We start from the raw sequence: 55,593 nt of genomic DNA, 5'->3' as shown, positions 1-55,593 counted from the left end.
ATGCTCCTGTGGTCGGACGGCACGACGGGCTGAATGAGGGTACGGGCCCCCGGCAACCGCAGCGCCGGGGCATGCCGTCCGCGTGGCGTACGTCAGTGCCGTTCCGGAGCGGGAGACGCTCAGAGGCGGGCCGCCGGACGGCCGGTCAGCACCCGGTCCAGCACCCCGGCCACGGCGTCGTTCACCTGGTCCGGGCGCTCCATCATCAGCATGTGACCGGCGCCCGGGCAGACGGTCAGCTCCGTGGTGGGCAGCGCCGCCGCGATCGACTCGGCGCACGGCGGCGGGGTGAGCCGGTCCCGGTCCCCGACCAGCGCGGCGGCCGGCAGCCCGCCCAGCGCGGCGAGCGTCTCCAGCCGGTGCTGCGCCCCGATCGAGGCGCGGAACCCGCCGATCGAGCGCAGCGTGGCCCGGGCCACCGCCGAGGTGACCAGCCGGATGTCCGCGGGGTCGCAGCGGTCGCCGAACAGCATCCAGCGGATGCTCGGGCGCAGCGCGCGCAGCAGGGCGTGCGGTGGCCGCCAGCCGCCGCACCGGGCCAGCACCCCGGCGCCGGTGGTCTCGGCGAGCCGGATCAACCTCGTGATGCGGGGGGACAGGCCGTAGACGGTGTGCGTGTGCCCCTCGGCGGTGGTCGAGACGAAGACCAGCCCGGCGGTACGCGCCGCGAACCGGTCGGCGTGGCGGTGGGCGTACTCCATCACCGTCATTCCGCCCATCGAGTGCCCGACCAGCACGATCGGCCCGGACGGGGCGATCTCGTCGACCACGGTGGCGAGGTCGTCGCCGAGCTGGGCGAGCGTGGCGTCGCGCAGCGCCAGGCAGCTCGACCGGCCGTGGCCGCGCGCGTCGTAGGTGACCAGGCGGACCCGGTCGCCGAACCGTTCCCGCAGCTCGGCGACCTGACGGTGCCAGCTGCGGCCGTCGAGCGTCCAGCCGTGCAGCATCAGCACGGTGACCTCGGCGTCGACCGGCCCGGTGACCGTCACGTGCAGGCGTACGCCGTCCGGAAGCCGCAGTTCCATGTCGCCACCCCCGAGCCCGTCCGGTTTGCGTCCACCGGGTGTCCCGGCGGTGACACCGGCGTTACCCGTCATGACACCACGGCAACCGGGGCGGGGAGAAGATTCGCGTCCGGCCTATGGACGAGCCGGACGCACATCCACCGGCGATCCGCCACCGGTGAGGTGACGCTGCTGCCGCAGGAGCAGACGCGAAACCGCCCGCCGGGTGATCCCGGCGGGCGGTCGCGGCGGTGCGGGTGAAGGGTGCTCAGCCCTCGAAGACGCCGGCCTCGACCAGGCGCTTCTCGGTGGCCTCCCAGCCGTGGTCCGGGTGGGCGGCGGCGAGGCCGTTGATCTCAGCCCGGATCTTGGCGGCGTGGCCGGCGGCGGCCAGCACCCGGATCTCCTCGACGAAGGCCTCGGAGTCGGTGCGCAGGTGCGCGGTCTTGCCGTTGGTCAGGTTGCGCACGTAGGCGTGCTTGCCGCCGTTGAGCGGGATCAGGTACTTGAACTCGCCCAGCACGCTGAGGGCGCCACCCTGGCCAGCCTGGCCGGCCCGGACTGACGCGCGCGCGGTCTTAGAGGTGTTGCTCGCCACGGAGGTACTCCTTGCAGACGTACGGTGGGGACGGAAAGCCGTCCGGGGGCTGTGCGAGTGACGCCCGGGTTGAGCGCCTGCCCGCGAAGATGTACGGCGGCACACAGAACCGCCCAGAGAACTGTACACGACCGCGACACCTGGCTGGTCGTCGCGGCGTCAGAGGGCACAACCGGCTCCACCTCCCGGGTATTTCCCGCCGGCTGGGACCGGCGAATTTTCCGATTCGCTGGCGCACCACCAGTCACACGGGTCATCATGTGTGTCCAGGTACCACTCGGTAGGACGAGGTCGTAGGGGAAGACGCACCTCGGCTCACCGGGAGGTCACCGTGCCAACGCGTGGCGTCGTATACGTCCACTCGACCCCGCTCGCCGTGTGCTCGCACGTCGAGTGGGCGATCGCGCGCGTCCTCGCCGCGCCGGTCAACCTGCACTGGACGGCGCAGCCCGCCGATCCGGGCGCTCGTCGCGCCGAGTGCGGCTGGACCGGCAGCCCGGGGACCGGCGCGGAGCTGGCCGCTGCCCTCCGGCAGTGGCCCATGATCCGTTTCGAGGTCACCGAGGAACCCAGTCCCGGCGTCGACGGCGAGCGTTTCATGTACGTACCGGGCCGGGGCCTGTTCCGGGCCGCCGTCGGCGCGGCCGGTGACATCCAGCTCGGCGAGGACCGGCTGCGCAGCCTGATGGCCGCCGCGCGCAGCCCGGAGGCGCTCGCCCACGCGCTGGACAAGGCGCTGGGCACCGCCTGGGACGCCGAACTGGAGCCCTACCGTTACGCCGGCGACGGCGCCCCGGTGACGCTGCTCACCCGGGTCGGGTGACGGCGGCCGAGTTGCCCCGATACGGTGGGCCGCGTGTCGATTTCCCCGCGGCGCTCCGCCGTCGCGCTCGCCGCACTGACCGCGCTTCTCGTCTCCGGGTGCTCGGACGGGCCGGACCGGCCCCGTCCCACCCCGACGAGTCCGGCGCCGTCGTCGGCCGCGCCCGCGCCGAACGAGTCGCCGGCCGCTGACCCGGCCGCCCGCGCCGCCGCGCTGGTCGGCACGCTGAGCGACGAGGACCTGGTCGGGCAGGTGCTGATGCCGTACGCCTACGGCAGCTCGGCCACCGAGGTCTCGGCCGGCTCGGCGGCCGGCAACCGCGCGCTGGCCGGCGTCGACACCCCCGCCGAGATGGTGGCGAAGTACCGGCTCGGCGGCGTCATCCTGGTCGGCTTCAGCGCCGACGACCCCACCTCCGGCAACCAGGCCACCACGAACGTCGACAACCCGAAGCAGGTCCGGGCGCTCACCGACGGGCTGCGCGCCGCCGCCGGCAAGCTGCCCGCCGGCGCCGCGCCGTTCCTGATCGGCACCGACCAGGAGTACGGCGTGGTCACCCGGATCACCGACGGCGTGACGCTGCTGCCCAGCCCGCTCGCGGCCGGCGCCGCCGGGAACCCGGCGCTGACCGAGGCCGCCTGGCGGGCCGCCGGGGCCGAGCTGGCCGCGATGGGCATCAACCTCGACTTCGCCCCGGTCGCCGACGTGCTCGTCACCCGCAGCACGGTGATCGGCTCCCGGTCCTTCGGCGCGGACCCGGCGACCGCGTCCCCCCAGGTGGCCGGCGCGGTACGCGGCCTGCAGGCCGAGGGCGTCGGCGCGGCGGTCAAGCACTTCCCCGGGCACGGCCTGAGCGCCGAGGACTCGCACACCGAGCTGCCCGTGATCAAGCAGTCCCGCGCCGACCTGGACCGGATCGCGTTCCCGCCGTTCCGGGCCGGGATCGGCGCCGGGGCCATGGCGGTGATGTCGGCCCACCTGGACGTCAAGGCGGTCGACCCGGGCACCCCCGCCACGTTCTCCCGCAAGCTGCTCACCGACGTGCTGCGCGGCCAGCTCGGCTTCCAGGGCGTGGTGATCACCGACGGGATGAACATGGCCCCGGCCAAGAAGTGGTCACCCGGTGAGGCGGCCGTGCGCGCGCTCAACGCCGGCAACGACCTCATCCTGATGACGCCGAACGTCACCCAGGCGTACGACGGGCTGCGCGCCGCGCTCAAGGACGGCTCGCTGCCCCGCGCCCGCCTGGTCGAGGCGGTCACCCGGGTGCTCACCATGAAGTTCCGGCTGGCCGGGCGGGACACGCCAGCGCTGTCCACGCTCGACGGCGCGGCACACCGCAAGGCCGCCGACGACCTGGCCACCGCCGCGGTGACTGTGCTGCGCGGCAAGTGCGGCGGCGCGGTGACCGGACCGGTCAGCGTGACCTCCTCCGGTGGCCGGGAGCGCACCCGCAAGCTGCTGACCGAGGCGCTCACCGCGGCCGGCGTCAAGGTGGTGCCCTCCGGCGGCACGGTGGTGCACCTGGTCGGGTACGGCGACGGCGCGAAGGACCTGCGCGCCGACGCCGCCGTGACGGTGGCGATGGACACGCCGTACGTGCTGTCCGGGGCGAAGTCCCCGACGCTGATGGCGACCTACTCGTCCACCCGGGCCTCGATGAACGGCCTGGCCGCGGTGCTCGCCGGCAAGGCCCGCCCGGGCGGCCGCTCCCCGGTGCCGGTTTCCGGCCTGCCCGCCACCGCCTGCCGCACCTGACCGCCGCCGCCGGTAACTCGGGTGCGGCCCGGGGCGGCCGGCTGGCAGGGTGGCGCCCATGGGAGAGGCAGCACAGGGATTCCGGTACGTCCAGCGCGCCGACGGCACGGTGGTGATCACGCATCACGGCCGGGTCGCGAGCACGCTTCGCGGCGGCCGGGCGGCGCAGTTCCTGGCCGAGGTCGACGACGATCCGCAGCTGGCCATGGCCCGGTGGACCGGCAACTACCGGCGGGGCAACGAGCGCACCGCCCGCCTACACCCCCGCAACCGCTGAGGTGTAAGGAAGGGCCCCTTCTTAACGCCTGCGGTAGAGGAAGGGCCCCTTCTTAACAGTCGGCTGTTAAGAAGGGGCCCTTCCTTACGTCAGGGGCGGGTGAAGACCAGCGCCACGTTGTGTCCGCCGAAGCCGAACGCGTTGTTCAGCGCCGCCGGGATCTCCATGTGCCGCGCCTTGTGCGCGGCGACGTCCAGGGTGAGGCCCTCGTCCGGGTCGTCCAGGTTGATCGTCGGCGGGATCACGCCGTCCCGGATGGCCAGGATCGTGGCGATCGACTCCAGCGCGCCGGCCGCGCCGAGCAGGTGCCCGGTCATCGACTTGGTGGCGGTGAGCACCGGGTGGTCGCCGACCGCCTGACGCAGCGCGCCGATCTCCAGCATGTCCCCGACCGGGGTCGAGGTGGCGTGTGCGTTGACGTGCACGATGTCGGTACGGGCCACGTCCGCGTCGGCGACCGCCCGGGCGATGGCCCGGATCGCGCCCTCGCCCTCGGCGTGCGGCTGCACGATGTCGTACGCGTCCGAGGTGATCCCCGCGCCGGCCAGGCGCGCGTACACCCGGGCGCCCCGGGCGGCGGCGTGGTCGGCGCGCTCCAGGATCACCACGCCCGCGCCCTCACCGAGGACGAAGCCGTCGCGACCGGAGTCCCACGGCCGGGAGGCCCGCTCCGGCTCGTCGTTGCGGGTCGACATGGCCCGCATCGAGCTGAAACCGGCGATCGGCAGCGGGTGGATGACCGCCTCGGTGCCGCCGGCCACCACCACGTCGGCCCGGCCGGCGCGGATGATGTCCAGACCCAGCGCGATCGCCTCCGCGCCGGTCGCGCAGGCGCTGGCCACGGTGTGCACGCCGGCCTTGGCGCCCAGCTCCAGCCCGACCCAGGCGGCCGGACCGTTCGGCATCAGCATCGGGATGGTGTGCGGGGAGACCCGCCGCGGGCCCGACTTCTCCAGGATGTCGTCCTGGGCGAGCAGGGTGGTGGCGCCGCCGATGCCCGAGCCGACGCTGACCGCCAGGCGCTCCGGGTCCGGCCCGGCCTCGGCCAGCCCGGCGTCGGCCCACGCCTGCCGGGCGGCGATGATGGCGATGGCCTCCGAGCGGTCCAGCCGGCGCAGCTTCACCCGGTCCAGCACCTCGGACGGGTCCACCGCCAGCTGGGCGGCGATCCGGACGGGCAGGTCCGCCGCCCACTCCTGGGTGAGCGCACTCACCCCGGAGCGGCCGGCGAGCATGGCGTCCCAGGTCGACGCGACGTCCCCGCCGAGCGGGGTCGTCGCGCCGAGCCCGGTGACGACGACGTCGGGACGACTCATGATCAGGACTGCGCCTCGATGTAGCTGACCGCGTCACCGACCGTCTTGAGGTTCTGCACCTCGTTGTCCGGGATCTTGACGCCGAACTTCTCCTCGGCCGCCACCACGACCTCCACCATGGAGAGCGAGTCGACGTCGAGGTCGTCGGTGAAGGACTTCCCCTCGGCCACGTCGTCCGGGTTCACCCCGGCAACCTCTTCGAGGATCTCGGCGAGGCCGGCGGTGATCTCGTCACGGGTCATTACGGTTGGTTCCTCTCATCGGGGGTTACCGGTGACCGGCGTCGCCGGTCACGCGCCTCGGCGCGTTCGCGCCCGAGGGGGTCTCAGGGGCAGCGCACGACCTGACCGGCGTAGGTCAGGCCGCCGCCGAAGCCGAACAGCAGGACCGGGGCGCCCGAGGGCACCTCGCGCCGCTCGACCAGCTTCGACAGGGCCAGCGGGATGCTCGCCGCCGACGTGTTGCCGGACTCGACGATGTCCTTGGCGATGATCGCGTCCGGAATGTTCAGCCGCTTCGCGATGCCGTCGATGATCCGGCCGTTGGCCTGGTGCGGCACGAACGCGGCCAGCTCCGACGGGGCCACGCCGGCCCGCTCGCAGGCCTGCAGCGCGAGCGGGGCCAGCGCGGTGGTGGCCCAGCGGAACACCGACTGCCCCTCCTGCGCGATGTACGGCTGCCAGCCCTCGATGCGTACCGCGTCGCTCTTCTCCGGCGCGGAGCCCCAGACCACCGGCCCGATCCCGGCCGGCTCGTCGTCGGCGGTCGCGGTCACCACGGCCGCCCCGGCGCCGTCGGCGAAGATGATGCAGGTCGAGCGGTCGGTCCAGTCGGTGAAGTCGGAGAGCTTCTCGGCGCCGACGACGATCGCGTTGCGCGCCGCGCCGGCCCGGATCGCGTGGTCCACGGTGCCCAGCCCGTACGCGAAGCCGGAGCAGGCGGTGTTGAGGTCGTATGCGGCGGGCGCGGTGACGCCGAGCTTCGCCGCGACCCGGCAGGCCACGTTGGGACTGCGGTCCACCGACGAGCAGGTGGCCACCACGACCATGTCGATGTCGGCGGCGGTGAGGCCGGAGTTGGCGAGCGCCTTGCCGGCGGCGGCGGTGGCCATGTCGGCGACCGTCTCGTCGCCCGCGATCCGCCGGGTGGCGATGCCGACCCGGTCCCGGATCCATTCGTCGCTGGTGTCCACCATCTGCGCGATCTCGTCGTTCGTGACGACGCGGGAGGGCTGGTAGTGCCCCATCGCGACGATCCGGCTGCCGGCCATTTAGTGCGTTCCTCCGATGCGGACGAGGGGCTGGCCCGGGGCGACCGGGTCGTCGTGGTGCGCGAGCCACTCGGTGAGCAGCCCGTTGTCGTGTGCGGTCACCTCGACCGGCCCCTGCGCTCCGGTGACGTGGCCGAGGACCTGGCCGGCGCGTACCTCGGCGCCCACCGTCGCCTCGGCCGCCCGGGCGAGGCGGCCGGCGGCGGGGGAGACGACCATCCGGAACCACGGCGCGTACGGGCGGGCGGGACCGGCGTGCCGGGCGATCAGCCGCCGCGCGGCGGGCAGGTCGGCGGGGGTGTTCAGGGTGACGATCTCGGGCGCGCCCTCGCCCTTGAGTTCCCGCTTGACCAGTCCGGCGAGGGTGCCGGCGGGCGGCAGCTCGATCACGCCGGTGACCCCGAGGTCGGCCAGCGTACGCATGCACAGGTCCCAGCGGACCGGGGCGGTGACCTGCCGGACCAGCCGCTGCAGCGTCTCCGGGCCGTGCCCGACCGGCGCGCCGTCGAGGTTGGACAGCAGGATCCGGGCCGGGGCGGAGGCGGTGACACCGGCGGCGACGGCGGCCAGCGCGGCCTCGGCCGGCGCCATGTACGGCGTGTGGAACGCGCCGGCCACCTGGAGCCGGATGATCCGGGTGCGGGCCGGCGGTTCGGCGGCGAGCTTGTCCAGCCCGTCGATCGCGCCGGCGGCCACGATCTGACCGGCGCCGTTGCGGTTGGCCGGGTGCAGCCCGTGGGACTGGAGCGCGGCGAGCACCTCGTCCGGGTCACCGCCGAGCACCGCGGCCATCCCGGTCGGTTCCAGCGCGCAGGCCGCGGCCATCTCGTGTCCGCGTACACCGGCGAGCGTCACGGCGGCCTCGGCCGGCAGTACCCCGGCCAGGGCGGCGGCGCCGAGCTCACCCACGCTGTGCCCGGCGACCAGCGCGACGTCGTGCATCGGCAGGTGCTCGGCGGCGAGCAGCGCGGCGGCGACCAGCAGCGGCTGGGTACGGGCGGTGTCCTTGATCTCGTCCGCGTCCGCCCGGGTGCCCAAATGGATCAGGTCCACCCCGGCCAGGGCCGACCACCAGCGCAGGCGCGCCTCGACACCGTCGAGGTCGAGCCACGGAGCGAGGAAGCCGGGCTTCTGCGAACCCTGTCCCGGAGAGAGTACGGCGAGCACGTGTACGACTCTGACGGATACTCGCGGGTCGCGCTGTAACGCACGGCACGAAACCGCACTAGAACCTTTGGAGGAAACCTACAAAAATCGGTGGGCGGTCATCGCCGGTCGGAGACCCCCGGTACCACCGGGTCGAGCCTACCCACAGTCAGCGCCACCTGCAGCGCGAAGGCGTCGCGCGGGGCCAGCGGCGAGAAGGCGGTCACCTCGGCGATCCGCTTCAGGCGGTAGCGCACGGTGTTCGGGTGCACGAAGAGCGCCCGGGCGGCGCTCTCCAGCGTGCCACCGGCGGCGAAGAACGCGTCCAGCGTCTCCAGCAGCTCGCCGCCGGAGCGGGCCAGTGCCGCGTACACGTCGTGGCGCAACCGGCGGCGGGCCTCGGTGTCGCCGGCCAGCGCCCGCTCCGGCAGCAACTCGTCCGCGGCGACCGGGCACGGCGCGGTCGGCCAGGCCGGCGCGGCCCGGAACCCGGCCAGCGCGGCCCGCGCCGACTCGGTGGCCTCGTCCAGGCTGGGCACCGCCGGGCCGACCACCACCGGCCCCTCACCGAAGGCGGTACGCAGCTTCTCCGTGGCCGCCACCGGGTCGGCGGCCCCGCCCAGCACGATGACCAGCCGGTCGCCGTGCACGCCGCCGATCACCTCGACGCCGATCCGCCGGGCCTGCCGGTAGACGGTGTGCAGCACGGCGGCCACCTCGCCGCCGGGGGAACGGCCGACCGCCACCGCGACCGGTGGGGCGTCCGTCCAGCCGAGCGCGGCGGCCCGGCTGGCCAGCACGTCCGGGGAGTCGCCGCGCAGCAACGCGTCGACCAGGAGCGCCTGCAACCGGGCGTCCCAGGAGCCGCGGCTCTCGGCGGCCCGGGCGTAGACCCGCGCGGCGGCGAACGCGATCTCCCGGGAGAAGCGCAGCACCGCCTCCCGCAGCGACTGCTCCTCGCCCGGCACGGCCAGCTCCGACACCTGCTCCTCGACCACGTCGATGGTCACCTTGATCAGCGCCACGGTCTGCTGGAGGCTGATCGAGCGGGCCAGCGCCTGCGGCGCGGCGGCGAAGACCTCGTCCGACACCTCCTGGGTGCGGTCGGTGGCGCCGCCACCCTGGCGCAGCCACTGCACCAGTGACCGCACGCCGGCCTGGGCCACGAGCATGACCCAGGAGCGCTGGTCGGCGGGCAGGTCGCGGAACCAGGGCAGTGTCTCGTCCATCCGGGCCACGCTGGCGGTGGCCAGGCCGCCCGCCGCCCGTTCGATACGGCGCAGCGTCGCCGACGTCTCCGTGCCGCCCGGTTCGCTCACCGCACCAGCCTGACATGCGCTGAGCAGCGGTTCCACTCCGAGGTGGCGGCTTCGCCGTGGCGTGACGATCTCCACCGGTACGCGCTGGCGATCTTGTCCGGGTGGGCCAGTACGGTGTCAGGGCGCGCCCGGGCTGTTCCGGCGGGCGCGCGAGGGCGACGGTGAGGAGGCCGGGATGGCGCAGGGGGAGGCCGAGCACGGTTGCGCCCAGGGCGAGCCGTGCCGGCGTGGCCACGACCAGCCGGTCACGGCCACGCACCCGCGTCGGCCGTGCCTGCACCACCAGGGCGAGCAGGCCGTCGGCCGGGCCGCGGAGCGCGCCGAGGACGAGCCGGCGGTGCCCCGTCAGCGGGCCGCCGAGCCGGCGCATCTCGCGGACGAGGCGTCGCCGGAGCAGGGTTGTCGCAGCGACCTGTCGGGCTGGGCGGGCGCCCACCGCCACGGCGCGGTACGCCCGCGCAACCGTACGGTCCGCCGGGAGCGCCCGCCGCGTCGCTGGTGCTGATGCGGAGCCGGGCGGGTTGACGCCGACGCGGTGTCGGGCCGGGCTCAGCGGGTGCGGCGGCGCACCAGCAGCGCGATGCCGGCGAGCCCGGCGGTGATGACCAGCACGACGCCCACGTTGAGCAGCAGCAGCCGCTGGAGTTCGCCGAGGGCGGTGTCGAGTTCGCCCACTGGGTCGAGCGCCTCCTCCGGCAGTACCCGCTCGCCGCCGCCGATGCCACCGGCGAGCGTGTCGAACTGCGCCGGCAACGGCACGCCTACCGAGCGCAGCGTCTCCGGCATGTTGAGCCGCCCGAGGAACCAGCCCGCGCGGAGGTTGCTCCGGTCCGGCTGCTTCGCCGGCCGGTAGACCCGCGGGCCGCCCTTGGCCAGGGGAAAGAGGTCGTAGGTGCGCTGCGGACCGGCGGCGACGTGCACCACCACCGTGTACTTCGGACCGAGGTCCGCGGCGGCCGGGCCGCGCAGCTGGCCGGTCGCGCCCAGCCACTTGATCTGGTCGATCACCAGGTGGACGTCGGCCGACCGGCTGTCGGTGCGCAGCCGCAGCGGCTCGTCGAGCTTGTCGCCGGTGATGTCGACGCCGGTCGGGGCGGGCGCGGGCGCCGGTTTCGGGGCGGCGTGGGCCGCCGTCGCGCCGGTCAGAGCCAGTGTGCACGCGAGGGCCGCCATCGTCCCGGTCACGGCGATCAGCAGCCGTCTCACCTTCCGGATCATCGCCGCCTCCTCGCCCCGTTCGATGGCTGGCTTCCGCTGCAGTCACACTGGACCGGTGTCCACCACAAAGACTCCGCAGAACGGCGCTCGGTTGCAGCAGGTGGAAGAGTATTTGGAACTATTTGCGAGCTGAGACCGACCAACGAGCGGTCGATGATCATCGGCCGGATCTTACCCGGACGGAGGGAACCATGGGGGGCAGGGTCGCCCGTACGGCGCGTACCTGGCTGGTGGTGCTCGGGGTGGTGGCGGCGTTCGCGCTGCTGCCGGCCGCGCCGGCCGCCGCGCACAACTCGCTGACCGGCAGCGATCCGCGCGACGGGGCCCGGCTGGCCGCCGCGCCGGAGCGGATCGAGCTGCGGTTCCTGGCCACGCCGAAGGAAGCCACGACCGAGGTCACCGTCACCGGGCCGGACAACGTGGCCGCTGCCGACGGCGCGCCGACCTTCTCCGGCAAGCGGGTGACCGTGCCGTTCCGGCCGGGCGCGGCCGGGCTCTACATCGTCACCTACCGGCTGGCCTCCGACGACGGCCACCCGATCAAGGGGGAGATCCGGTTCACCCTGACCACCGGCACCCCCGCCGAGGCGCCGTCGGCGAGCGCACCGCCCACGAGTGCCGCGCCCGCCGCGCCTACCAGCGCGGCGCCGAGCCCGACCCCGGCCGCCGCCGAGGCGGACGACGACGGGGGTACGGGCTGGCTGTGGGCGGCCGGCGCGGTGGTGGTGCTGGCCGCGCTGGGCGGCGGGCTGCTGCTGCGCCGCCGGGCCGCCCGCCGCTGACGCCGGCCGGTCAGCGGGAGCCGGCTCGCGGGGAACACTCCGCGTGACGCGGCCGGCGCAACGATCGCCGAAAACGCATATGCCTCTGAGTCATAATCATGACTCAGAGGCATATCGCTCGACAGGGTTACCTTTTCCCGGCCACGACACGCCCGGGCCGTCGGCGGGCCTGCCGCTCAGACCAGGCGTACGCGGGCGGCGCGCAGCCGGGTCAGCGTACGGTCGCGGCCGAGCACCTCCAGCGACTCGAACAGCGGCAGCCCGACGGTGCGGCCGGTGACCGCGACCCGTACCGGCGCCTGCGCCTTGCCCAGCTTCAGCCCGCGCTCCGCGCCGACCGCCTCCAGCGTGGCCTTGAGCGACTCCGCGTCCCAGGACTCCAGCGCCTCGAACGCGACGATCGCCGCGTCCAGCAGGTCGGCCGCGCCCTCCTTCATCGCCTTCGCCCACGCCGCCTCGTCGATCAGCGGGTCGGCCAGGAAGAGGAAGTCGACGTTCGGCACGATCTCGCTGAGCACCGCGATCCGGGTCTGCGCCAGCGGAGCCACCGCCGCGAACGCGGCCGGGTCGAACTCCTCGGGCTGCCACGGCGGCGGGGCGATGGTGTCGGTGCCGGTGAGCCACGGCTGGCAGGCGGCGACGAAGTCCTCCACCGGCAGCGCCCGGATGTAGTCGCCGTTGAACGCGCGCAGCTTCTTCTCGTCGAAGAACGCCGGGGACGGGTTGACCTCGTCCAGCCGGAACTCCTCCTCGATCACCGACCAGGGCACGATCTCCCGGTCGCCCGACGGCGCCCAGCCCAGCAGCATCAGGTAGTTGCGCATCGCGTCGGCGAGGTAGCCCTCGTCCCGGTACGCCTCCAGCGCGACCTTGTCCCGCCGCTTGGACAGCTTCTGCCGCTTCTCGTTCACCACCACCGGCACGTGCGCCCAGACCGGCGGCTTGACCCCGAGCGCGTCCCACAGCAGCTGCTGCTTCGGGGTGTTCGGCAGGTGCTCCTCGGCCCGGATCACGTGGGTGATCCCCATCGACATGTCGTCCACGACGTTGGCCAGCAGGAACACCGGGGAGCCGTCGCCGCGGGCGATGACGAAGTCCTCGATCAGCTTGTTCTCGAACGTCGGCTCGCCGCGCACCAGGTCGACCACCACGGTCTCGCCCTCGTCCGGCGTACGGAAGCGCAGCGCCCGGCCCTCGCCCGGCCCCAGGCCGCGGTCGCGGCAGAAGCCGTCGTACCCGCGCTGCTGCGGCCCGGTACGCGCCTGCACGTCCTCGCGGGTGCAGTCGCAGTAGTAGGCCCGGCCGCCCTCGTACAGCCGCTGCGCGGCGGCCCGGTGCTCGCCGGCGTACGAGGACTGGAAGTACGGACCCTCGTAGCTGCCCCGCGCGATGCCGATCCACTCCAGCGCGGACAGGATGCCCTCGGTCCACTCGGGCTTGTTGCGGGCCGCGTCGGTGTCCTCGATGCGCAGCACGAACACCCCGCCCTGCTGCTTGGCGAAGATCCAGTTCTGCAGCGCCGAGCGGGCGCCGCCGACGTGGAACATACCGGTCGGGGAGGGGGCGAAGCGTACACGTACCGTCACGTCCCCCAGCCTACGGCGGGCCGCCACCGAGAAAGGAAGGGCCCCTTCTTAACGCCTCCGGAGGTGAAGGGGCCCCTTCTTAACAAGCGCGGCAGCCGGCGGGCGTCACGGCACGGAGCGGATCTTCACGACCAGGGCGCTGCCGAGCAGCGTGACCGCCGCGGTCACCGCGTACAGCGTCGGGTAGCCGCCGAGGTGCACGACGATCGGTGCGGACAGCGCCGGACCGAGCACCTGCGGCGCCGAGTTGGCGATGTTGATCACGCCGAGGTCCTTGGCCCGGTCCGTGGCGGCGGGCAGCACCTGCGTGATCAGCGCGGCGTCCACCGACAGGTAGACGCCGTACCCGGCGCCGAGCAGCAGCGCCGCGACGATCGCCATCGGCCAGGTGGGTGCCACCGCCAGTAGCGTCGCCGCCACCGCCATGATCAGCCCGGAGGCGATCACGAAGACCTTGCGCCGGCCGGAGCGGTCGGACATGCGCCCGGCGGTCACGGCGGTCAGCATCATGCCGACCGTGTAGAGCAGGATCAGGATCAGCAGCGAGCCCTCTGGGTCGGCCACCCGTACCCCGTCGGTGAGGAAGTAGAGCAGGTAGAGCGTGCCCAGCGCGTTGCCGGTCTGCACCAGGAACCTGGTGAACCACGCCCAGGCGAAGTCGGGGTGGCGGCGCGGGCTGATCCACATCGAGGAGAACAGCGAGCGCAGCCGCAGCGGCGAGCGGTGCTCCCGGGGCAGGTGGTCGTCCTGGGTCAGCAGCGCGAACGGCAGCGACAGCAGCAGCACGGCGAGCGCGATCGCGGCGTACCCGGCGGCGTTGCCGGTCACCACGGCCGTCACCAGCACCGCGCCCAGCACCAGGCCCAGCGCCTGCGGGATGCCCACCCAGCCGGACACGCCGCCACGCTGCGCCACCGGCACCCGATCGGGGATCGCCGCGGTGAGGCTGGCCAGCATCGCGTTGAAGCAGACCTGCGCGGCCACCCAGGCCACCGCCACCCCGGCGATCGTGTTCTGCCGGGCCAGCAGCACCAGGGCGAGCGCGCCGATCACCGCGCCGAACGCGGTCCAGACGTGCCGGCGGCCGAAGTGGCGGTTGGCCAGCCGCAGCGAGGTGCGGTCGGACAACGCGCCGGCGAGCGGGTTCGCCAGCACCGCGGCGAGCGCGCCGACGCCGGTGACCACCGCCAGCATCGCCTCCTTGTCGGTCGGCGCGATCCGTTCCACCTGCTGCGGCAACAGCACCTGGATCGGGGTGAAGAACGCCATCCAGACGCCCAGGTTGGCCGCGAAGATCAGCGCGATCCAGCTCCGCCGTACCGGCACCGTCGGTTCGGCGAGCGCCGCCGGCAGCGAGGCCGGCGTCGGGTTCACAGTGGTCACCGCCGGACCAGGTCCCGGAACCAGGCGTACGACGACTTCGGCGTCCGCCGCTGCGTGTCGAAGTCGACGTGCACCAGGCCGAACCGCTTGGTGAAGCCCTCGGCCCACTCCCAGTTGTCCAGCAGCGACCAGACGAAGTACCCGGTCACCGGCACGCCCTCGGCCATCGCCCCGCGCACCGCGCGGATGTGCCCGTCCAGGTACGCGATCCGCTCCGGGTCGTGCACCCGGCCGTCGGCGTCCGGCGCGTCGTCGTACGCGCAGCCGCTCTCGGTGATCTGGATCGGCGGCAGCGCGTCGCCGTACCGCCGGTGCAGTTGGAGCAGCAGGTCGCGCAGGCCGTCCGGCGCCACCGGCCAGTCGAACGCGGTACGCGGGTAGCCCTCCAGCGGCACGATGTCGAACGGCAGCGGCGAGCCCGCCTCGGGCGCCCGGATGGCGGTCGGGTTGTAGTAGTTGACCCCCAGCACGTCGATCGGCGCGGCCAGCACGTCCAGGTCGCCGTCCCGGATCACCGCCGGGTCGAGGCCGGGAGCGTCCGGGTAGCCGCGCCCGAGCAGCGGATCGGTGAACAGGAGGTTGTGCAGCGCGTCGTACGCCGCGGCGGCGGCCCGGTCCGCGTCGGTGTCGCCGGCGACCCGCACCGGGGAGTAGTTGTTGGCGATCGCCACCGGGGACGTGGTGCGGGCGCGCAGCGCGGAGACCGCCAGACCGTGCCCGAGAAGCTGGTGGTGGGCCACCGGGAAGGCGTCGAACAGCAGCATCCGGCCGGGGGCGTGCACGCCCATGCCGTAGCCCATGCTCATGTGGATGAACGGCTCGTTGAGCGTGATCCAGAGCTTCACCCGGTCGCCGAGCCGGGCGGCGGCCAGGTCGGCGTACTCGGCGAAGCGCGCGGCGGTGTCCCGGTTCAGCCAGCCGCCGGCGTCCTCCAGCGGCTGCGGCAGGTCCCAGTGGAACAGCGTGGCGACCGGGTCCACCCCGGCGGCGAGCAGGCCGTCCACCAGCCGGTCGTAGAAGTCCAGCCCGGCGGCATTGGCCGGGCCCGTGCCGTCCGGCTGGATCCGGGGCCAGGCGAGCGAGAACCGGTACGCGGACACCCCCAGCCCGGCCAGCAGCGCGGTGTCCTCGGCGTACCTGTGGAAGTGGTCGCAGGCCCGGTCGCCGGTGCTGGCGTCGGCGACCCGGCCCGGCTCGTGCGCGAACGTGTCCCAGATGGACGGACCGCGACCGTCGGCAGTGGTCGCGCCCTCGATCTGGTACGCGGAGGTGGAGACCCCCCAGCGGAAGCCGGCGGGGAACTCGGGCATCGGCGCGGTCGTCAAGGCACCCTCCAAGACATGAAGCGTGCTCGCGACTCTAGGGCTCGGCGGACCGCCGCGCCATAGGCCGAGATGACTGGGTGGCGCAAGGGAGTTCGGCGTGTCTTTTCCGAACCCGTCCGCTTAAGTCCGATTTACACATAGAGTGCCAAATATCGCGGATGTGATTTAAGTGGGGGAAAGATACTCATGATCCTCGTGGAACGAAGCGCGCACGTGGCGGCGCCGGTGGATGTGGTCTGGGACGTGGTGCAGCGCGCCGAGCAGCTGCCGGCCTGGCTGGCGGGAGTCCGCGCGGCCGAGGTCCTGTCCGGGGAGGGATTCGGGCGGCGGCAGCTGGTCCAGGCCGGACGCGGCGCCGCGCACGAGGCCGAGGTGATCGCCTTCCAGGAGCCGACCCTGATCGGCTGGCGCGAACGCGCGAAGGGTGCCGGCGCCCGAGCCGAGGCGCGCACCGAGATCTACGTCCAGCTGACCCCGGACGAGGAGGCCGGCGGCACCGTCGTACGCCTGATCGTCGTGCGGTGGCCCGCCGGACCCGTCAAGGCGGCCCTGCTCCGGCTCGGCCTGCGCCGGGTCGGCGCCGACCTGGAGGACTCGCTGGCCCGGCTGACCGACCTGGCCGCCGTCGGCTGACCGAGCCCAGTCCCGGCGTCGCCCGCGATGGTGACGGCCCGGCGTTCCCGCCAGGGACGCCGGGCCGTCGTTCTACCCGAGGTTGTTAAGAAGGGGCCCCTCCTCTACCGGAGGCGTTAAGAAGGGGCCCTTCCTTTCAGCTGTCGCCGCCGGTCTCGCCGACCGGGGCGGCGTTGACGTCGTCCAGCGCGTACTTGCGGGCCGCGTCGGCCGGCACGTGCGCCGGCACCACACCGCGCAGCGCGAGCTGGCGCAGCGTGGCCACCGCCACCGACTCGGCGTCCACGTGGAAGTGGCGGCGCAGCGCGTGCCGGGTGTCCGACATGCCGAACCCGTCGGTGCCGAGCGAGGTGTAGTCGCCGGGTACCCAGCGGGCGATCAGGTCCGGTACCGCGCGCATCCAGTCGCTGACCGCGACCTTCGGCCCGTCGGCGTCGGCCAGCTTCCGCGCGATGTACGGCACCCGCGGCTCCTCGCCCGGGTTGAGCAGGTTGTGCTCCTCGCACTGGACCGCGTCGCGGCGCAGCTCGGTCCAGGACGTCACCGACCACACGTCGGCGGCCACGCCCCAGTCCTCGGCGAGCAGCTGCTGGGCCTTGAGCGCCCACTGCATGCCGGTGCCGGAGGCGAGGATGTTCGCCTTCGGCGCGTCGTCGCCGACCTGCGGCGCGGGGGAGTAGCGGTGGATGCCCTTGACGATGCCCTCGACGTCCACGCCCTCCGGCTCGGCCGGCTGGAAGATCGGCTCGTTGTAGACGGTGAGGTAGTAGAAGATGTTCTCCTGCGCCTCGCCGTACATCCGGTGCAGGCCGTTCTCCACGATGTGCGCCAGCTCGAAGGCGAACGCCGCGTCGTAGGAGACCACCGCCGGGTTGGTGGCGGCGAGCAGCAGCGAGTGGCCGTCCTCGTGCTGCAGGCCCTCACCGTTGAGCGTGGTCCGGCCGGCGGTCGCGCCGAGCACGAAGCCCCGCGCCATCTGGTCCGCCGCCGCCCAGAACCCGTCGCCGGTGCGCTGGAAGCCGAACATCGAGTAGAAGATGTACAGCGGGATCATCGGCTCGCCGTGCGTCGCGTACGCCGTGCCGGCAGCGGTGAACGAGGCCACCGAACCGGCCTCGTTGATCCCCTCGTGCAGGATCTGGCCGGTGGTCGACTCCTTGTAGGACAGGAACAGGTCCCGGTCGACCGCGGTGTAGCGCTGACCGTGCGGCGAGTAGATCTTCTGCGTCGGGAACAGCGAGTCCATACCGAACGTACGGGCCTCGTCCGGGATGATCGGCACCCAGCGCTTGCCGAACTCCTTGTCCTTCATGATGTCCTTGAGCAGGCGGACGAACGCCATCGTGGTGGCGACCTTCTGCTTGCCCGACCCGCGCTTGACGTCGGAGAACCGCTCGCTGCCCGGGATGGCCAGCGTCTTGCGGGCGGTGCTGCGCGTGGGCAGGTAGCCGCCGAGCTGCTGACGCCGGTCCTTCAGGTAGGTGATCTCGTCCGACTTCTCGCCCGGCGTGTAGTACGGCGGGAGGTACGGGTTCTCCTCCAGCTGCTTGTCCGGGATGTCCAGGTAGAGGCGGTCGCGGAAGAGCTTCAGGTCCTCCAGCGTCAGCTTCTTCATCTGGTGCGTGGCGTTGCGGCCCTCGAAGTGCGAGCCGAGCGTCCAGCCCTTGATCGTCTTGGCGAGGATCACCGTCGGCTGGCCGGTGTGCTCCATCGCCGCCTTGTAGGCCGCGTAGAGCTTGCGGTAGTCGTGGCCACCCCGCTTGAGGTTCCAGATCTCGTCGTCGGACAGGTGCTCGACCATCTTGCGGGTCCGCGGGTCGCGGCCGAAGAAGTGCTCCCGCACGTACGCCCCGGACTCCGCCTTGTAGGTCTGGTAGTCGCCGTCGGGCGTGGTGTTCATCAGGTTGACCAGCGCGCCGTCGGTGTCCGCGGCGAGCAGCGGGTCCCACTCCCGGCCCCAGACGACCTTGATGACGTTCCAGCCGGCGCCCCGGAAGAACGCCTCCAGCTCCTGCATGATCTTGCCGTTGCCGCGGACCGGTCCGTCCAGGCGCTGCAGGTTGCAGTTGATCACGAAGGTGAGGTTGTCCAGCTCCTCGCGGGCGGCCACGCCGATCGCGCCGAGCGACTCGACCTCGTCCATCTCGCCGTCGCCGAGGAACGCCCAGACGTGCTGCTGGGAGGTGTCCTTGATGCCCCGGTGCTGCAGGTAGCGGTTGAACCGCGCCTGGTAGATGGCGTTCAGCGGCCCGAGACCCATGGAGACGGTCGGGAACTCCCAGAAGTCCGGCATCAGCCGCGGGTGCGGGTACGACGGCAGCCCGCCACCGGGGTGCGACAGCTCCTGCCGGAACCCGTCGAGCTGGTTCTCGCTGAGCCGGCCCTCCAGGAACGCCCGCGCGTACATGCCGGGGGAGGCGTGGCCCTGGTAGAAGATCTGGTCGCCGCCGCCCGGGTGGTTCTTGCCCCGGAAGAAGTGGTTGAAGCCCACCTCGTAGAGCGACGCGGAGCTGGCGAACGTGGAGATGTGGCCACCGACGCCGATCTCCGGGCGCTGCGCCCGGTGCACCAGCATCGCGGCGTTCCACCTGATGTACGCCCGCAGCCGCCGCTCGACGTGCTCGTCACCCGGGAACCACGGTTCGCGCTCCGGCGGGATCGTGTTGATGTAGTCGGTGGTGGTCAGGGACGGCACCCCGACCTGCCGCTCGCGGGCCCGCTCCAGCAGGCGCAGCATGACGTACCGGGCTCGCTTTGTCCCGCGCTCGTCGATGACACCGTCGAGCGACTCGACCCATTCGCTGGTCTCTTCAGGGTCGATGTCCGGAAGCTGGCTCGGCAGACCAGCGGTGATCACCGGGCGCTTGCGTTCCGTAGCCACAGGCGTTCCCTCGGTTTCGTGTGGGATAGGTCTCTAGCGCCATCCTGCCCCCTGGTGGCGCGTGCCGTCACCTCTCCCACCCTCAGACGCGACGCTGAACACAGGTACCCATCAGTAACTTTGCGCGATCACCGGATGCGCTATCGGCGGGCGGGGCGAGGAACCGGGCGCTGCGGCAGAATGCGCCGTATGCGCAGTGAGGTGATCACCGTCCGGACCGGCTCCCGGCCGACCGTCCGGGACATCACGAGCGAGGCCGAACGGTTCGTGTCCGGCGCCGGCGACGGCCTGCTGCACGTCTTCGTCCCGCACGCCACCGCCGGGCTGGCGATCATCGAGACCGGCGCCGGATCCGACGACGACCTGCTGCGGGCCCTGGACGACCTGCTTCCCACCGACGACAGGTGGCGGCACCGGCACGGCTCGCCCGGGCACGGACGCGACCACGTGCTGCCGGCGTTCGTGCCGCCGTACGCGACGCTGCCGGTGCTCGACGGGCGGATCCAGCTCGGCACCTGGCAGTCGATCTGCCTGGTCGACACCAACGGCGACAACCCCGACCGCCAGGTGCGCTTCTCGTTCCTGCCCGGCTGAACGACGGCGCAGATAGTGGAGTACGTCAATTGTTGACTGGTCACGTACAATCGACCGATGGCGCACTCCACTGTCTCCGCTGAGCAGCCCGGCCCGGGTGACCGGCCGGGCCTGGCCGGGGACACCGTGCGCCGGATCCTGCACGTCGCCGCCGCGCTGCGCCACCACCAGGACGAGGCGTTCGCCGACCTGGGGCTCACTCCGGCGGCCGCCCGCGCGCTGCACCAACTGGACCCGGACCGCCCGCTGCCGGCCCGCGACCTCGCCGAGCAGCTCGGCTGCGACAGGTCGAACGTCACCGGCCTGGCCGACCGGCTGGAGCGGGCCGGGCTGGTGGAACGACGCACCGACCCGGCCGACCGGCGGCAGAAGGCGCTCGTGGTCACCGAGCGCGGCCGGGAGGTCCGCGAGCGGGTCGCCCACGTCATGTCCGACCCCCGGCTGCTCGACGACCTGAGCACCGCCGAACTGGCCGCGCTACGTGAACTCGTCTTCAAGGTCTCCGACGGCGGCTGTCCGGAGGAGTGCGGCGAGGTCTGAGCCACGCCGGGCGGAACGTGTCCGACTGGGCGCGGCGGGCCCGAGTCGGTAATGCTGTCCGACGTGACCACCCCGCACGATCTCGACGACCGGCTCCGGGCCGAACTGGCCGCGCTCGGGGCGCCCGAGAAGCGGCGCGACCTGGGCGAGCGACTGCCCGACGGCGGGCCGCTGACCGGGGCGCAAGTGCTGGCCCTGTTCGACGCGCAACTGACCAGCCGGCTGCTCGACCTGGCCGGGCAGTGGCTGCACGGCTTCGGTGAGGGGTACCACACGATCGAGTCGGCGGGGCACGAGGGCAACGCCGCCGTGGCCGCCGCGCTGCGGCCGACCGACCCCGCGCTGCTGCACCACCGCTCCGGGGCGTTCTACTGCCTGCGCGCCGCCCAGGCCGCCGGCGCCTTCCCCACCGCCCCGCCGCCGCCCGTCCCGCCGACACCCGCCCCGGAGGCCGATCCCGACGCCGCCGTGGACGCCTCGCCCGATGCTGGTCCCGGCACCGTCGTCGACGGCTCGCCCAGTGCTGCTCCGCCGGCTGGCGCCGCCGGCTCGCCCGGCAGCGCCGTTGACAGCTCGCCCGGCACCGCCGCCGACGGCTCGCCCGGCACCGCTGCCCGCGCCGAGGTCCACGGCTCGTCCGGTGCCGTCCCCGGCACCTCGAGCGGCGTCTCGCCCGACGGGCCGGCCGCATCCTCCGCGCAGCGGGCCACCCCCGCCTCCTCGCCTGTCGCCCCCGCTCCGTCTGCTGTCATCCCGGACCCGGCGGCCGCCCCGGCCCTGCCGGCCGCCGTGCACGAATCGCACGACCTGCCCGCCCAGCGCGGCACCGGCCAGGATGCGCACATCAATCCCACCTCCCAGGAGCAACGTTCCACCCTCCGGGAACCGGAGAGATCTTGGTACGAAAGTGCCCCTATAGGGGCCGTTTCGTACCAAGATCTCGAACGGCCGGGGGCGGGAGGTGAGGCGGGCAGCCTTCCTGCGGGAGCGCCCGCGATCGTGGTGGACGCGGACGGTGGCGCGACTGTCGGCGTACCCGATCTGCCACAGCTCGCGCCCGACGACGCGTTCGCGGCGGCGGCGCGCGACGTGCTGCGCGGCATTGTCGCGTCCGTGGAGGAACCGGCCGCCGGCGGCCGGCAGAAGCTCTTCGGCCGCGCCGACCTCGCGGTCGTGCCGACCGCCGCGAACGCCGGCTCGCACCTGCCCCGCGCGGTCGGTCTGGGGCTGGCGCTGGAGCGGCTGCGCCGGGGCGCCCGGCCCGCGGACGGCGAGCCGGAAGCGGCGGCCTGGCCCGCGGACTCCGTGGTGGTCTGCTCCTTCGGCGACGCCTCGGTCAACCACGCCACGGTGACCGCCGCGCTCAACACGGCCGGCTGGTACGACCACACCGGCCTGCGTATCCCGGTGCTGTTCGTCTGCGAGGACAGCGGTGGCTCCGCCGACGGGTGGGTGGCGACGACGCTGCGGTCCCGGCCCGGCATCCGCTACTTCGCGGCCGACGGCACGGACGTGGCCGAGAGCTACCGGGTGGCGGCGGAGGCGGCGGCCTGGGTGCGCCGGCACCGCCGGCCCGCCGTGCTGCACCTGGGCGCGGTCCGGCTGATGGGCCAGGGCGACGCGGCCCGCGACCCGCTGCTGGCCACCGCGCGGCTGCTGGTCACCTCCGGGTACGCCGGGGGCGAGGAGCTGCTCAGCCGGTACGACGAGCGGGGCTGGCAGCTGCGCCGCATCGCCGAGGAGGCGCTGGACGAGCCGAAACTGGCGTCCGCTGTCGACGTCGTGCGGGAGCTGGCGCCGCGGCGGCCGGTCCGGGTGGCCCGGGCGGTGGCCGAGGCGGCGGAGCGGGCGGCCGGGCCGGGCGCCGGGGCGCGGGCGGAGGCGTTCGGCGGCAAACCGCCGGAGCTGACCGGGCCGCTGACGCTGGCGCAGAGCATCAACGCGGCGCTCGCCGACGGCATGCTCGACCACCCTCGGATGGCGGTGTTCGGCCGGGACGTGGCCGCCGGCGGCGGGGCGCACGGGGTGACCGAGGGGCTGCGGGACCGGTTCGGGGCGGCCCGGGTGTTCGACACGCCACGGGACGAGACCTCGATCCTCGGACTCGGGCTGGGCGCCGGCCTGGCCGGGATGCTGCCGGTGCCGGAGATCCGGTACCTGGCGTATCTGCACAGCGCCGAGGACCAGCTGCGCAGCGAGGCGGCCACCATGCGGTTCTTCTCCCGGGGCGCGTTCCGCAACCCGATGGTGGTGCGGGTGGCCGCGCTGGCGGGTGAGGACGGGCTCGGCGGCCACGCGCGCAACGACAACTCGGTGGCGGTGCTGCGGGACGTACCGGGGCTCGTGGTCGCCGTGCCGGCGCGGCCGGACGACGCCGCGCCGATGCTGCGTACGTGCCTGGCCGCGGCCCGGGTGGACGGCAGCGTCTGCGTCTTCCTGGAGCCGGCCGCGCTCTATGACGCCCGTGACCTCTACGCCGACGGCGACGGCGAGTGGACGGCCGAGTACGCCGAGCCGGGCGCCTGGGCGGACCGGCACGTGCCGATCGGGCGGGCCCGCGTCTACGGGATCGGCTCGGCCGAGGACCTCACCATCATCACCTTCGGTAGCGGGGTGCGGATGTCGCTGCGCGCGGCGGCCACCCTCGCCGCGGAGGGCGTGGGCAGCCGGGTGGTGGATCTGCGCTGGCTGGCCCCGCTGCCGGTGGCCGACATCATCCGGGAGGCCTCGGCGACCGGCCGGGTGCTGGTGGTGGACGAGACGCGACGCTCCGGCGGGGTGGGCGAGGGCGTGGTGTCCGCGCTCGTCGACACCGGGTACGTCGGCGCCGCGCGCCGTGTGGCCGGACTTGACTCGTTTGTACCATTAGGTCCGGCCGCTCGTCAGGTTCTGGTCTCCGAGGAAGCCATCACCCAGGGTGCCCGTACGCTGCTGGCACGGTAAATTCCGTTCCACCCGGTGCGCCACTTGCGCGGCGAGCCGCAACTGTGTGGACTGGGCCCGACGGTGTCACCCGACGCCACGAGCAGGGATAGATGAGGAGGCACGCGACAGTGAGCGCGACCGCTGGCCAGGCCGACGGGGTACGCAGCCTGGCGGACCGGTTCGGTATCGAGCCGGGCATGGTCGTCATGGAGATGGGCTACGACGACGACGTCGACACCGATCTCCGGGACGCCCTGACCGACCGCTGTGGGGAACTCGTCGACGAGGACACCGACGAGGTGGTCGACGCGGTTCTGGTCTGGCACCGCGACGGCGACGGTGACCTCTTCGAGCTCCTCGTGGACGCCCTCGGGCCGCTCGCCGACAACGGCGTGGTCTGGCTCCTGACCCCGAAGGCCGGCCGCGACGGCCACGTCGAGCCGAGCGAGGTCGCGGAGAGCGCGCAGACCGCCGGCCTCCAGCAGACCTCCACCATCAACGCCGGCCGCGACTGGAGCGGAGCCCGCCTGGTCATGCGGCGCGGCTCCAAGAGCAAGAAGTAGGAGCGCACATGCCCGTCGAGGTTGGCGCCGAAGCGCCCGACTTCCTGCTCAAGGACCAGAACAACCAGGAGGTACGGCTCGCCGACTTCCGTGGCCGCAAGACCGTGCTGCTCGTCTTCTACCCGCTCGCGTTCACCGGCGTCTGCCAGGGCGAGCTGTCCGAGGTGCGGGACAACCTCGACGAGTACGCCAACGACGACGTCCAGGTGCTGACCGTCAGCGTCGACTCCGTGTACGCCCACAAGATCTGGGCCGAGCAGGAGGGCTTCCAGTTCCCGCTGCTCGCCGACTTCTGGCCGCACGGCGCGGTGGCCCAGGCGTACGGCGTCTTCAACGACGTCGCGGGCATCGCCAACCGGGGCACCTTCGTCATCGACAAGGCCGGCGTGGTCCGCTTCGCGGAGATGAACATGCCCGGCGAGGCGCGCGATCAGCAGGGCTGGCGCAAGGCGCTGGCCGAGGCCGCCGCTGCCTGAGTCCCACACCCAGGTACGTCGTTCGACCGGGCCGGAGGCGGGCAGGTAAGCTGGCCGCTCCGGCCCGCCGTACGGGCGTTCCGGGCGCGTAGCTCAGTGGGAGAGCACTCGCCTTACAAGCGAGGGGTCGCAGGTTCGAAACCTGCCGCGCCCACCCTTCACCACCAGCAGAAACCGCCCCGAGAAGATCGTTCCTCGGGGCGGTGACAGCAACAGGGTCTATGACAGCCGTCCATCGAGCTTGCCGAGCGCCTGACGCATCGCGTCGAGGTTGGCATGCGAGTAGACCTTCAGCGTGATCTTCACGTCGGCGTGCCGGGCGATGGCCTGGACGACGTGCGGCGGGACGCCCAACTCCATCAGCAGCGAGACGACGGTGTGCCGCAGGTCGTGCAGCCGGACCTCGTGGCAGCCGGCTTTCTCCCGGAGGCCGGCGAAGTGTCGGTTGAGGTTGCGCGGTTCCATTGGGGTACCGACCTCGGAGGGGAAGACCAGGCCGTGATCCTGCCAGACCTCGGCGAGGCGATCACGTTCCCGGCGCTGGCGCTCCTGCTGGTCGAGCAGCGCCAACCAGGTCCAGTCGGGCAGCGGGAGGATGCTGTCCGAGTCCTCGGTCTTGGTGTCCTGTAGGCGCAGGTCGCCGCCAGCACGTTGCACTGTCTGCCCGATGGTGGCGGTGCCGTTGTCGAGGTCAAGGTCCGACCAGCGGAGCCCGAGCAGTTCTCCCCGCCGCAGTCCGAGAGTCGCGGCCACCACGTACAGCGCGTGGAGCCGTCTGCCATCGACCCGGGCAAGCCGAGCAGACCACCGCCCGACCCGCCAGCGTCCGACCGTGCGTCTAGGCCGTCTTGACGTGGCGGGCCGGGCGGTGGCCCGCTCCCAGGAGGGCGGGTCGACGGCAGACAGTGAGGATGGCACCGCACAATGGGAGCTTCGTGGCGTTTCAAGATGCACTGGCCTTTTCCTAGGTAAGGCCCGACATGCGAATTGGACCTGTATGACTGTTGAAAGCTGGGGAACTAGATACTTGGCTGGGCCAGGTGCGGCCCGAGGTACCTGGTGGCCGGTGGGAAAACATGTAGTTGAACATGATCGTTTAAAGCAGGTGCTTGCCCTGTCTGCTAGGCATCATGCGAGACAAGCCATCGAGTTGTTCGCAAATGATGACCAAGACGGGCTGACTCAGGCGGCCGTCAGTGCGGGCTGCGCTGTGGAGTTGCTTGCCAAAGCATTTATTGCCAGCGTTGAACATGGCCTGCTGGCCGAAAAAGGCGACCGGGATACGATTCTCATTCTTTCCGGAAATGCGAACCTGGCCTCTGCTCGAATCGCTGAGATGAAGACGGTTGGCGCGTTGGAGGCTCTAAAAATTGCCAAACATCTGCATCCATCCTTGCCGTTCAATTTGCAGTCTGACCAGGTAGTGTTGCGGGTTCGGAATGCAGCTGCCCATATGGGAATGGTCCTGCCGGACGAGTTGCGCGCGGCCGTTGCGGTGATGTGTCGTCTCGTGGACGGATTGCTAGCCGCCCTGTCTCTTAAGCGTAATGAATACTGGGGTAGTCACGCAGTTGGAGTAGTTGATGAGATCCTTGACATAGCCAAGAGCGAGGTTCGTCGCATTGTCGCCGCAAAGATTGCTGCCGCTGCAGGGCGATTCGCTAGCCTGGTCTCCGGACTTGATGTAGCAGGCAGGGCAGTCGTTCTTGCCGCCCTGTCTCGTCGTAGCCCATATACTATTGCTGACCACAACGAGCCTCAAGAGTGTCCTGCCTGTAAACAGCAAGGATGGCTGGTCTGTCACGTTGATGAAGGTCAGCCGGAAGTCGAATATGACGATGACGGAACTCAGTACGCCTTTGCGTCGAGGACGGCTTACCCTGCAATCTTCGAATGTCCGGTCTGCGAACTTGAATTAGAAGAGGAGGAGTTGGCTGAATTTGACTACCCTATGGAGATCGAGCTTGAGCCCAATAATGACCCATATTCGGACTATGAGCCAGACGAGGATTGGTTCCGTGACCGGTAACCCACCTGCCCGTTCCGCTTCAACGCCTGACACCGGGTTGGGTGACCAGCTGGGTGACGATGGACACGAGCGACGCCGGACGCCGATGGACCGTTTGGACAGCTCAGCTCTGATGCAGAAGCAGCTCATCGACGGCCGGTAGTTCCTTTGGGACTAAGTAGTCAGCTTCGCAGGCGGAAGGTCCGGCAAGCCTGACGTCCATAGGGGCATCGGGATGGCGGACTGTCTATCGGTTAAGCGCGCTCGGCATCGTTCTTCGCGCTAGCCTCGTCGGGAGAGCCATTCAGCTCGCGAGTGGATAGCGCCCACGATGCCGCCATCTCAGCCAGTTGGGAAACAAGAGTATAGATTGCGTTGACGACGCCATGCGTGCTTTTGAAAAGGGCAACAACCTTGGTTGATTGCAAATCGTCGGAATTTCGAGCTAAATCGATCATTGCAAACAATCCTGCGATTGCGTCTGCCAAAACGGTCCATGCGGTACCGCCATACTCTGCCGATATCGTTCTCAAGACGCGTCTAGCCGGCACCTGGTTGAAGCCAAACAGTGTTCCAACTTTGAGTAGGTAACTCTCTATTTCGAAAGCTAAGCGGTCGAGAGTCTTTGGCGAGGGAGAGATGGGGCCCTCAATTGATGCCCACATTTCCCAAAGGCGTGGAGGGTTGGGTATCCCGTGCTCTAGTACGCGCTCGCCGAATTCGATAGTACTCCGGGTTTGCGCGGGGTGTCTCATGCGCGAAAAGCTTACGCCGAAATCGTTGATATCAGGAAGCGTGAAAGAGATTCCCTCGGAACCATCTGAGAATGTGGCTGCCGGCTCCCCTGGGCGATCATCTATTGCCGCCGTCTCTCGGGGCAGCATCTCAGCGGCAACTGCAACAAGCTCATCGACCTGGTCGCGCTTCTCGAAGAACTCAATACTGCCTACGGGGGTGTCGGCTCGCTGAATCCTAGAGACTAAGTCAGGGATTGAGCGCCTAAGCAGAATCCCCAGCGTAACGACGACTGCTGGCCAGATGACCACCTGTAGTAGCTTGATCGCCAGCTCCGCCCATCGCACAGTTCCAGCCTCCACGGGGTGCTGACAGCTCTCCAGGTCGCTGTGCCAGCGTAGGTCTGGTCCGCAACCTCCTGCAGACACGCCGCAGGTCCTCGCTGACCCAGCTCGGGTGAATGGCAGGCGATGACCTTGGCGAGCCTTGGGCATTGCGCCCACGGTGATGTTCGGGAAGGAACCTCATCGCCGGACCTGATCGTGCTCGCGTTGAGGTCGCTGACAGCAACGGTGACAGCAATGTGACGAGATGAGGGTGACCGTCGGCGGCCGGACGCAGGCAGCCGTCCGAGGTCGCGGACGCGGACGGATCCGACTGGACGGAGCGCCCAGAACTTACAAGCGAGGGGTCGCAGGTTCGAAACCTGCCGCGCCCACCAGCAGATGAACAGGGGCCCGGTGCGCTGACAGCACGAGTCGCCCGTTGAGCTGACCTGCCGTGAGGTCAGGCGCTCCAGCCACCGACGCCACCGCTGCCGGTGTTGCCGCCGTCCGTCCGGTTCCGATGGTCGTCGAGCCTGCGGCGGGCCTCCGCGGATGCCTGGAGGTCACGCACCTGGCCGCCGTCGACTGGTGTCTGCCGGGTACGGCGCCACAGTGCGACCGCGGCCACGGCCGCCGCGATGATGATCAGGACGATGAGCCAGCGCACTTGGACCTCCCTGGGTGAGATGCCTGCCCTCAGTGTGCGCAGCCGGTCAAGGCTGGTCCCAGGGCGCCTCGACGTGAACGAGTTGCCGCAGATCAGGCCCGGAGCCGTACCCTCCGGGGCTGTGGAACTGGACGACGCATCGCGGGGCAGGGCGCTGGCCCTCGTTCAGGAACTGCGCGACCCGGCCACTCCTGACGAGGAGACGGGGGCGAAGCTCAAGGAGCTGGAGCGGATCCTGCGCTGCCCGCACGTCATCACCCTGATGTTCTTCAATCAGCCCGAGTTGACCGATGAGGAGGTGGTGGCGGAAGCCCTCGCGTACGAGCCGTTTGCCCTCTGAGCACTGCGCCACGACAGCGACGGTGCGGTCAGGCGGGATGGTCGTGCAGGAACGACCGTGCCGCCTCCTTCATGGCCGCCACCGCCTCCTCCGTCTGATCCGGCGCTGCGCCGCAATCGGCGTACAGGTGGAGGAAGCGGTAGCCCACCTCGCGCAGCTTTTCCCGAGGGAAAGTAGGACGACTGCCAGTAGATCTCGTGCGCCAGGTCCTCGGGATCGCCCTCTCCGTCGATGATGCTCGCCGCTGCCGCCCGCATGAGGTGCAGCCGGGCGCCGCTCTCGTCCGGGACCGGCGAGCCGAGTTCCTCCATCGCCTGCCGGAACAGGTCGACGGCTTCCCGGGACTGGCCCTTCGACAGACCGGCGAGCCCCCGCAGGCTCGGCGAGTCGACACCACGGGCCAGAGCATGCGCGGCTGCCATCGCCAGGTCGTCGCCGACCGGCTCGTCCATCGCCAGCCGGACGGCAAGGTCGCGCAGTCGCTCCATCCCCGAGAGGCTAGGCGGTGCGCGGGGCGTGCAGCCGGACAGCGGTCGTGACGGCAGCCCGGGACAATGCGTCGATGGCTCGATCGGATGTGTCGCACCGCGTACAGGATCTCTGGGCCGGCCTCGCCGGTGTCGCCACCAGCTTCCCGGCGGACGGCGTGCGGGTGGTCGTCTCCGCCGGGTCGCGGCTGTGCCCGCCGGCCTGGGCCGGCATCGTGGTGCTGGGAGGATCAGGGATCGCCACCGCGCCGGACGCTGCCGCCGCCCGGTTCCTACGCGAATCGCTCACGGGACGGCCACTCCGGTCGGCCGTCGAGGACGGGCGGTGGGACGGGGAGCGCGGCGTGGTGGACGTGCTCGGTCCCGCCTCGCTGGCGTACCTCGACGAGCGTGAGTTCCGGCCGGAGCCGGCGACCGCCGAGGTGGCCCGGTTGTCACCGGGGCACCCGGACCTCGATCGGCTGGTCGCGGACGTCTCCGCGGATGACCTCGCGGAGAGCGGGATCGGTGAGATCACCTCTCCGGTGTTCGTCGTCCGGGACGGCGTACGAGTGGTGGCGGCGGCGGGGTACGACAACTGGCCAGACGCGGTCGCTCATCTCTGTGTGCTGACCAGCGCCCACTTCCGAGGCCGCGGACTGGCCCGTGCGGTGGCGTCCGCGGCGGTGGCGGAGGCGCTTGCGAACCGACTGCTGCCGCAGTGGCGCGCACGTCCCGAGCCTTCACGACGGCTCGCTCGCCGGCTCGGCTTCCGTGAGCTCGGAGCCCAGGTGAGCATCAAGCTGGCGGCGTCCGCCCGCGGGAGGCGGCCGCGCGACGGGTCAGCGGATGCCCGTGTCGTGGAGCCGCCGGGTGGCGTCCGGGTCGATGGTGGTCCGCACGAGCGAACCGGGCGCGTCTGAGGATCCGGTACTGAACGCGGTCACCACCAGCACGACGACCAGCACCGGCATCAACAGCGTCCGGACCAGCATCGCCCAGCACGCCTTCAGGCCGATCCGGCCGCCGTCCTTCGCCCTTACGAGTTGGGTGCCGGTGAGCAGCGCGCCGAGCGCCCGGCCGTTGCCGTAGCAGAGGCCGTAGAGCAGCGGCACCACCACGAGCAACGAGAGGCTCGCCCCGGCGGCGAAGTCGTCGGACAGGGTGACCGCACGGTCCACCAGGGCCAGGGCGACGACGCCCGCCCCGACACCGAACAGGAACACCGTGAAGTCGACGAGCCAGGCCATGATCTGTGCCCCGGTGCCGGCCCGGACGTACAGGCCGCCGTTGCCAAACGTCGCGATCCGCTTCGCCTTGCGAGGACCGAGTACGTGCTCCGCCTGCGCCTGGGCGGCTTCCAGCCGGGTCAGTGGCCGGCCCGTGGCGCGGACTGTCACAGCGCTCTCCTGTTGTGTCGTGGGCACCGGGCGTTCCGCTGGATCCGGACGCCGTGCCGTGTTGTACCCCGAGTGCAGAGTAGTCGGCGCCAGAACAAGGCCACGGCGCTATGTCGCTGAGGTGTTGTACCGGTCCAGCGTCGCCTTGGAGGTCGAGGCGTCGCGGAAGACAAGCTCCCACGGGCCGGTGTTCACGTCCATGTCCTTGCCGAACCCGACCCACTTTCCGGCCATCCGCCGGCCCGTCGGCTCGGCCAGGAGTTGGATCGCTCCGTGATAGTGGGCACCCCGGTAGTAGCCGGCCGGGTCGGTCTGCTCCACCCAGGTGCCGGTGACAACGGCACCGTCCACGGTCAGGTCCAGCGACAGAGATGAGGACGCCGATCCGGGCAGGCTGCGGGCGGTCAGCCTGTCGCCGTGCTGCAGCAGGACGACGAAGTGCTGTCCGGCGAAGGACTCCTCCCGTCCGCTGGAGTAGTACTGGTAGCGGCTGAGCCACACGCCCTCGTACGACCTGTGCGCCGTGCTGGGCTTGGCAGCCGGCGTCGGCGTGGCCAGGTTCGATACGGGTGAGGTCAGGTCGTGGCCACCCTGCGGGTCGTCGGCCACGTGCCCACCGGGCACCGCGGCGAAGCCGAGCAGTGAGATGGGCAGGCCGGTGACGACCTCCAGCGCGCGTGCGAAGTCGTCCTGGTTCATGCGCATCCCGTTATGGAGGGCGCCCAGGGCCGTGTCGGGAGCGGCCATGAGCGACACGATAGCGCTGTGTCGCAGTGGTGTCACCGTTGGTGCGTGGCTCGTAGATCATCGACGAGCGGCGTTTCGGGGTACGGTCGACAGAATGGCGGCCGGGTGAGTTCGCCGGGCCTCTTGAGCTTGGAGCTGGGCTATGGCTTCCTCCGTCGATCCGCGCTTCGGGGCAGCTCTGCGCGAGTTTCGGGAGCGGCGTGGTCTGTCGCTTCGGTCCCTCGGGCAGCTCGCCCATCGAAGCAAGAGCCATCTGCACGAGCTGGAAGCAGGGCTCAAGGCTCCGACTGTCGACACGGCGCGCCACTTGGACCGGATTCTCGACGCCGGAGGTGTGCTTGCTCGGCTGGTCGATGCGCCGATCGACCATGCGGCCGAGGCGGGCGAGTTGCGGGCGAGGGTTGCCGCCAGTGATGTCAGCGGTGAGGTGCTCGAACGGATCGAGCAGGGCGTCGACGACCTCGCCAGCTCCTATCCGACTATGGCGCCGGAGGATCTGTTGCCGCTGGTGCGGCGACATCTGGCCTATGTGGTGCGGCTGCTGGACGGACGGGTCACGCATGCTCAGCAGCGTCGGCTGTTGGTTGCGGGCGGTTGGTTGGCGGTGCTGCGGGCCACCGTTCACATCGACCTGCGGCAGCGCGGTGCGGCGGCTGCCCATCTGCGTGCTGCTCGTGAGCTTGCCGAACACGCCGAGCATGCGGAGATCCAGGCGTGGTGTCTGGAGACCCGGGCCTGGGACGTGTTGACGCAAGGTGACTACCGGACGGCACTCGATCTGTCTCATCAAGCACAGCGGGTCGCGCCGAAAGGCAGCTCGGCCAGGATTCAGGCGACTGCCCAGGAAGCTCGCGCGTGGGCGCGGATCGGTGATGTGGCCGCCACCCGGCGAGCGCTGGAGCGGGTGGAGCGGTTGACGGCGAATCTGCCCGTTCCGGAACGGGCCGAGCATCACTACCGCTACGACCCCGCGAAGGCCGCCGCCTATATGGCCACGACGTTGGCGTGGGCCGGTGACCCGGCTGCCGAGCAGGTGGCGCGGGCGGTACTGACCGATCTGGACCCGCACGGTGATGGGGGAGCGCGTCCTCGCCGTTCCGCGTCGGCGCGTCTCGACCTCGGACTTGCCCTGGTCGCCGCCGACCAGCCGGATGAGGCGGTTGCGCTCGGGGCGCAGGCGGTGGCGTCCGGGCGGGTGGTGCCGTCGAACTGGTGGCGAGCCGCGGAACTGCTCGCGAAGGTGGAGCAGTCGGGCGTGCCGGAGGCCGCGATGTTGCGTGACCTGTGCGTCGAGTACGCCCCCGCCCGCCGATCGACAGCGGACAGCACACCTGGTTAGCGGACAGTCACCTCCTGGATCGTGGACGCGCTCGGCGTGACGCTGGATCTCCACCGGGCGCGGATAGGCACATCAGCAGGTGTCCTCCGTGCCCTCACCACGGAGGGCCGGACAGATGACGGTGACCATTGGGCTCCTGCGACGGCTCGTCGGTCGGTACCTTCCGCCGTCGACGGTGTCCGGCTTCGGCGAGCGCATCCAGGCGATGGAGCAGGAGATCGCCAGACGTCGTTTGCTGAACCAGGCGCGAGGCGGGCAACGGTCCCCGGACGGCGACGCCTCGCGGGAACGCCGCGTCTCGTACGACACGTACCTGTCGGCCGCCGCGTTGACGTTCGCCCGGCGGCATCGGCCGGTGTGGTGCTGGCGGCGGTGGAGACGGGTTTGCTGGTGCGGAGCCGAGCTGCCCTGTCATTCGCGGCATCGGCTTCCGATCAATCGTGGTCACTGGCCACAGGCGAGCGACAAGTGATCGCCGGGCCGGAGGAGACGATCCTTGCGGTACACGTGCGGGGACTCGACGGCATGTGTGCCGGGTGCCGGGCGTGGTGGGCACGGCTCACGCCGTACCCGTGCTGGCAGGCGGAATGGGCGACGAGTCGGCAGGTGCGGGCGATCACCGCGCGGTTCCTGGAGGGTGCGCGCACTCGCAGGCGTGAGCTGCGGGCGGAGTACGCCGGCGCGCCGGTGTCACTGGCTCTGTATCTCGGCGCCTACCTCGTGCAAGCCTCCGAGGACATGCCCTGGGCGCCTGCCGGCGCGCTGCACCGCCGCTTCGTCGGGTGGACCCGGGAGGCGGGTCCGCAGGGGCGGTGACTGCTCAGAGTCGTCGCTCCCGCAGCCGCCGCCGGAACCGCATCCACTCGGCCGGGACGACGAGGCAACCCGCCACCGCAGGCGGCACCGTCACCAGGAAGTCCGGCCACCGCCAGATGGGCGCGTCCGCTTCCCTCAGGTGGGTGGGGTGCCGGGGGTCGTACCGGACCGCTATCACGTCGCCCGCGGCCGGCCGGTGCACCGGGTTCTCCAGGATCGCCGTCGCGCCCACCGGCCCTGACAGGTAGACGACGTTCAGGGACTTGCCGGGCCCTTCGTAGTTGGCGCGCACCACCTGCGCGTCGCCGATCCGGCCCCTGGTCTCCAGCATGCGGTTCTCCCACACCTGCCACCCGGCGAAGGTCAGGAACAGCGCGGTGAACAGGGACGTGACGAGCAGCCAGAGACCGGCTGTCAGCACGGTCGCCCCCTCGCCCCGTAGCAGGCCGAGGACGACCTCCTCGTAGCGCGAGGGGCGGCTGACGGGGCCGGCGCCCGCTCCGTCGACAGACATCCCGCCGCTCCTTCGCCGACTGCCCCGGACATCCACGGTAGCCAGCGCGCCCAGCCCGGTGGGGAATAGGTGACGAGAAGTCGATATGACTGAGAGGCATAAATATACCTCTCAGTCATATCGCTCGAAGCACTCAGTCTTCCGGCCGGGCATCACCCTCCGTGACCAAACGGCCTGGCACCGCCGGGGCGGTGAGCGACAGCGTGGGCCACGCCGCCAGGTCGTGGAGCATCTGCCGGTCGTGGGTGGCGACGACCACCGCGGCCCTCGTCGTCAGCAGGGCGGCGGTGAGGTCGTCGACCAGCGGCGCCGACAGGTGGTTGGTGGGTTCGTCGAGGATCAGCAGGTCGGGACGTTCGGCCAGGCGCAGCGCCAGGTTCAGCCGCCGTTGCTGTCCGTGCGACATCCGGCCGACGGGGGTACGCCGGGCCTCGGCGTCGAGCAGGTTCGTCGCGCTCAGCGGCAGGGCCGTGCCGGAGTCGACGCGCCCGGCGGAGCGCAACCGGCCCACGTGCTGCTCGTACAGGTCGTGGGCGAGCAGCGCCGGCGGCCAGTCGGGCACCTCCTGACCGAGGTACGCGACGCGCGCCCCGGACAGGTGCCGGACCTCCCCGGTCGACGGCGTGAGGTCACCGGCCAGCACGGAGAGCAGCGTCGACTTGCCCGCGCCGTTGGGTCCGGTCACCAGCAGGCGGTCCCCGCCGTCGAGCGTGAGCGTGACCGGGGTACGCAGGCGCCCGGCCACCGTCACGTCGTGGCAGCGCAGGATCGGCAGTCCGGGACGGGTGTCCAGCGGTGGCCAACGCAGCGGCTGCGGTGGCTCGGGCACGGTGACGCGGTGCGCGTCGAGCGCCTCCTGCCGGCGGCGCAGCGCCTGGACCAGTCCGGGCGCGCGGGACTGGCGCTGGTGCTTGCCGTGTCCCTTCTCCGGCCGCCAGCCGGTGCTGAGGCGGTCCTGCGCCTCCCGTACCCCGTCGGCCAGCCGCTGGTGCTCGGCCTGCTGCGCCTCGTGGTCGCGTACCCAGTGCGCGAAGTCGCGGCGGCGCCCGTCCTGCCAGGCGGCGTAGTCCCCGGCGTAGCGGCGCGGGCGCCCGTCCGCGCTGGGGTCGAGGTCCAGGAACTCCGTGGCGACGTCCCGCAGCAGGGCGCGGTCGTGGGTCACCAGCACGACGCCGCCCGGGTGGTCGCGTAGCCGGGCGGTGAGGAAGGCCAGGCTGTCCGCGTCGAGGTGGTTGGTCGGCTCGTCCAGCATCAGCAGGTCCATCCGGGCTCCCAGCAGGCACGCCAGCCGGACCCGGTAGCGCTGGCCGACGGACAGCGTGGCCAGTTCCCGGTCCCGGTCCGGGCAGGCGTCGAGGCCGGCCAGCGCCACGTCGACGCGCCGCTGCGCGTCCCAGGCGTCCAGCCGGGTCGCCGCGTCCAGGGCGGCGGCGTACGCGTCGTCCGCGCCCGCCCGGCCCTCGGTGAGCGCGATCGCGGCCTCGTCGAACGCCCGCAGCGCGCGTTCGGACTCCCGGATCGCCTCCCGGACGAGCGTGCCCACGGTCTCGCCGTGGCGCGACTCCAGGTTCTGCCGGGCGACGCCGATCGTGCCCAGCCGTTCCACCACGCCCTGGTCGGGAGCGATGAGGCCGGCCAGCACGTGCAGCAGCGTGGTCTTGCCGCGGCCGTTCTCGCCGACGACCGCCAGGCGGGAACCGGCGGAGACGGTCACGCTGACGTCGGACAGCACGACCCGGCCGCCGAGTACGACGCGGACGCCGTCGGCCCGCACGTGCGCCCGGTGCCCGGCGGGCAGCGAACCGCCCGAGGTGGATGGGAAGGAAGGAATGTTGTCGAGGTTGTGCACAGTCCGCTCTTCGGCTCGTCGTGGAGCCGGGCAGCGCGAGGACACCGCCCGGCGGGAACGCCGGGACGGCGGAGCAGAGCTGGTACGTCAGAAGAAGCCGGTCACCCTGCCGCCGTCAGCGGAGGGACCAGGGCTTCATGACAGCGGCGAAGAACCTCATGCGGTAAACAGTACCCGGCTCCGGGCCGGAGATCACCGGAATTACCGGCGGAGGCGGGCGGAGGCCTCGGCGTCGAGCAGGTCGTTCACCGCCAACGCCGAGTTGATCAGGGCGAGGTGGCTGAACGCCTGCGGATAGTTGCCGATCTGCTCACCGGTGGAGGCGATCTCCTCGGCGTAGAGCCCGAGGTGGTTGCTGAAGGTGAACATCTTCTCCAGGGTGAGCCGGGCGTCGTCCAGCCGGCCGGAGCGGGCCAGCGCCTCGACGTACCAGAACGTGCACATGTTGAACGTGCCCTCGTGACCGGGGAGCCCGTCGGGGGAGTGGACCGGGTCGTACCGGTGGACCAGGCTGTCCGAGACCAGGTCCCGCTCGATCGACTCGAGGGTGGACAACCACAGCGGGTCGGTGGGCGTGACGAACCCGACCGCCGGCATGTAGAGCAGGGCGGCGTCGAGCACGTTCTCGTCGTACGCCTGCACGAAGCTGCCGCGTTCCCGGTGGAAACCGCGGGCCATGACCTGGTTGTAGATCCGGTTGCGTTGTTCGGTCCAGCAGTGCATGTCGCCGGGCCGGCCGGTGCGGGTGGCCAGCCGGATGGCGCGGTCCAGCGCCACCCACGACATCACCCGGCCGAACGTGTAGTTGCGGGGGTGGTGGCGGCTCTCCCAGATGCCGGCGTCGCGCTGGTCCCAGTTGTGGCAGAGCCAGTCGATCAGCCGCACGGTGCTCTTCCACACCTGGTGCGACACCCGGATGCCCTGCTCGTCGGCGAGGTGCATGGCGTAGAGCGCCTCGCCGTGGATGTCGAGCTGGAGCTGGTCGGCGGCGCCGTTGCCGATCCGCACCGGACGGGAGCCGCGGTAGCCCTCCAGGTGGTCGAGCACCTCCTCGTGCAGGTCCGAGGACCCGTCCACCCGGTACATGATCTTCAGTGGGTCCTGGTGGTCGCCGGCCTCGCGGATGCGCTCGTCCAGCCAGTCCATGTACCGGCTGACCTCCTCGGTGAACCCGAGGCCGAGCAGCGCGTGCACGGAGAACGAGGTGTCGCGTACCCAGGTGTAGCGGTAGTCCCAGTTGCGGGAGCCGCCGACCAGCTCGGGCAGCGCGGCGGTCGGCGCGGCGATCATCGCGCCGGTCGGCGCGTACGTCATGAGCTTGAGCGTGATGGCCGAGCGCTCGACCATCTCCCGCCAGCGCCCGGTGTAGCGGGAGCGCTCGACCCAGCGCCGCCAGTAGTCCCGGGTCCACTCGAACATGCCCTGGACCTCTTCCGGCGGAATGATCCTGGGCTCGTCGATGCCGGTCTCCAGGACCACCCCGCCGGTGTCGCCCTCCTGCAACGTGCCGTAGGCGATCAGGTCGCCGTCCTCCATGCGGATCTCGCCGGTCTTGGCCCAGAGCTGCCGCACCGGATCGATCGGGTTGAAGGCGAGCGTCGCCGACCGGCTCCGGAACAGGTAGCCGTTGCGGTGCCGCTCCAGCTCGTGGCTCTCCCGGGCGAAGTCGAAACGCGGCCGGCACTCCACCCGGAACCGCATGCTGCCGCGCACCATGTTGACCATGCGCACGATGCGGTGCGAGTCGGTGACCCGCTCGCCGGTCACCGGCATGAAGTCCATCACCTCGGCGACGCCGTCCGCGCTGATGAACCGGGTGATCAGGATCGGCGTGCCGGGGAGGTAGAGCTGCTTCGTGACGTACCGGACGTCGTGCGGGGCGATCTGGAAGAAGCCGCCCTTGTCCTTGTCCAGCAACGCGCAGAAGACGCTGGGCGAGTCGAAGCGCGGCGCGCAGAACCAGTCGATCGTCCCGTCACAGGTCACCAGCGCCGCGGTCTGAAGGTCGCCGATGAGCCCGTGATCCTCGATCGCCGGATAGCTCTTCACGTCGCCCCCCAGGTTCCGACTGCCCTCTCCGACTCAACCTAGGGGAAGAATTGTCAGGTTAGAGGGGATTCGTGGTCACCCACCCTCGCGCGTCACGCCGCGCCTCGACCGCCCGGCGGGTCTCCTCGTTCACCAGTTCCGCGTTGATCATCGCTGCGGTCCGGGCACCAGCCGCGGCAGCGGCCCCGACCTGCGCCGACAGGTCGGTCACGTTGCCCGCGACCCACACCCCGGGCACCTCGGTACGCCCCGACTCGTCGGCCGGCAGGTACTCGCCCATCCCGCTGGGGTGCGGTTGCGGGCGAAGTCCCAGTCCGGCCAGGAAGCCGGTGCGCGCGACCATCCGGGGCGCGACGGTCAGCACCTCCCGGTCGACGGTGCGGCCGTCGCGCAGGCGTACCCCGGTCACCCGGTCCCCGGCCGTCTCGACGGCCGCGACCTCGCCCTCGACCACCGGCACGCCGCGGGCGGCGAGCTGCTCGGCCTGCTCGTCGGTCAGCGGCGGCGCGGTGTGCCGCAGGTAGACCACGTCGTCGCTCCACTGCCGGAACAGCAGCGTCTGGTGCACCGACATCGGGCCGCTGCCGATCACCCCGATCGGCCGGTCCCGCACCTCCCAGCCGTGGCAGTACGGGCAGTGCACCAGGTCCCGGCCCCAGCGCTCGCGCAGGCCCGGCACCTCGGGCAGCTCGTCGACCAGGCCGGTGGCGACGAGCACATGACCGGCGCGTACCCGCCGGCCGTCGGCGAGCGTCACCTCGAAGCCGTCGCCGTCGCGGCTCACCGACTCGACCCGGCCCTCGGTCAGGTGCCCGCCGTAGCGGTGGACCTCGTCCCGGCCGCGTGCCAGCAGTTCGGTCGGCGGTACGCCGTCGTGGCCCAGCAGCGCGTGCACGCCGTCGGCGGGCGCGTTGCGCGGTTCGCCGCCGTCCACCACGAGCACCGACCGGCGTGCCCGGGCCAGCATCAGCGCGCCGCTCAACCCGGCCGCGCCGCCGCCGATCACCAGTACCTCGTAGTCCTCACGTAGCTCGGTCATCGTGACCACCTCCGCGACCAGACTGCGGCGGGGAAGCGCAGAACCGCAAACTCTCTTGCTGATGTGGCAAACTGGGGGCATGGATGTCGACCTCGACCAGGCCCTCGACGCGGTCGGTCCCCGGCTGCGCGCGCTGCGGCGTGAGCGGGAGACCACGCTCACCGATCTCTCCGCCGCCACCGGCATCTCGGTGAGCACGCTGTCCCGGCTGGAGTCCGGCGGCCGCAAGCCCACCCTCGAACTGCTGCTCCCGCTCGCCCGCGCGCACGGCGTGACGCTGGACGAGCTGGTCGGCGCCCCGCCCACCGGCGACCCGCGCGTCCACCTGCGGCCGGTCGCCGCCTTCGGGATGACCATGCTGCCGCTCACCCGCCGCGCCGGCGGCATCCAGGCGTACAAGCTGATCATCCCGGCCGGCGGCCGGTCCGAGCCCGAGCCGAAGACCCACGAGGGGTACGAGTGGGTCTACGTGCTCAACGGGCGGCTGCGGCTCGTGCTCGGCGAGCACGACCTGGTGATGGTCCCCGGTGAGGCGGCCGAGTTCGACACCCGCGTACCGCACTGGTTCGGGCGTGCCGACAGCGAGGGGGTGGAGTTCCTCAGCCTCTTCGGCAGCCAGGGCGAACGCGCCCACCTGCGCGCCCGCCCCCGCGCGTCGAGCTGAGCGGCGACGGTAAACACGCCCGCCGCGGCATCGGCGGCGCGACGATCAGCGGGTGAGCTATGCGGACGTCGGCGGGCTGCGGATCTGGTACGAGGAGCACGGGGCCGGCAAACCGCTGGTCCTGCTGCACGGCGAGTACGGCTCGACGGAGACTTTCGCGCCGGTCCGCCCGGCGCTGGCCACGCGCCGGCGGCTGATCGCCGTCGACCTGCAGGGCCACGGCCGCACCGCCGACGTGGACCGGCCGCTGCGGTACGAGTCGATGGCCGACGACGTCGCCGGGCTGCTGCGGCACCTCGGCCTGCCCCGGGCCGACGTGCTCGGCTACTCCCTCGGCGGCGGGGTGGCCCTGCGTACCGCGATCCAGCACCCCGACCTGGTCCGGCGCCTGGTGCTGGTCTCCACGCCGTTCCGGCGGCGCGGCTGGTACCCGGAGACGCTCGCCGCGATGTCCGCCCACGACGAGCGCGTCGCGCAACGGATGCGCGGCACCCCGCTCCACGAGCGGTACGCGCGGGTGGCGCCCCGCCCGCAGGACTGGCAGGCGCTCTGGGCCCGCGGCGGCGAGCTGCTGCGGCGGGACTACGACTGGTCCGCCGAGGTGGCCGCGCTGCCGATGCCGGTGCTGCTGGTCTTCGCCGACGCGGACGAGATCCCGGTGAGCCACGCGGCGGAGTTCTTCGGCCTGCTCGGCGGCGGCCGCCGGGACGCGGGCGGCGACGGAACCGGCCGCCCCGCGTCCCGGCTGGCGGTGCTGCCCGGGCTGACCCACTACGACGTGCTGACCTCGCCCGCGCTGCCGGCGGCGGTGCTGCCGTTCCTCACCCATCCGGCGCGCGCCCCGGGCTGACTCAGCCCACCAGCGCCGGGGTGTCCGCGCCCGCCGTCGTGCGCGGGCGCAGCAGCGCGTACGCGAGCCCGACGGCGACCACGAGCAGCCCGGCGCCGATCGCGAACGCCAGGTGGAACCCACTGGTCAGCGCGGCGGCCCGGTCGTCGCCGAGCGCGAGGCGGTCCGCGGTACGGGCGGCGGCCAGCGTGGACAGCACCGCTACGCCGAACGCCATGCCGAGCTGCTGGGTGGTGTTGAACAGCCCGGAGGCGAGACCGGCGTCGTCGGGGCGGGCGGCGGACATGCCGAGCGCGGTCAGCGCCGGCAGCACCAGCCCGAACCCGCCGGCGAGCAACATCACCGGGAGCACGTCGGGCAGGTAGCGGCCGTCCACCGGTACGCGGGCCAGCAGCACGAACATGGCGACGAGCAGGACGAGCCCGGCCAGCAGCACCGCCCGCTCGCCGAACCGGGCGTTGAGCCGGGCGGAGACGCCCAGCGACACCGCGCCGATGACGACTGCCGCCGGGAGCAGGGCCAGCCCGGTGCCTGTGGCGTCGTAGCCGAGCACCTGCTGGAGGTAGAGCGTGACGAGCACCTGGAACGCGAACGTCGACGCCACGGTGAGGATCTGGACCACGTTCGCCACCGCCACGCCGCGCGAGCGCAGGATCCGCAGCGGCATGAGCGGGCGGCGTGCGGTCGCCTGCCGGACGACGAACCCGGCGACCAGCGCGACGGCGAGCGCGCCGAGGCCGAGCGTACGCGCCGACGTCGCCCCGTACCGCTCGATCGTGACCACCGTGTAGATGCCGAGCACCAGTCCGGCGGTGACCAGCAGCGCGCCCGCCACGTCGGCCCCGGCGGCCAGGCCCAGGCCCCGGTCGGCGGGCAGCGTACGGACCGCGAGCGCGATCGTGGCCAGGCCGATCGGCAGGTTGATCAGGAAGATCCAGTGCCAGCCCAGCGCGTCGGTGAGCAGGCCGCCGGCGACCTGGCCGATGGCCGCCCCGGCCGCGCCGGTGAAGGCGAACACGGCGATCGCCCGGCCCCGCTCGGCGGCGTCGGGAAAGAGCGTGACCAGGATGCCGAGGCTCACCGCGACCGCCGCCGCGCTGCCGACACCCTGGAGGAAACGGGCCGCGACGAGCGTGGCGCTGTTCGCCGCCACCCCGGCCAGCACCGAGGCGGCGGTGAACAGCGCGGTGCCGCCGAGGAACATCGCCCGGCGTCCGACCAGGTCGCCCAGGCGGCCGGCGAGCAGGAGCAGGCTGCCGAACGCGATCAGGTACGCGTTCACCACCCAGCTCAGGCCGGCCGGGGAGAAGCGCAGTTCGCGCTGGATGGCCGGCATCGCCACGGTGACGATGCTGCCGTCGAGGATGGTCATCAGGGCGCTGGTGGCGAGCACGCCGAGGGCGAGCCGCCGCGAGCGGGGAGCGGACATGGAGTCCTCCTGTCGAGAGGTGCGACAGGATGGACCGTAACGGATAGTTCCGTTACGGACAATCTATTGAGGGACTATTGGCGAGCCCGGCGGGCCGGCTTCGGGCTCTGCACCGGCGTGGCCAAATGGCCGGCGGCCAGGCGCTCCAGCGCGCGCAGGAAGACCGCCCGCTCGTCCTCCGGCAGGCTCGCCAGCGCCTCGGCGTGCACCCGGTCGACGATCTCCTGGCTGCGCGCGGCCACCCGGGCGCCCTCCTCGGTGACCGCGATGATCCGGGCCCGCCGGTCGGTACGCGACGGACGCCGCACCGCCAGCCCGGCCTGCTCCAGCGCGTCCACCGTCACCACCATCGTCGTCTTGTCCATGTCGCCCATCTCGGCGAGCTGGATCTGCGTACGCTCCTCGGGCAGCGCGTGCGCGAGCACGCAGTGCATCCGCGCGGTCAGCCCGATCTCGGCCAGGGCCGCCGCCACCCGGGTGCGCAGCACGTGACTGGTGTGGTCGAGCAGGTACGACAGGTCCGGGGTGCTCATCCGCCCAGCGTACCGATGGGTTCGTGGCGGATGATCCGGCGCGGACCCGGTCGGACCGCGGATACGATCTTGTGAGATGTCGTCGGCAGGAGAGGTTCGGTGCGGTGAGCGACGTGCACGGCAGGCAAGTGATGGTGGGTTACGACGGGTCTCCGGCCGCGAGCGCCGCCATCGAGGCGGGCGCGCTGCTGTTCCCCGGCGCGCACGCATGGATCGGGCATCTGTGGACGCCACCGTTCGCCAGCGAGGAACTGCGCAAGCGGCTCTGGACCGGCAAGCGCAACATCAACGCGTTCGTGGAGGCGATCGAGCGCGAGGGCGGCCGGGAGGCCGACCGGCTCACCTCCGTCGGCGTGATGCTGGCCCGCGCCGCCGGCTGGGACGCCGAGCCGCTCGTGTGCCGCAGCTACGGCGGTGAGGGGCTCCGGCTCGCCGAGCTGGCCGACGAGAAGCAGACCGACGTGCTGCTGCTCGGCTCACGCGGGCTGGGCGGCGCCCGGGCCGTGCTCGGCAGCGTCTCGGACATGGCCGTGCACTACAGCCCGCGGCCCGTCCTGGTGGTGCCGCACCCGCTGCTCACCGACGAGCACGACGCGCTCGCCGCCGGGCCGGTCGTGGTCGGCTGGGACGCCTCCGCCGGCGCCGAGGCGGCGCTCGACGCCACCCGGCGCCTCTTCCCCGAACGGGACGTCGTCCTGGTCGCCGTCGACGGCGACGAGGGCGAGACGCCCACCCCGGAGACGGCCGGCGGATCGGTCACCGTCGTGCGGGTGAACGCCGGGCGCGGCACCCCGGGGCGCGCGGTGGCCGACGCGCTCTCCGCAGTCGCCACCGAGCACAAGGCGAGCACGGTGGTGGTCGGCTCGCGCGGACGGACGGCGATGCGCAAGATCCTGCTCGGCAGCGTCGCCATGGCCACCCTGCACCGTGCCCACCGGCCGGTGATGGTGGTGCCGCAGAGCCCGGTCCGCGAAGCGGAGTAGAAGTCGGCCGCGACGACAGAAGCATCACGGGTGCCTCCCCGGCCGGGGAGGCACCCGCGGCGTTCCACCCCAGCCGTACGCTTACCGCTCGCTCCTCCCTGCGCGCCACTCTTGTCGTACGTTCGGTAAGCGCCCGATCTGTCGAAGGGCTGCAAGGTCCCGGATGGTGATTTGGCGGTACCCCGTCTCAAGAGCCCCGGCCTGCCGAAGCTCGCGAAGCGCCTTCTCTACGGTCGGCTCCGCCGCACCACTCAGCGTTGCCAACTCGGTCTGAGTGAGCGTCACTCCAAGAGTTCTGCCGCCTGGCACCGGCTCGCCGTGAGCGGCTGAAAGCTCGGCCAGAACCCGAGCCAGTCGAACCTTCGCCGGGTAGGAGGCGAACTCGACCCTCCGCTGATTGGCCCAGCGAAAACGGGCTGCAGTGGTTCCCGCCAACGCAAGCGCCGCCTCTGGGTGATTCTGCAAGAAGGGGTACCAGTCACGTCGATGAATGACGTTGATCATCCCGTTGCTGCAGCTCGTGACGGTAGCGGTGCGCGGTGTGCCGGCCAGCGCTGATATCTCACCTACGACGTCGCCCGAAACCCTGATCGCCAGCAGGGCCTGACGGCCATCGGCCAGGTTGACGGTTACCTTAGTCAATGCGTGCCGAAGTAGCAGCATATGGCTGCCCTCATCACCTTCGCGGAGAATGCGGTCTCCGGGTTCCACCTCGATGGCTGTACCGATGGAGAGGAAGGCGGCGCGCACGGACGGAGCCAAGCAGTTGAGGAGTGAACCTGGAGGCCACTCTGGCGAGGTCTGCGCTCGTTCCTGGTGTTGTCGCATGTCAGCACCCCGTTCGCCGTGAGACATGACGATGCTCGGCCTGGTTGCGGCTGCATCAGCACAGGAACCATTGTGGTCGATGCAGTCGGCCTGCAGAAGGTGTCCAAGCGGCAGGGTGCCCAGCTACACGAAGGAGGCAAGGATCAGCCAAGCCGTTGCAGAGGCGGCTGCAACGAAGGTCCACGGGAGTGCTGAGCGGACCCGATGATGCTTGCTACGTGCGATCTGACCGAGCAGCATCACAAGCTGCCACGCCTCGGTGATTTCCTGTCCCGCATCCAGCGCAAGTGGTGCTGATCGAGGCTCGATGAAGCCGAACCGATTCGCTCCCTTCGGTCCGGTCACCACCGGCCGGAAGCCGAGTGCCAGGTGCCGAGTGCCCAAGGCCGAGCAGCACAGGAAGACAGCACAGGCCAGGCCGAGGGGCAGGCCGAGAACTGGATTGGCTGTTATATCGGATGGTGCGGGCATGCTGCTGGCGGTGAGGCTTACCAGCGCACCGTACAAGCCGGCCAGTCGGGCGATCTTGGCGTCGGCATGCTGGATCGAGTCTTGATGCATTCGGGCGGTTGCCAACGCGCGTTCCACGTCTGAAGTGCTGAAGGAAGCTGGAGTCTGAGGGGTGCTCATGGCGCAAGTCAAGTCTGGGCTGCCCTCGCCTGGCCCCTTTGAAGTAGGGATTGACGTGAATGCGACAACAGCCCTATAACCGAAACCCGTATTTTGATGGCATTCCCACGGTCACGCCTCGCTATAAGTGACATTGTCTCGCAAGCAGGGCGGGGCACGAGGAGGGTGAGATGGCATCGGTTGTCCAGTCGCAGCGGCGGCTGATCATGTTCGTGGATATGGAGAGCTACAGTAGGAACGACGACGTCGGACAGTTCCATGCGCAGAAAAACTTCCGAAAGATTATGCGCGAAGCCGCGGATCTTTGTGGACTGGATCGGAGTGGTTGGACGGTCCAGGCGACAGGAGACGGTGAATTCGCCATCTTTCCGCCTGGGACCTCGGAGCCGAGGATTGTTGCCGAACTCGTCCCGGCCATGGAACGGGTCTTGCGTGACCACAACCGTCAAGCCTCAGATCACGCTCGTATCCGAATGCGCGTCGCCATGCATCAAGGATTGGTGGCTCTGGCCGAGAACGGCTTCGCCGGCAAGGCAGTCGTAACGGCCGCCAGGCTCGTCAACGCCGAGCCGTTGCGCGACGCGCTGGGCTCGTTCCCTGACGCCGCAGTGGCGTTGATCGTGTCGGACACGATCCACCGCGACGTCGTCTCCCAGTCCTACAGCGGTATCCGGCCAGACCGCTTCCGCCGAGTGCGCGTCGAGGTGAAGTCCTTCGTAGATGAGGCGTGGATATTCGTGCCGGATGAGAACGTCAACTGCACTCCCATGGATCCCCCTGCCGATCGTCGCAGTGGTGCTCGCCGTCGTGCGGAGAAGGCCAAGCAGCCGCCGGCAGGTCGGACCAGTGGGAGCAGGTTCGACTTCGGCACGGTGACCAACAACGGGCCCACTGTGTACGGCGACAACGGTCGCGCCTACGGCTCGCATGCGGCGTGGCGCGAAGAGGAGGACGAGGAGGACGGGTCGTGATTCCCCAGCGTCCCTCTACGGACGAGCCGGCACCCGCTGATGGAGGGCCTGACGCGCCACCGGAAGGGGTGGGTCAGGAGGTAGACGACTCGAAGAAGCCGACTGCGGCGGCAGGGCCGGAGGGTGACGAGGGCGCTGCGGGCGCACAGTTGCAAGACAGCAAGAAACGTGAAGAGAACAAAGAGGATGAAGGGCGGTCGGACGCCCAAGCGGAGGGCGATGAGTCTGGCGACTCGGCCGACTTCGTCCAGGCCAACCCGACGCTTCGAGCCTGGGTGCCAGGGCAGGGCAACCATATTCGTTTTGACGACGTTCGGAACGATGGGCCAGCGGTATATGGCGATTACGCGCACGTTATCGGAAGCGTCATCAACGTGGCGCAGGACGACCGCGTTCGGCTCAGCATCGACCCCGTCAGCCGGATCAAGCTCAAGGTGGCGACCTTGGTCAAGCCTGCATGCTTCAAGGATTTGACCCAACGCCTTGATCGGAGCCCGGTAGTTGGCCTCGCGGGCCCGTCCGGCGCCGGGAGATTAACCACAGCCTGCGCTGTGCTCGCGGCTCGCTACGGCGGGGAGAACGTTCGAGAGATCATGCTCACCGAATCCAGTGACCCCTTGCAAGTTCGAGATCATCCCGATCTGCTGCAAAAGGGACACGGGTATATCATCCGGCTCGGCCCCAACGCCACCGCCGGGCTCATCCGGGCCTTGGAGCGAACATTTGAGCAACGCGAATCAAGTGCCATCATGGTCCGCGATCTGGACACGCCAGGCGGCGCGCTCCATCACGCGGAGGTGTTTCACCACCTCAGCATCGATCCGATAGCGGTGTTCCGTCGGCATCTCGTTTACAATCTCCACGGCCGCTGCGTCCATAGCGACAGATGCGGTGACCGGCGGTGCGGGACCCGCTATGCGCGCCGTCTGCTGGAGAAAAAATTTGTTCGCCGTGGTGTAACGCTTCTTCATCGTCCTCGTGAGTGCGCGCAGCAGGCGGAGATGATAGCGACCCGACTTCCGCAAAGCGACGAACAAATAGCTGCGCTGCTTCCGTCCGGGGAAATTCGGCGACGTGTGCGTGCGCGCGCCATCCTGGAGACGCCACCTGTCGACAGCAGCTATCAACATCGCCACCTCCAGCACCGCCGTGCCCTGCGAGTGACCTATGCAGTGTTCTCCGGCCATCCGATTGCACACGTGACGGACGCCGCCGGGCTGTTGTTGGAAGGGCTTGATGGACTCTTCGCTCATTCCGCAATCGGTCGGCCTGCGCTGGTATACAGCTTCCCCGAGCTGCTCGGCGACGATCTTGCTCAGCACTGGGACAGTGAGGAAAAGGCAATAGGTAGTTTCAAATCTGGTCTGGCAACCCGCAAGGCACAGGTCGAGCCGGACATGGTCCGGGCGCTTCTGGACGTCGCTTGGAACGAATTCGACAACAGCCGAAGTGCGCTCATCGGGTGGCTGAACGCTCTGGCAGCTCATCCGGCTGAGGATTTCAAACACTGCGCGGCGGTCGCTGCCGCCGGATTCGCCCGTCACGACTTCGAGCAAGTCTACGACAGTGTGATCGGCAACTGGGCGAAGGACCGGAGACCGCCTCTTCGTCGAGCTGCCGCGGCTGCACTGGTGGCCGTGGCCAACCTTGCCGACTCGGGGCCTCCCGACAGGCTGGCTGGCCATCGGATCAGCAGCCGCGTGAGCGCGGAGATCTCCTCCCTCGCCCGGTCCGGCGCCGCATTTGAGCGCGACACAGCCGCAAAGGCTTGGTCGATGGGCTTCCGGCCCGCGAACCACAACCGCTTGCTGCAAGAACTGACGCACGTGGCGCGGAACGCCCATGGCTACCTCGGCTATGAGATCACCGGTGCCGTTGCAGGCCTTGCCGGAGACATCGGCCATGCTCCGATATTGGTGCTGCTAAAGAGGTGGGCGCTGAGTGAGGATCGCGCCCTGGAGCTCGCAGCCAGCCGCGCGTTCAGCCGACTGATCATGTCGGAGCTCCCTCTCCCGGGCCAGTTTCCCCTGCTCTCCCTGGCTGGGGTGTCGCCGCACGCTTTGGAAGACGTTGTCACTCTCTGGCGCTTGGTCCTGTTGGATCCTGACCATGCCGAGAACGGCTGGCGCCAACTGGGCCACTGGCTTCGATCCTTCCGGGCCTACGCGCCGACCGCCGAGGCCTTTCAGACGATGCTCCGGAAACTCGTCCTGGATCCGAGCGTGCGGCCGAGGTTTACGTACTGGCTGTCGCGTGCGTCATCGTCTTCTACGTCGGCTGCTTGAGATCAGGAGTGCTCATGAACGCACCTAACGCGGCTGCTCTCACGGAGACCCCGACCCGCGGCTGGAGGATACTTCAGGCGTGGCTGATCCGGCTCTGGACAGCAGCGCGCCGCGCTTTCGTCGGAACAGCGCTGTCCGCTCAAGAGCCCGTTCCGGAGAGTGTCAGTCAGCATCGCCGGCTGTCCCGGCCCATCGTCGTGTCGGCTCGTGGCTCCGTTTTCACTTTCGAAATCGATGTGCTGCTGAACTGGCGGGCAAGACAGCTCAGCGAGGAACTGCTCGGTGCCTGGTCACTGCAATTCGCAGATATTGCGCGAAGGGATGTAGAACGCCACTGCGTTGAGCTTGCACGGAATTTTTACCCTCAGCAGGCCGGCGAGTTCGAGTACCGCCTGAACCGTGAACTTTCGAGAAACCACCGCACCTATGAAAGGCGCGGCGTTGCGCTCCACTGTCGACCCGAGGTCAGGGTCCGCCTCGACCCGGAGGTCCGCCAACAACTCCGTGCGGTCCACTTGCAGCGGATACAGGAGGAAGGCGAACACGAACTGCGCCTCCGTCGAGCCCAGCGGACCGACCAGTTGACTCAACGCTGGATTGCGGTAATAGACCGGCTGCGCCGCAGTCCTCTTGCCCATGCTGCAGCTCACCTGACCGACAAGCACCTTGCCGAAGTCATCGAGCACTACATCGCGGCGGACGAGAAGTCAAAGCTCGACCTTCTCGCCAGCCGCCTGGACGAGGTGCTCCGACGTAGCGGGAGGGTCGGGCAGCCCTTGGAGGCGCACGAAGCTGACGAAGTCATCAAAATGCTCAACGATGTCCTCACCGATATGCCCGACCTTCTGTCAGCCACCTATCGCCCGACCCCGAACGGCGCCAAGTCGCAATGAGCTCAGCGGCAGCCCGTCCGCTCGAGCTAAAGGCGGGAAGTGCGGGCCAAGGCGCCAGCCGTCGCGATGTCGTCGCTGGCAGCGGTCGATAGATGGCAACTACCCTGGGGGCACAAGCCTGCCGCCAGCCGACGGAGTAGTCGATGTTGAGGGATGTGGCCACGGTCCGGCATGCGCAGGGGGACGGCCGCAGAGCCAACCTCGGCGCGCTGCTCCGGCGCGTCCACCTGACCGGCCCGGTCACCCGCGTCGAGCTGGCCGAGTGGATGGGCGTCAACCGCAGCACGGTCATGGCGCTCACCGCGGAACTGGCGTCGGCCGGTCTGGTCCGGGAGGTGGCGGCCGGCGGCAGCGGACGGGCGGGCCGACCCTCGCTTGTGGTCCGCCCGGCCTCGAACGCCGTCTACGTGCTCGCCTTCGACATCGCCGTGGACCGGCTCGTGGCCGCCCGCGTCGGGCTCGGCGGCGTGGTGTCGGCCCGCCTGGAGGCGGAACGGCCACGGGCCGGGGCCGACCTCGACTCCGTCGTCTCGGTGCTCGCCGACTTCGGGCGGGCCCTGCACCACGCCGCGCCGCCCGGGTCGGTGTGCGTGGGCGTGGGCGCCTCGTACTGCGGCATGATCCGGCCGGGTGACGGGATGGTCCGCTTCGGACCGGACATGGGCTGGGTCGACCAGGCGTTCGGTGCCGAGCTGGCCCGGCGGCTCGACCTGGGCCTGCCGGTCCTGGTCGGCAACGAGGCGCACCTGGGCGCGCTGGCGGAGCACCAGCGGGGCGCCGGAGTCGGCGTGCAGAACGTCGTCTACCTGCACGGTGACGTGGGCGTCGGCGGCGGGATCATCGTCGGCGGTGAGCTGCTCGACGGCGACGGCGGGTACGCCTCCGAGGTCGGGCACATGCTCGTGAACCCGTACCAGGGGCGGCCCTGCGGCTGCGGCTCGCGCGGGTGCCTGGAGGCCGAGGTCGGTGAGCGGGCGCTGCTCGACGCCGTCGGCCGCCCGGCGGGGGAGAAGGGGCGCGAGGCGGTACGGGCCGTGGTGGCAGCCGCCGCGCGGGGCGAGCCGGCGGCCCGGGACGCGCTGCGGCACATCGGTGACTGGCTGGGCATCGGCGTGGCGAACGTGATCAATCTGTTCAATCCCGGCGTGGTGATCTTCGGGGGCACGCTCAGCGAGGTCTTTCCGGTCTGCGCCGCTCACGTCCGCAGCCGGATCGCCGCCAACGTGCTGCCCATCTCCCGCGACAAGGCCCGCCTGCGCGTGTCCGCGCTCGGCTACGACGCCACCTTGATCGGCGCCGCCGAACGGGGCTTCACCCCGTTGTTCGCCGACCCACTCGGCACCCTCACCCGCGCCTCGGTGCTTCGCTGATCTTGGAGTTGTGGCGCCTGGGATGTCGCTTTGGTGAGCCTTGTGAGGCGCCACAACTCCAAGATCGACGGCGGCACTCCGCGCGGGGCGGTCAGGAGGTCAGGCGGTGGGTCAGCCAAGGGAGGAGAGCCTCGCCCTGTTGGCGCTGGAACGCCCGGACGGTGGGGATGCCGGGTGGGGGTGGCTGGCGGGCGCCGTCCAGGAAGAAGCCGGTGAGGCCGGCCAGCACGCCGGTCAGGTCGGCCGGGTCCACATCGGCGGTCAGTGCCCGGGCGGCGAGCAGCGCGTCCGGGTCGTGTCCGCCGTACACCTGCACGTTGACGACGGTGAACAGGGTGTCCAGCCAGGCCGGCCCGCGACAGGCCCACGGCCAGTCGACCACGGTGACCGATCCGTCCGGGCCGAGCAGCAGGTTGTCCGCGCGGACGTCGACGTGGCAGAGCGTGTCGCCGGCGAGCGCGGCCAGGCCCCGGTCGGCGGCGGCGCACAGCTCGGGCAGGTGGGACCGGGCCCACGGGTCGAGGTCGGCCGGCGGGTCGGCGGCGAGGCGCCGCCAGCCGCCGAAGTCGTACGCGAGGTGTTCGGCGGCGGTGGTGGTTCCGGCGGCGGCGGGCGCCGGGGTGAGCGTCGCCGCCATCGCCTCCAGCGTGGACAGCACGGCGGCCAGCTCACCGGTACGCCACGGCGTGGCCGGGTGCCGGCCCTCGACGTCGGTGAAGACGAGCGCGATCCAGTGGCCGTCGTCGTAGCTGCCGAGCAGCCGGGGCGCGGGCGCATCCGGGGGCAGGGCGGCGGCGATCCGGGCCTCGGCGCGGTGCAGGTGGGGACTGCGGTCGTTCTGCGCCGGGCTGACCGCCTTGACGAAGGCCCGGCCACCGCCTGCGGTACGGACGCGGTCGGCGGTGCCGGGGGAGAAGCCGCCCGGCTGCGAGTGCGCCGCCACCACCCGGTCGCCGAGGACGCCCTCGACGCCGTCGCGTACGTGCCCGGGCAGTTCGTGCCAGTGCAGCCGAGTCTTCGTCACCGTCCCACGGTGCGTGCCGCCCGCCGTCCGCGGCAACCGGTTAATCGTTGCGCGTGTAGTGCAGGACGACCACGCCGGCGTCGAACGGGCGCGCCGAGGTGAGCGTGAGCCGGCGCGGGTCGAAGCCGCTCTCGACGAGCTTGATGCCGCTGCCAACGACCACCGGGTTGAGCTTGACCACCAGCTCGTCGATCTCGTCGAGGAGCTGACCGGCGAGCTGCCCGCCGCCGCAGAGCCAGATGTCGCGCCCGGGTTGTGTCTTCAGCTCGCGGACGAAGGCCACCGGGTCACCGGCGACGACGTTCACGTCCGGGTAGTCGGCAGGGGGCAGGGAGCGGCTGAACACGTACTGCTCCAGGTGGGCGTACGGGCTTGTCACGCCCATCTTCAGGCCGGGCTCGTAGCTGGCCCGGCCCATCAGCACTGTGTCGAAGCGGCCGGCGGGCGGGGAGTCGATGCCGAGCTGGGCGTGGGCGAACGTGGGCAGCGTCTGGGGCCACTCGGCCACCAGGTGGGGCGCCAGGTCGGGCGTCAGCGGGAGGAAGTCGAACGACCCGTCGGGCGCGGCGATGAAGCCGTCGAGGGTGCTGGCGACGAAATACACGAGCTTGCGCAAACCGGCTCCGATGTCCGAGGTGATCCACGACGGCTGTCGTGGTTCGGTGGCGAATCTACAACACCTGTCGTGGTTGTTGCTACTGTGTTCGCGTGGCCAGGAACCCGGAACGCCGTACCCTGCTCGCCGACGCCGGTCTGCGGGTGCTCGCCGACGCCGGCGCGCGCGGGCTGACCCACCGGGCGGTCGACGCCGAGGCGGGCGTGCCCACCGGCACCACCTCGAACTACTTCCCGTCCCGCGCGGCGCTGCTGGCCGGCCTGGCCGAACGGATCTTCGACCGGATCGCACCCGACCCGGCCGTGCTGGCCGACCTCGGCCGCCGCGAGCCGTCGCTCGCGCTGATGACCGACTACCTGCGCGACATCGTCGCGCGCACCACCCGCGAGCCGGGCCTCACCCGCGCGCTGTTCGAACTGCGGCTGGAGGCCGCCCGCCGCCCCGAGTTGCGGTCCGCGCTCGGCGGCGTGCTGCGCCGGGGGTACGCCGACGACGTCGCCCACCACCTCGCCGCCGGACTACCGGGCGGGGCGTACGAGGTGGCGCTGCTGCACTACGCCGTCGACGGGCTCCTGCTCGACCTCCTCACCACCTCGATCGACGCCGGGTTCGACACCGATCAGGTGGTCTCCGACCTCGTCTCCCGTCTGGTCGGCGACGCCTCCCGGTAGGCGCAAGCCGTGTAGCCGTGGTTACCGATCTCCGCTATCGGCTGGGATTGACAAGTGGCCGTAAAGTTCGTCGTCCCGACGTAACAGGAAGCCCAGAGCTCGCAGGCACATATAGAGCGGCATTGAGACGGCCTCTGCGACGTCATCGGGCAGACAATCAAGCGAGTTTGGGTCGCGTCGGAGTAGATGCAGGTCCAGGCGGCAGTCGAGGGTCAAGCCCTGAACGTATGGCGTCTCCACGAGCCGAACATCGGTGCCCACCAGATCATCTGATGATACGGCGAGCTCGGTCAGGCCCACGTACTCCGGCTTGCCGCCTCGGTTGAGCCAGCGAAAGTAGCCGAGCACCCGCGTCTTTCCCAACTGGTCTGGATTGAGGTGGCTCTCTTCCATCAACTCGCGGCGCATGGCCGAACTGATGAAGTCGGTGAACATCGCGCCCGGCGGAGTATCGTCAACGTCGACTAGGTCTACCGAGCCGGAGCCGGCGGGCGCGGCTAGCCCTCCTGGCCCCGCTTCCCCCTCCGGTTGCTGCCAGGCCAGCACGAGCCGTCGATCCCTGGTCAACGCCAGTGTCGACACCCCGATTACGTTTGCCAACCTGCTTTGCGACAACGGCAGGAGCCGGCCGTCTTCTCCGTACGGCAGGAGGCTCCCATCCAGATTCAATGCTCCCGTCGCTCGATCCAGTACCCGCCAGCCGAACAGGTAGTTGGAACAGAGAAGTGCGTAATAGTCCGTGCAGCCGAGTCGCACCTCGCCGCCTCCGAGTAGTTCCGGTGTCGGGTCATTCAACTGGCGGACGAGGCGTCCGTTGAATGTCCTCCGCCGGCGCACTCGAGCGACGAGGATCGGCCCGGAATGAGCTGCCACTCGCCGAGGCAACTCCAGCCGCTCTGCCGACCACCCGTAAGTCGCCTCGGCATCCGGGAGTGCCTCATCGACATCGGGTCGGCACCATGCCACCTCATGGTGATCTGTCGGCAGTCTTACCAGAGTTTCCGTCCCGGTTGTGGGCGGTGTCGACACACCTCGGTGTCGAACGAGCCGGACACGTCCGCGCCGCAACGCTAGCCACTCCGGTGCCAGCAGGAGTACGGAGAGTAGAACGCCGGCCAGCCCAGCCAGCAGTGCCGGAAATGACCCCAGCGGGGTCGACGCCAGACCGATGACGCCCAACAAAAACCCTGCGACGGCCGTGTACCAGGTCCATCTGTGGCGAGCGAGAGCAAGGCGTAACTGCCACCAGCCGCGGACGCCCACCAGCAGCAACCAGACCCGCCCGTGTCGGAGCCCACGGGCCGACATCCGCGCCATTCCCACCTCCACCGTCACCGATCAAGGCGGACAGGCTAGTCGAACATTTTTCGACCAGCTGTCTGGTTTGAGCAGTCCCCCTTAGGCATGTGTCGCAGAGCGCGGGGAAACCACGGCGGACACCCCTGGGAAGGAGCAACGGATGAGGGAACGCACCGGACTGACCATCGGCGTGCTCGGCTCCTACGGCGGTCGCAACCTCGGCGACGAGGCGATCCTCACGGGTCTCCTGGACGATCTGCGCCGACACGAGCCGAACGCCCGGATCATCGTCTTCTCCCGCAACCCCGCGCACACCGCGCTGGCCCACCCCGAGGTCGAGGCGGTGCCGTGGGAGGGCGTCAGCCGCGTCGACTCGTCCCCGGTGCTCAACCAGCTCGACCTGCTCATCCTCGGCGGCGGCGGGATCCTCTACGACAAGGAGGCCCGGCGCTACCTGCGGGTGGTCCGGGTCGCCCAGGAACGCGGGCTGCCGCTGCTCACGTACGCGGTGGGTGTCGGCCCGCTCAGCGACACGCTCGACAGCGGCATGGTGCGCGAGACGCTCGCGCAGGCGGTCGAGGTGACCGTCCGGGACCAGGAGTCGCGGATGGTGCTGGAGGAGGCCGGTCTGATCAATCCCATCACCGTCACCGCCGACCCGGCGTTCCTGCTGGAACCGGAGGAGTTCCCCGAGCAGTGGCTGCGTGAGGAGGGCGTGCCGGCCAACTCCCGGCTGGTCGGGCTGAGCGTGCGCGAGCCGGGCCGGGCGGCCGAACGGCTCGACGTGGACGGCTACCACCGCCTGCTCGCCCAGATCGGTGACTTCCTGGTGCACCGGATCGACGCGCACGTGCTGTTCGTGCCGATGGAACGCGACGACATCCGGCACTCGCACGGCGTGCTGTCGCACATGACCGCCGCCGACCGGGGCCGGATCCTGCACGGCGACTACCGTCCGGCGCAGATCCTCGGCCTGATGCGCCACTTCGACCTCGCGGTCGGCATGCGCCTGCACTTCCTGATCTTCGCGGCCATGATGGGCACGCCGTTCCTGCCGCTGCCGTACGCCGGAAAGGTCTTCGACCTGGCCCAGCGGCTCGGAGTGCCGGCGCTGCGCGGCGTGGAACGGGAGGTCGAGGGCCCGCTGCTGGCCGAGGTGGACCGGCTGTGGGACGAGCGGGCGGCCCGGGCCGACGAGACCGCGCGCCGGGTGGCGGAGGTCTGCGAGCAGGCGCGCGGCACCTCGCAGGTGACCCGCAGCGTGCTGGACAGCATCCGGGCCCGGTCCCTGACCCCGGCGGTGTGAACCGGGTCGTCAGACCGCCGGGCCACGCCAGGCGTAGACCCACTCCCGGCCCGGCTGGGCGTCCGACTCCAGCTCGTAGATCTGTGCCTCCGCGAGCCCGTTGGACCCGAGGTGGTGGTGGGTCAGCGGGGGACGGCCGTTGCTGTCCAGCTCGACGGTGACGGTCTCGCCGTCGGCCGCGCCGCCCACCAGGGGGATCTGCACCGTGGAAGCCATGCGCCCATCCTGCCCCGGCCGGCCCGCCCGCGCAGGGGATCACGCGGGGCAGCGAACCGGGCACCGTGCGTACTAGGGTCCGGGGATGGCGCACCCGACGATCGATCCGACTCTCGGTCCGGTCCTCGCCCGTACGGGCGGCGAACGGGCGATCCTCGACGCGTTCCTCGACTTCCACCGGAGCACCGTGCTGCGCAAGGTGCGCGGCCTGACCGACGCCGACGCCAGCCGGCGTCTGGTGCCCTCGCTGACCACCCTGGCCGGGCTGCTCAAGCACCTGACGGTGGTCGAGGGGAACTGGTTCCGCCGCCT

General features: G+C 70.9%; 56 protein-coding genes, 1 tRNA gene and 1 pseudogene (1 of these 58 only partly in view). 28 read left to right on the top strand and 30 right to left on the bottom strand.

All coding sequences use genetic code 11. The annotated features are described in order from the left end of the window. Window positions 1-119: 119 nt before the first annotated feature. Complete coding sequence (locus PVK74_RS13775; RefSeq protein WP_064448227.1) at window positions 120-1,025, bottom strand: alpha/beta fold hydrolase; 906 nt, start codon at window positions 1,023-1,025, stop codon at window positions 120-122. Window positions 1,026-1,272: 247 nt separating this feature from the next. Beyond that, complete coding sequence (locus PVK74_RS13770) at window positions 1,273-1,602, bottom strand: hypothetical protein (RefSeq protein ID WP_043329183.1); 330 nt, start codon at window positions 1,600-1,602, stop codon at window positions 1,273-1,275. Window positions 1,603-1,933: 331 nt separating this feature from the next. On the opposite strand from PVK74_RS13770, the gene PVK74_RS13765 reads away from it, so the two are divergent. From PVK74_RS13765 to PVK74_RS13755, 3 genes are read left to right on the top strand one after another with little or no spacing between them, the layout of a single operon-like run. Further along, window positions 1,934-2,425 (top strand): DUF3145 domain-containing protein, encoded by a 492-nt coding sequence (locus PVK74_RS13765; protein ID WP_013287841.1) that lies wholly within the window; start codon window positions 1,934-1,936, stop codon window positions 2,423-2,425. A 33-nt stretch (window positions 2,426-2,458) separates the two neighbouring features. Beyond that, window positions 2,459-4,183: a glycoside hydrolase family 3 protein gene (locus PVK74_RS13760; protein ID WP_274479172.1), complete on the top strand. Its 1,725-nt coding sequence runs from the start codon at window positions 2,459-2,461 to the stop codon at window positions 4,181-4,183. A gap of 58 nt (window positions 4,184-4,241) precedes the next feature. Next, window positions 4,242-4,460 (top strand): hypothetical protein, encoded by a 219-nt coding sequence (locus tag PVK74_RS13755; protein WP_069088914.1) that lies wholly within the window; start codon window positions 4,242-4,244, stop codon window positions 4,458-4,460. An 89-nt stretch (window positions 4,461-4,549) separates the two neighbouring features. On the opposite strand, the gene fabF is transcribed toward PVK74_RS13755, so the two are convergent. From fabF to PVK74_RS13730, 5 genes are all read right to left on the bottom strand, one after another. Then, complete coding sequence (gene fabF, locus PVK74_RS13750) at window positions 4,550-5,776, bottom strand: beta-ketoacyl-ACP synthase II (protein ID WP_030503633.1); 1,227 nt, start codon at window positions 5,774-5,776, stop codon at window positions 4,550-4,552. A gap of 2 nt (window positions 5,777-5,778) precedes the next feature. Beyond that, a complete protein-coding gene (locus PVK74_RS13745; RefSeq protein ID WP_007072348.1) occupies window positions 5,779-6,018 on the bottom strand; it encodes an acyl carrier protein in 240 nt (79 codons plus the stop codon). An 83-nt stretch (window positions 6,019-6,101) separates the two neighbouring features. Then, window positions 6,102-7,046 carry a beta-ketoacyl-ACP synthase III gene (locus PVK74_RS13740; RefSeq protein WP_043329189.1) on the bottom strand — a complete coding sequence of 315 codons (945 nt, stop codon included), beginning with the start codon at window positions 7,044-7,046 and terminating at the stop codon, window positions 6,102-6,104. Next, window positions 7,047-8,213, bottom strand: coding sequence for an acyltransferase domain-containing protein (locus PVK74_RS13735; protein WP_274479171.1), 1,167 nt, complete (start codon window positions 8,211-8,213; stop codon window positions 7,047-7,049). It lies immediately after the preceding gene. 98 nt (window positions 8,214-8,311) lie between these two features. Continuing rightward, window positions 8,312-9,586, bottom strand: coding sequence for a PucR family transcriptional regulator (locus tag PVK74_RS13730; protein ID WP_274479170.1), 1,275 nt, complete (start codon window positions 9,584-9,586; stop codon window positions 8,312-8,314). 100 nt (window positions 9,587-9,686) lie between these two features. On the opposite strand from PVK74_RS13730, the gene PVK74_RS13725 reads away from it, so the two are divergent. Further along, entirely contained in the window at window positions 9,687-10,016 is a 330-nt protein-coding gene (locus PVK74_RS13725; RefSeq protein ID WP_274479169.1) for a hypothetical protein, read from the top strand. Window positions 10,017-10,060: 44 nt separating this feature from the next. Here the strand turns inward: PVK74_RS13725 and PVK74_RS13720 are convergent, their stop codons facing one another. Then, on the bottom strand, window positions 10,061-10,729 hold the full coding sequence (locus PVK74_RS13720) for a hypothetical protein (protein ID WP_166456679.1): 669 nt from the start codon (window positions 10,727-10,729) through the stop codon (window positions 10,061-10,063). Between the two features lie 191 nt (window positions 10,730-10,920). On the opposite strand from PVK74_RS13720, the gene PVK74_RS13715 reads away from it, so the two are divergent. Further along, window positions 10,921-11,511, top strand: coding sequence for a copper resistance CopC family protein (locus PVK74_RS13715; protein ID WP_274479168.1), 591 nt, complete (start codon window positions 10,921-10,923; stop codon window positions 11,509-11,511). Window positions 11,512-11,687: 176 nt separating this feature from the next. Here the strand turns inward: PVK74_RS13715 and gltX are convergent, their stop codons facing one another. From gltX to PVK74_RS13700, 3 genes are all read right to left on the bottom strand, one after another. Further along, a complete protein-coding gene (gene gltX, locus PVK74_RS13710) occupies window positions 11,688-13,058 on the bottom strand; it encodes a glutamate--tRNA ligase (RefSeq protein WP_274479278.1) in 1,371 nt (456 codons plus the stop codon). A gap of 144 nt (window positions 13,059-13,202) precedes the next feature. Next, the gene (locus tag PVK74_RS13705; RefSeq protein WP_274479167.1) at window positions 13,203-14,480 is read right to left on the bottom strand and encodes an MFS transporter; all 1,278 of its coding nucleotides are present in this window, start codon (window positions 14,478-14,480) and stop codon (window positions 13,203-13,205) included. Further along, on the bottom strand, window positions 14,477-15,790 hold the full coding sequence (locus PVK74_RS13700; RefSeq protein WP_043329210.1) for a GH1 family beta-glucosidase: 1,314 nt from the start codon (window positions 15,788-15,790) through the stop codon (window positions 14,477-14,479). The genes PVK74_RS13705 and PVK74_RS13700 overlap by 4 nt, the downstream gene beginning before the upstream one ends. 201 nt (window positions 15,791-15,991) lie before the next feature. Here PVK74_RS13700 and PVK74_RS13695 point away from each other — a divergent pair, with 201 nt between their 5' ends. Continuing rightward, window positions 15,992-16,438: an SRPBCC family protein gene (locus tag PVK74_RS13695; RefSeq protein WP_030503643.1), complete on the top strand. Its 447-nt coding sequence runs from the start codon at window positions 15,992-15,994 to the stop codon at window positions 16,436-16,438. A 136-nt stretch (window positions 16,439-16,574) separates the two neighbouring features. On the opposite strand, the gene aceE is transcribed toward PVK74_RS13695, so the two are convergent. Further along, entirely contained in the window at window positions 16,575-19,319 is a 2,745-nt protein-coding gene (gene aceE, locus PVK74_RS13690) for a pyruvate dehydrogenase (acetyl-transferring), homodimeric type (RefSeq protein WP_043329212.1), read from the bottom strand. Window positions 19,320-19,508: 189 nt separating this feature from the next. Here aceE and PVK74_RS13685 point away from each other — a divergent pair, with 189 nt between their 5' ends. The 6 genes from PVK74_RS13685 (at window position 19,509) to PVK74_RS13660 (ending at window position 24,571) form a co-directional block, all read left to right on the top strand. After that, on the top strand, window positions 19,509-19,913 hold the full coding sequence (locus tag PVK74_RS13685; RefSeq protein ID WP_197494962.1) for a secondary thiamine-phosphate synthase enzyme YjbQ: 405 nt from the start codon (window positions 19,509-19,511) through the stop codon (window positions 19,911-19,913). A 57-nt stretch (window positions 19,914-19,970) separates the two neighbouring features. Further along, window positions 19,971-20,453, top strand: a complete 483-nt coding sequence (locus PVK74_RS13680; RefSeq protein ID WP_064448237.1) for a MarR family winged helix-turn-helix transcriptional regulator — start codon at window positions 19,971-19,973, stop codon at window positions 20,451-20,453. Between the two features lie 51 nt (window positions 20,454-20,504). Further along, window positions 20,505-23,396 (top strand): transketolase C-terminal domain-containing protein, encoded by a 2,892-nt coding sequence (locus PVK74_RS13675; protein WP_420800527.1) that lies wholly within the window; start codon window positions 20,505-20,507, stop codon window positions 23,394-23,396. A 110-nt stretch (window positions 23,397-23,506) separates the two neighbouring features. Beyond that, window positions 23,507-23,941: a DUF3052 domain-containing protein gene (locus tag PVK74_RS13670; RefSeq protein ID WP_013287823.1), complete on the top strand. Its 435-nt coding sequence runs from the start codon at window positions 23,507-23,509 to the stop codon at window positions 23,939-23,941. An 8-nt stretch (window positions 23,942-23,949) separates the two neighbouring features. Continuing rightward, window positions 23,950-24,417, top strand: coding sequence for a peroxiredoxin (locus PVK74_RS13665; protein WP_043329219.1), 468 nt, complete (start codon window positions 23,950-23,952; stop codon window positions 24,415-24,417). A gap of 82 nt (window positions 24,418-24,499) precedes the next feature. Continuing rightward, window positions 24,500-24,571: transfer RNA gene (locus PVK74_RS13660), tRNA-Val, on the top strand. A 65-nt stretch (window positions 24,572-24,636) separates the two neighbouring features. On the opposite strand, the gene PVK74_RS13655 is transcribed toward PVK74_RS13660, so the two are convergent. Then, the gene (locus PVK74_RS13655; protein WP_338020357.1) at window positions 24,637-25,335 is read right to left on the bottom strand and encodes a site-specific integrase; all 699 of its coding nucleotides are present in this window, start codon (window positions 25,333-25,335) and stop codon (window positions 24,637-24,639) included. A 148-nt stretch (window positions 25,336-25,483) separates the two neighbouring features. On the opposite strand from PVK74_RS13655, the gene PVK74_RS13650 reads away from it, so the two are divergent. Further along, on the top strand, window positions 25,484-26,446 hold the full coding sequence (locus PVK74_RS13650; RefSeq protein ID WP_274479164.1) for a hypothetical protein: 963 nt from the start codon (window positions 25,484-25,486) through the stop codon (window positions 26,444-26,446). Window positions 26,447-26,679: 233 nt separating this feature from the next. Here the strand turns inward: PVK74_RS13650 and PVK74_RS13645 are convergent, their stop codons facing one another. Next, window positions 26,680-27,507, bottom strand: coding sequence for a hypothetical protein (locus tag PVK74_RS13645; RefSeq protein WP_274479163.1), 828 nt, complete (start codon window positions 27,505-27,507; stop codon window positions 26,680-26,682). 439 nt (window positions 27,508-27,946) lie between these two features. Further along, window positions 27,947-28,153 (bottom strand): hypothetical protein, encoded by a 207-nt coding sequence (locus tag PVK74_RS13640; protein WP_073831958.1) that lies wholly within the window; start codon window positions 28,151-28,153, stop codon window positions 27,947-27,949. 121 nt (window positions 28,154-28,274) lie between these two features. On the opposite strand from PVK74_RS13640, the gene PVK74_RS13635 reads away from it, so the two are divergent. Continuing rightward, a complete protein-coding gene (locus PVK74_RS13635; protein WP_274479162.1) occupies window positions 28,275-28,493 on the top strand; it encodes a hypothetical protein in 219 nt (72 codons plus the stop codon). Here the strand turns inward: PVK74_RS13635 and PVK74_RS13630 are convergent. Then, window positions 28,427-28,981 carry a hypothetical protein gene (locus PVK74_RS13630; RefSeq protein ID WP_274479161.1) on the bottom strand — a complete coding sequence of 185 codons (555 nt, stop codon included), beginning with the start codon at window positions 28,979-28,981 and terminating at the stop codon, window positions 28,427-28,429. The two genes, PVK74_RS13635 and PVK74_RS13630, sit on opposite strands and share 67 nt — an antisense overlap. A 74-nt stretch (window positions 28,982-29,055) precedes the next feature. Here PVK74_RS13630 and PVK74_RS13625 point away from each other — a divergent pair, with 74 nt between their 5' ends. Then, the gene (locus PVK74_RS13625) at window positions 29,056-29,883 is read left to right on the top strand and encodes a GNAT family N-acetyltransferase (protein ID WP_274479160.1); all 828 of its coding nucleotides are present in this window, start codon (window positions 29,056-29,058) and stop codon (window positions 29,881-29,883) included. Here the strand turns inward: PVK74_RS13625 and PVK74_RS13620 are convergent. Then, the gene (locus PVK74_RS13620; protein WP_274479159.1) at window positions 29,803-30,360 is read right to left on the bottom strand and encodes a hypothetical protein; all 558 of its coding nucleotides are present in this window, start codon (window positions 30,358-30,360) and stop codon (window positions 29,803-29,805) included. The genes PVK74_RS13625 and PVK74_RS13620 overlap by 81 nt on opposite strands. Window positions 30,361-30,468: 108 nt before the next feature. After that, the gene (locus PVK74_RS13615) at window positions 30,469-31,116 is read right to left on the bottom strand and encodes an XRE family transcriptional regulator (protein ID WP_420800526.1); all 648 of its coding nucleotides are present in this window, start codon (window positions 31,114-31,116) and stop codon (window positions 30,469-30,471) included. A gap of 133 nt (window positions 31,117-31,249) precedes the next feature. Between PVK74_RS13615 and PVK74_RS13610 the strand changes: the two genes are divergently transcribed. The 3 genes and pseudogenes from PVK74_RS13610 (at window position 31,250) to PVK74_RS13605 (ending at window position 33,262) form a co-directional block, all read left to right on the top strand. Then, a complete protein-coding gene (locus tag PVK74_RS13610) occupies window positions 31,250-32,446 on the top strand; it encodes a helix-turn-helix domain-containing protein (RefSeq protein ID WP_274479157.1) in 1,197 nt (398 codons plus the stop codon). Window positions 32,447-32,740: 294 nt separating this feature from the next. Further along, window positions 32,741-33,091: pseudogene (locus PVK74_RS31135) on the top strand (hypothetical protein); the annotation flags it as partial. Then, a complete protein-coding gene (locus tag PVK74_RS13605) occupies window positions 33,077-33,262 on the top strand; it encodes a hypothetical protein (RefSeq protein ID WP_222949147.1) in 186 nt (61 codons plus the stop codon). The pseudogene PVK74_RS31135 and the gene PVK74_RS13605, both read left to right, overlap by 15 nt. Before the next feature lie 4 nt (window positions 33,263-33,266). Here PVK74_RS13605 and PVK74_RS13600 read toward each other — a convergent pair whose 3' ends face one another. From PVK74_RS13600 to PVK74_RS13585, 4 genes are all read right to left on the bottom strand, one after another. After that, a complete protein-coding gene (locus tag PVK74_RS13600) occupies window positions 33,267-33,776 on the bottom strand; it encodes a hypothetical protein (RefSeq protein WP_043329229.1) in 510 nt (169 codons plus the stop codon). Between the two features lie 133 nt (window positions 33,777-33,909). Continuing rightward, window positions 33,910-35,625, bottom strand: a complete 1,716-nt coding sequence (locus PVK74_RS13595) for an ABC-F family ATP-binding cassette domain-containing protein (protein WP_274479156.1) — start codon at window positions 35,623-35,625, stop codon at window positions 33,910-33,912. 201 nt (window positions 35,626-35,826) lie between these two features. Next, window positions 35,827-37,674, bottom strand: a complete 1,848-nt coding sequence (locus PVK74_RS13590; RefSeq protein ID WP_043329230.1) for a glycoside hydrolase family 15 protein — start codon at window positions 37,672-37,674, stop codon at window positions 35,827-35,829. Between the two features lie 58 nt (window positions 37,675-37,732). Beyond that, window positions 37,733-38,713: an NAD(P)/FAD-dependent oxidoreductase gene (locus PVK74_RS13585; protein ID WP_274479155.1), complete on the bottom strand. Its 981-nt coding sequence runs from the start codon at window positions 38,711-38,713 to the stop codon at window positions 37,733-37,735. 79 nt (window positions 38,714-38,792) lie between these two features. Here PVK74_RS13585 and PVK74_RS13580 point away from each other — a divergent pair, with 79 nt between their 5' ends. Both PVK74_RS13580 and PVK74_RS13575 read left to right on the top strand, forming a co-directional pair. Next, entirely contained in the window at window positions 38,793-39,377 is a 585-nt protein-coding gene (locus PVK74_RS13580) for a helix-turn-helix domain-containing protein (protein ID WP_064448246.1), read from the top strand. A gap of 52 nt (window positions 39,378-39,429) precedes the next feature. Further along, a complete protein-coding gene (locus PVK74_RS13575; RefSeq protein ID WP_274479154.1) occupies window positions 39,430-40,227 on the top strand; it encodes an alpha/beta fold hydrolase in 798 nt (265 codons plus the stop codon). 1 nt (window position 40,228) lies between these two features. Here the strand turns inward: PVK74_RS13575 and PVK74_RS13570 are convergent, their stop codons facing one another. After that, window positions 40,229-41,656, bottom strand: coding sequence for an MFS transporter (locus PVK74_RS13570; protein WP_274479153.1), 1,428 nt, complete (start codon window positions 41,654-41,656; stop codon window positions 40,229-40,231). 74 nt (window positions 41,657-41,730) lie between these two features. Further along, window positions 41,731-42,189 carry a MarR family winged helix-turn-helix transcriptional regulator gene (locus tag PVK74_RS13565; protein ID WP_069088933.1) on the bottom strand — a complete coding sequence of 153 codons (459 nt, stop codon included), beginning with the start codon at window positions 42,187-42,189 and terminating at the stop codon, window positions 41,731-41,733. A gap of 131 nt (window positions 42,190-42,320) precedes the next feature. Here PVK74_RS13565 and PVK74_RS13560 point away from each other — a divergent pair, with 131 nt between their 5' ends. After that, window positions 42,321-43,172, top strand: a complete 852-nt coding sequence (locus tag PVK74_RS13560) for a universal stress protein (protein ID WP_420800534.1) — start codon at window positions 42,321-42,323, stop codon at window positions 43,170-43,172. A gap of 81 nt (window positions 43,173-43,253) precedes the next feature. Here PVK74_RS13560 and PVK74_RS13555 read toward each other — a convergent pair whose 3' ends face one another. Together PVK74_RS13555 and PVK74_RS13550 are read right to left on the bottom strand one after the other, a co-directional pair. Further along, window positions 43,254-43,922, bottom strand: a complete 669-nt coding sequence (locus PVK74_RS13555) for a Crp/Fnr family transcriptional regulator (RefSeq protein WP_274479151.1) — start codon at window positions 43,920-43,922, stop codon at window positions 43,254-43,256. 201 nt (window positions 43,923-44,123) lie between these two features. Beyond that, window positions 44,124-44,588, bottom strand: coding sequence for a Pycsar system effector family protein (locus PVK74_RS13550; RefSeq protein WP_274479150.1), 465 nt, complete (start codon window positions 44,586-44,588; stop codon window positions 44,124-44,126). A gap of 212 nt (window positions 44,589-44,800) precedes the next feature. Between PVK74_RS13550 and PVK74_RS13545 the strand changes: the two genes are divergently transcribed. From PVK74_RS13545 to PVK74_RS13530, 4 genes are all read left to right on the top strand, one after another. Further along, window positions 44,801-45,601, top strand: a complete 801-nt coding sequence (locus PVK74_RS13545) for a hypothetical protein (RefSeq protein ID WP_274479149.1) — start codon at window positions 44,801-44,803, stop codon at window positions 45,599-45,601. Then, window positions 45,598-47,886 carry a hypothetical protein gene (locus PVK74_RS13540; protein ID WP_274479148.1) on the top strand — a complete coding sequence of 763 codons (2,289 nt, stop codon included), beginning with the start codon at window positions 45,598-45,600 and terminating at the stop codon, window positions 47,884-47,886. Before PVK74_RS13545 ends, PVK74_RS13540 begins: the two co-directional genes overlap by 4 nt. Window positions 47,887-47,900: 14 nt before the next feature. Then, window positions 47,901-48,779, top strand: a complete 879-nt coding sequence (locus PVK74_RS13535; protein ID WP_274479147.1) for a hypothetical protein — start codon at window positions 47,901-47,903, stop codon at window positions 48,777-48,779. A gap of 143 nt (window positions 48,780-48,922) precedes the next feature. Then, window positions 48,923-50,149, top strand: a complete 1,227-nt coding sequence (locus PVK74_RS13530; RefSeq protein WP_274479146.1) for an ROK family transcriptional regulator — start codon at window positions 48,923-48,925, stop codon at window positions 50,147-50,149. A 91-nt stretch (window positions 50,150-50,240) separates the two neighbouring features. Here the strand turns inward: PVK74_RS13530 and PVK74_RS13525 are convergent, their stop codons facing one another. Then, on the bottom strand, window positions 50,241-51,173 hold the full coding sequence (locus tag PVK74_RS13525; protein ID WP_274479145.1) for a phosphotransferase: 933 nt from the start codon (window positions 51,171-51,173) through the stop codon (window positions 50,241-50,243). A 40-nt stretch (window positions 51,174-51,213) separates the two neighbouring features. Then, window positions 51,214-51,789, bottom strand: coding sequence for a dihydrofolate reductase family protein (locus PVK74_RS13520; RefSeq protein WP_274479144.1), 576 nt, complete (start codon window positions 51,787-51,789; stop codon window positions 51,214-51,216). A gap of 92 nt (window positions 51,790-51,881) precedes the next feature. On the opposite strand from PVK74_RS13520, the gene PVK74_RS13515 reads away from it, so the two are divergent. Beyond that, window positions 51,882-52,460, top strand: coding sequence for a TetR/AcrR family transcriptional regulator (locus tag PVK74_RS13515; protein ID WP_274479143.1), 579 nt, complete (start codon window positions 51,882-51,884; stop codon window positions 52,458-52,460). 21 nt (window positions 52,461-52,481) lie between these two features. On the opposite strand, the gene PVK74_RS13510 is transcribed toward PVK74_RS13515, so the two are convergent. Next, window positions 52,482-53,333, bottom strand: a complete 852-nt coding sequence (locus tag PVK74_RS13510; RefSeq protein ID WP_166456654.1) for a hypothetical protein — start codon at window positions 53,331-53,333, stop codon at window positions 52,482-52,484. Window positions 53,334-53,919: 586 nt separating this feature from the next. Here PVK74_RS13510 and PVK74_RS13505 point away from each other — a divergent pair. Next, window positions 53,920-55,065, top strand: coding sequence for a polysaccharide pyruvyl transferase family protein (locus PVK74_RS13505; protein ID WP_064448255.1), 1,146 nt, complete (start codon window positions 53,920-53,922; stop codon window positions 55,063-55,065). Between the two features lie 9 nt (window positions 55,066-55,074). Here PVK74_RS13505 and PVK74_RS13500 read toward each other — a convergent pair whose 3' ends face one another. Beyond that, a complete protein-coding gene (locus PVK74_RS13500; RefSeq protein ID WP_064448256.1) occupies window positions 55,075-55,281 on the bottom strand; it encodes a hypothetical protein in 207 nt (68 codons plus the stop codon). Between the two features lie 85 nt (window positions 55,282-55,366). On the opposite strand from PVK74_RS13500, the gene PVK74_RS13495 reads away from it, so the two are divergent. Next, window positions 55,367-55,593: the start of a DinB family protein gene (locus PVK74_RS13495; RefSeq protein ID WP_104113050.1), read on the top strand. 295 nt of this gene lie beyond the right edge of the window; only the first 227 of its 522 coding nucleotides appear in the window; the start codon lies at window positions 55,367-55,369; the stop codon falls past the right edge of the window.

This window comes from Micromonospora chalcea (genome assembly GCF_028768405.1).
GTDB classification, from domain to species: Bacteria; Actinomycetota; Actinomycetes; order Mycobacteriales; family Micromonosporaceae; genus Micromonospora; species Micromonospora chalcea.
The sequence above is the reverse complement of the archived record's forward strand: the minus strand, read 5'-3'. Positions and strand labels throughout refer to the sequence as shown.

What these genes read in the sequence shown, in the direction of transcription:
- PVK74_RS13665 (WP_043329219.1), top strand. Translation starts at nt 23,950, where the DNA reads ATGCCCGTCGAGGTTGGCGCCGAAGCGCCCGACTTCCTGCTCAAGGAC.
- PVK74_RS13680 (WP_064448237.1), top strand. Translation starts at nt 19,971, where the DNA reads ATGGCGCACTCCACTGTCTCCGCTGAGCAGCCCGGCCCGGGTGACCGG.
- PVK74_RS13745 (WP_007072348.1), bottom strand. Translation starts at nt 6,018, where the DNA reads ATGACCCGTGACGAGATCACCGCCGGCCTCGCCGAGATCCTCGAAGAG.
- gltX (WP_274479278.1), bottom strand. Translation starts at nt 13,058, where the DNA reads ATGTTCCACGTCGGCGGCGCCCGCTCGGCGCTGCAGAACTGGATCTTC.
- PVK74_RS13725 (WP_274479169.1), top strand. Translation starts at nt 9,687, where the DNA reads ATGGCGCAGGGGGAGGCCGAGCACGGTTGCGCCCAGGGCGAGCCGTGC.
- PVK74_RS13695 (WP_030503643.1), top strand. Translation starts at nt 15,992, where the DNA reads ATGATCCTCGTGGAACGAAGCGCGCACGTGGCGGCGCCGGTGGATGTG.
- PVK74_RS13585 (WP_274479155.1), bottom strand. Translation starts at nt 38,713, where the DNA reads ATGACCGAGCTACGTGAGGACTACGAGGTACTGGTGATCGGCGGCGGC.
- PVK74_RS13630 (WP_274479161.1), bottom strand. Translation starts at nt 28,981, where the DNA reads ATGGAGCGACTGCGCGACCTTGCCGTCCGGCTGGCGATGGACGAGCCG.
- PVK74_RS13715 (WP_274479168.1), top strand. Translation starts at nt 10,921, where the DNA reads ATGGGGGGCAGGGTCGCCCGTACGGCGCGTACCTGGCTGGTGGTGCTC.
- PVK74_RS13580 (WP_064448246.1), top strand. Translation starts at nt 38,793, where the DNA reads ATGGATGTCGACCTCGACCAGGCCCTCGACGCGGTCGGTCCCCGGCTG.
- PVK74_RS13560 (WP_420800534.1), top strand. Translation starts at nt 42,321, where the DNA reads ATGGTGGGTTACGACGGGTCTCCGGCCGCGAGCGCCGCCATCGAGGCG.
- PVK74_RS13675 (WP_420800527.1), top strand. Translation starts at nt 20,505, where the DNA reads ATGCTGTCCGACGTGACCACCCCGCACGATCTCGACGACCGGCTCCGG.
- PVK74_RS13610 (WP_274479157.1), top strand. Translation starts at nt 31,250, where the DNA reads ATGGCTTCCTCCGTCGATCCGCGCTTCGGGGCAGCTCTGCGCGAGTTT.
- PVK74_RS13775 (WP_064448227.1), bottom strand. Translation starts at nt 1,025, where the DNA reads ATGGAACTGCGGCTTCCGGACGGCGTACGCCTGCACGTGACGGTCACC.
- PVK74_RS13720 (WP_166456679.1), bottom strand. Translation starts at nt 10,729, where the DNA reads ATGATCCGGAAGGTGAGACGGCTGCTGATCGCCGTGACCGGGACGATG.
- PVK74_RS13755 (WP_069088914.1), top strand. Translation starts at nt 4,242, where the DNA reads ATGGGAGAGGCAGCACAGGGATTCCGGTACGTCCAGCGCGCCGACGGC.
- PVK74_RS13500 (WP_064448256.1), bottom strand. Translation starts at nt 55,281, where the DNA reads ATGGCTTCCACGGTGCAGATCCCCCTGGTGGGCGGCGCGGCCGACGGC.
- PVK74_RS13565 (WP_069088933.1), bottom strand. Translation starts at nt 42,189, where the DNA reads ATGAGCACCCCGGACCTGTCGTACCTGCTCGACCACACCAGTCACGTG.
- PVK74_RS13625 (WP_274479160.1), top strand. Translation starts at nt 29,056, where the DNA reads ATGGCTCGATCGGATGTGTCGCACCGCGTACAGGATCTCTGGGCCGGC.
- PVK74_RS13505 (WP_064448255.1), top strand. Translation starts at nt 53,920, where the DNA reads ATGAGGGAACGCACCGGACTGACCATCGGCGTGCTCGGCTCCTACGGC.
- PVK74_RS13530 (WP_274479146.1), top strand. Translation starts at nt 48,923, where the DNA reads ATGTTGAGGGATGTGGCCACGGTCCGGCATGCGCAGGGGGACGGCCGC.
- PVK74_RS13600 (WP_043329229.1), bottom strand. Translation starts at nt 33,776, where the DNA reads ATGTCTGTCGACGGAGCGGGCGCCGGCCCCGTCAGCCGCCCCTCGCGC.
- fabF (WP_030503633.1), bottom strand. Translation starts at nt 5,776, where the DNA reads ATGAGTCGTCCCGACGTCGTCGTCACCGGGCTCGGCGCGACGACCCCG.
- PVK74_RS13535 (WP_274479147.1), top strand. Translation starts at nt 47,901, where the DNA reads ATGAACGCACCTAACGCGGCTGCTCTCACGGAGACCCCGACCCGCGGC.
- PVK74_RS13740 (WP_043329189.1), bottom strand. Translation starts at nt 7,046, where the DNA reads ATGGCCGGCAGCCGGATCGTCGCGATGGGGCACTACCAGCCCTCCCGC.
- PVK74_RS13685 (WP_197494962.1), top strand. Translation starts at nt 19,509, where the DNA reads ATGCGCAGTGAGGTGATCACCGTCCGGACCGGCTCCCGGCCGACCGTC.
- PVK74_RS13700 (WP_043329210.1), bottom strand. Translation starts at nt 15,790, where the DNA reads ATGCCCGAGTTCCCCGCCGGCTTCCGCTGGGGGGTCTCCACCTCCGCG.
- PVK74_RS13570 (WP_274479153.1), bottom strand. Translation starts at nt 41,656, where the DNA reads ATGTCCGCTCCCCGCTCGCGGCGGCTCGCCCTCGGCGTGCTCGCCACC.
- PVK74_RS13545 (WP_274479149.1), top strand. Translation starts at nt 44,801, where the DNA reads ATGGCATCGGTTGTCCAGTCGCAGCGGCGGCTGATCATGTTCGTGGAT.